Source organism: Bradyrhizobium sp. USDA3010 (assembly GCF_056429065.1).
The window spans coordinates 222,532-277,477 of sequence record NZ_JBWJZD010000002.1 but is presented as its reverse complement, the minus strand read 5'-3'; the positions used below and the strand labels follow the sequence as shown (position 1 = coordinate 277,477).

The following is a 54,946-nucleotide window of genomic DNA, read 5'->3' as shown; positions in this document are numbered from 1 at the left end:
ATCTTCCGGAACCTGACCTACAAGGCCGACCAGCTACAGGCGGTCTCCAACATGATCCGGATCCCGAACATCGTCTCGGCGCATCCATCGACCGGCATCAAGTCGATCCCCGAATTGATCGCCTATCTGAAGAAGAACCCCGACAAGCTCACCTACGGCTCGTCCGGTACCGGGCAGAGCCCTCACCTCACCGGCGCCTGGTTCCTGCAACTCACCGGGCTGAAGATGACGCATGTGCCGTTCCGCGGCGCCGGCCCAGCGCTGCAGGCCGGGCTCGCCGGCGACATCCAGATCCTGTTCGACAATCTCTATCCGTCGCTGCCGCAGGTGCAGGACGGCAAGCTGAACGGGCTCTGCGTCACCACGGCCGAGCGCAGCGAGTCCGCGCCCAATCTGCCTGTGATGCGCGAGGGTGCGCCGGAGCTTGCCAAATTCGACGTCGCCTCCTGGTTCGGCGTGTTCCTGCCGAAGACGGCACCCGCGCCCGTGGTCGACGAGTTGAACCGTCAGATCAAGGCGATGCTGGAGCGCGACGACGTCAAGAAGAACATCGCCGGCATGGGCGCGCGCGCCGACTACGGCACGCCGCAGCAATTCTCCGACTTCGTCAGCGCGGAGACCACAAAGTTCGCCGCCATCATCGAGAAGGAAGGCTTGCAGATGGAGGTCAAGTAACCGCCGCTGTCACAGCACCGTACGGCGGATTAGCCGACCACGTCCGCCGTAGCTCAACGAGCGAAGGCGGAAGGCGTAATCCGCCGCGGCGGTTAGACCTATCGGTGGATTACGCTTCGCCAATCCACCCTACAATTCTATCACTCCGGAGCACGGTGCGGCCAACGCTACGAGGACTTGTTGATCTTCTTGATCTTCGCGTCGGTTGCTTCCATCGACATCGCCAGTTCCAGGATCGCCTGCGACAACAGCTCGATGGCCTCCTTCTGATCCTGCGATTTGGAGGCGCGGAGCGCATAGTTCCGTGCGGATGAGAGTGACATCGATTGATCTCCGTTTTGTTCGCGTCTGGTTGTCGCGGATCTCGTCGGCGGAAAGCCGATCAATTCGGCAGTACACCGAACCAAGTCTATGCAAAACAAAAACCCCGCGGCTTGCACCGCGGGGTTTTGCATTCAGTCTTGTCGTACCGCTCAGTGCGCCAAAATCGCCAGCAGTAGCAGCGCCACGATGTTGGTGATCTTGATCATCGGGTTGACCGCCGGGCCCGCCGTGTCCTTGTAGGGATCGCCGACGGTGTCGCCGGTCACCGCGGACTTGTGGGCGTCGGAGCCCTTGCCGCCATAGTGGCCGTCCTCGATGTACTTCTTGGCATTGTCCCAGGCGCCGCCGCCCGAGGTCATCGAGATCGCGACGAACAGGCCGGTGACGATGACGCCGAGCAGCATGGCGCCGACCGCGGAGAATGCCGCCGACTTGCCGGCCGCGCCGCCGCCCGCGATCGCATAGATCACGAAGTAGACGAAGATCGGCGACAGCACCGGCAGCAGCGACGGGATGATCATCTCCTTGATCGCCGCCTTGGTCAGCAGGTCCACGGCTTTGCCGTAGTCCGGCTTGTCGGTGCCCTGCATGATGCCGGGCTTCTCGCGGAACTGACGGCGCACCTCTTCAACGATCGCGCTGGCGGCGCGTCCGACCGCCGTCATGCCCATCGCGCCGAACAGATACGGCAGCAGGCCACCGAACAGCAGGCCGACCACGACGTAGGGGTTATTGAGCGAGAAGTCCGGATTGACCCCCTTGAAGTAGAGGTGGTTGGCGGAGTCTGCGATGAAGAATTTGAGGTCCTGATTATAGGCCGCAAACAGCACCAGCGCACCGAGACCGGCGGAGCCGATCGCGTAGCCCTTGGTCACCGCCTTGGTGGTGTTGCCAACCGCGTCGAGCGCGTCGGTCGACTTGCGCACTTCCTTGGGCAGACCCGCCATTTCGGCAATGCCGCCGGCGTTGTCGGTGACCGGGCCGAAGGCGTCGAGCGCGACGATCATGCCGGCCAGCGCCAGCATGGTGGCGGTCGCGATCGCGATGCCGAACAGGCCGGCCAGGCTGTAGGTGACCAGGATGCCGGCGATGATGACGAGCGCGGGTAGCGCGGTCGCCTCCATCGAGATCGCGAGGCCCTGGATCACGTTGGTGCCGTGACCGGTGACGGACGCCGCCGCGATCGACTTCACCGGACGGTAGTCGGTGCCGGTGTAGTACTCGGTGATCCAGATGATCAAGCCGGTGACGACGAGGCCGACCACGCCGCATTCGAACAGCGCCATGCCGGTGAAGTCGACGCCATCGAGCTTGCCGAAGCCGATCAGCCAGTTGATCACGGCCGCAACGCCGACCAGCGACAGGATGCCGGTGGCGATCAGGCCCTTGTACAGGGCACCCATGATCGACTGGCTGGCGCCGAGCTTGACGAAGAAGGTGCCGATGATCGAGGTGATGATGCAGATGCCGCCGATCGCGAGCGGCAGCGTCATCATGTTCACCAGGATCGGCGTCTTGGCGAAGAAGATCGCCGCGAGCACCATGGTGGCGACCGCGGTCACCGCATAGGTCTCGAACAGGTCGGCCGCCATGCCGGCGCAATCGCCGACATTGTCGCCGACGTTGTCGGCGATAGTGGCCGGGTTGCGCGGATCGTCCTCCGGGATGCCGGCCTCGACCTTGCCGACGAGGTCGCCGCCGACGTCCGCACCCTTGGTGAAGATGCCGCCGCCGAGGCGGGCAAAGATCGAGATCAGCGAGGCGCCGAAGCCGAGCGCCACCATGGCGTCGACCACGGTGCGGCTACCGGCCTCCAGCCCTATGAACTTGACCAGCACGATGAAGTAGATGGTGACGCCGAGCAGCGCGAGACCGGCAACCAGCATGCCGGTGATCGCACCCGCCTTGAAAGCGAGTTCGAGGCCGCCGGCCAGCGAGGTGGTCGCCGCCTGCGCGGTGCGGACGTTGGCGCGCACCGAGACATTCATGCCGATGAAGCCGGCCGCACCCGACAGGATGGCGCCGATCGCAAAGCCGATCGCCACCAGAAGGCCAAGGAAGTAGGCCAGCACCACGAAGATCACGATACCGACCATGCCGATCGTGGTGTATTGCCGCCGCAGATAGGCTTGTGCGCCCTCGCGCACCGCGCCCGCGATTTCCTGCATGCGGGCATTGCCCGCATCCGCGTTCAAGACCGACTGCGTCGCCCAGATCGCGTAGACGATGGAAAGCGCCCCGCAGAGCACAATCAACCATAAAGCTGTCATTGAATGTTGCCTCAGATCCTTGATGTAACCCCCGCGCCTTCTTTGTGCCGCTAGGGGGCGGCAGGCGCTTATTTTGCGAGGACAATCCTCCCCAAAAACGGATTGCCTCAAATCGGGCGCGACCTTGCCAAAATCGTTACCGCTGTGCAACGCCACCTACGGCCGAAAACGCCGATATCGGCAGCAATTTAGAAGGAAAGTCGGCGCGTTTCGGCCGGACGTTCTAGAAATGGCTGTAGGACAGGCGCTTCAGCGCCAGTTCCCTGCCCTGTCCGTCGAGGAAGCTTGGCGGTGACTGGCCTGCAATGAGGCCACCGATGGCGGTGACAGCGACCTTGGCCTGCCGTGCCTCGCGCACAAAGGCGTCCGCGCGATCGCCCGGGACCGCGCACAAGAGCTCATAGTCATCGCCGCCGGCGACCAAGGTCTCGAACCCGATCGCCTTGCGCGCGAGCAGCCCCGCGGCCGCAGGCGACAATGGGATGCTGGGCACGTTGATCACGGCCGTCACACCGCTGGCTGCACAAAGCTTGGCCAGATCGCCGGCGAGACCATCGGACACGTCCATCGCCGCGCTGGCGTAGCTGCGGACGGCCTTGGCAAGGGCGTTGCGCGGCTGCGGAACTCGGTAGCGGGCCGCAAGAAAATCCCGGCCGGCGGCATCGGCCCCCAGTGCCGCCGCGACCGCACCGCCCTGGAGCACATCGAGGCCGAGCGCGGCATCCCCGATCGTGCCGGTCACGAACACGCGGTCGCCGGCCTTTGCCCCTGCGCGGTGCACCATCTTGCCCTGAGGCAGCCGCCCGAACGCGGTGATCGAGATCATCAGCGGCCCGGGCGTCGACACCGTGTCGCCGCCGAGCAGCGGGCAGCCGTAATGACTGGCGTCCTCACCGAGCGCCTGGGCAAACGGCTTGAGCCAGGCCTCCTCGGCGTGGCGCAGCGCCAGCGTCAGCACGAAGCCGGCCGGCGCTGCCCCCTTGGCCGCGATGTCAGACAGGTTCACCCGCAGCGCCTTGCGCGCCAGCGTGTCAGGCGGATCATCGGGGAGGAAATGCACGCCCTCGACGATGGCATCCGTGGTGACCACGATGTCCTCGCCGGCCGCCCTCAGCGCGGCAGCGTCGTCGTCGAGCCCGAACGCGCCCGGATCGGTCGCGAGCGGCTTGAAATAGCGCGCGATCAGGGAGTCTTCGCCGGAGGGACCGTCGTGACGCTCTGCCATATCGCGCGCCTTCCCCTCAGCTGTCATCGCCCGGCTCGACCGGGCGATCCAGTACGCCGCGGAAGCTGTTGTTGCCAATGACCACCGCGGCGTACTGGATCACCCGCATGCGCGGGTGATGACGGCGGAATACGTGGTTCAGCCCCGCACAAACTCGTCGCCGCGGAACTGGCGTGCGATCTGGTCGAGCACGGCGTTGACCATGCCGGTCTCGTCCTTCTCGACAAAGGCGTGCGCGACGTCGACATATTCGGAAACCACCACGCGGCCCGGCACGTCCCGGCGATGCTCGAGCTCGTAGGATCCTGCCCGCAGCACCGCGCGCAGGATCGCGTCGATCCGCTTCAGCGGCCAGCCCTTCGACAGCGCCTCGTCGATCAAGGGATCGAGCTTGGCCTGGTCGCGCACCACGCCGGAGACGACGTCGCGGAAGAACGCCGCTTCCGCCGGCAGATATTTCTCGCCCTCGACCTCGTTACCGAGCCAGTGGCTCTCGAACTCGGCGAAGATGTCGTTGATACCCGCGCCGCCAATGTCCATCTGGTACAGCGCCTGCACGGCGGCGAGGCGTGCCGCGCCGCGCCGGTTGGCTTTCCTGTCGGGGGCTTTCGCGGGCTTCTTGTTGTCAGCCATGGTCAGGCCTTTGCCAGGCGGCGTTTGATCCGCAGCATCGCGATCGCCGCGCGCGCGGCGTCGCCGCCCTTGTTCAACTCGCTGGCGCGCGCCCGCGCCCAGGCCTGTGCCTCGGTGTTGACGGTGAGGATGCCGTTGCCGAGCGGGAATTTCCGGCTCACGGCCAGATCCATCAATCCGCGCGAGGACTCCTGCGAGACGATCTCGAAATGGATGGTATCGCCGCGCACCACGCAGCCGAGCGCGATCGCCGCGTCATAGGGCTTGCCGTTCGCAGCCGCCGCATCGATCGCAATCGCGATCGCGGCCGGAATCTCCAGCGCGCCCGGCACCGTGATCACGTCATGGCTGGCGCCCGCCGTCTTCAGCTCGGCGAGCGCGCCTTCCAGCAGCGCATCCTGGATATCGTCATAAAACCGGGCCTCGACGATCAGCACGCGTGCGCCGGTGATGTCGGTCTGGTCCTTCAGGGGTGCGCGCCGCGCGTCAGCCATTGCAATACCAATCGGAACTTGGGGAGGAGTTGTGCTGCGTTTTAGGCGCAGCAGGCGGTAAAGCCAAGGGCAATACTGACCCGGATGTCACCGCGATCAGCCTGATTTTTCAGGTCGGCTTCGCCCGCAATGCATAGGCTATCCGGCTGGAAGCCGCCCGAGGCGAACAGGCAGATAAGGATGTCTGTCTCGGCCACAATGCCCAGGCCGAGGCTATTTCATCTCCGACAGCCGCGCCGCGTAACGGGCCATCAGATCGACCTCGATATTGACCTCGCTGCCGGCCTTCCAGCCGCTCAGGGTCGTGACGGAAAGCGTGTGCGGGATGATCAGCACCGAAAAGGTGACGTCGTCGACCGTATTCACGGTCAGCGAGACGCCGTCCAGCGTGATCGATCCCTTGGCGGCGATGAAACGCGCCAGTTCGCGGCTGGTTCGCAGCTCGAACCGCGCCATGTCGGGCAGATCATCGCGCTTGACGATGGTGGCGATCCCGTCGGCATGCCCGGCCACGATATGACCGCCGAGCTCGTCGCCGATCTTGAGCGCGCGCTCGAGGTTGAGCCGGCCACCCTGCGCCCAGTGCCTGGCGGTGGTCATGCCGAGCGTCTCGGCCGCGGCGTCGACATCGAACCAGGTCTTGCCGTCAGCCGTGCCGGAGGCGACCACGGTAAGGCAGACGCCGTTGCATGCGATCGAGGCGCCGTCGGCGATTGTGGTCTGGTCGTAGCCGCAGGCGATCCGCATCCGGTGCAACTGCCCCTGCGCCACGGGCTTCAGGCTGGTGATCTCGCCGATATCGGTGACAATTCCGGTAAACATTACGCACGCTCGTAGATGATGAGACTGTCGTTATCGAGGGTTTCGCTAGCACGAAGGCGGAAGGCGGGCGACTGCGTGATTGCGGCGAGCGGCATTGCGTCCAGCGCGGGAACGCCATCGGCACCGATTGGTTCAGGTCCGCGCAACAGCCAGATTTCATCGACCAGGTCGGCTGCCACGAAAGAATTTGCGACGCGCGAGCCGCCCTCGACCATCAGTCGCGTGATGCCCTTCTCCGCCAGCGCATGCAACACCGCCGGCAGATCGAGCCCCGGCTGCGCGCTGGACGCAACGCGGATTGCCTCTGCCCCGGCGGCACCGAGCTTCATCGCGGCCGGCGCCTCGGCAAGATCTGATGTCATCACCCAGAGCGGCGTCTCGCGCGCCGAATGCACCAGGCGGCTGTCGCCCGAGATACGCAGCGCGCGATCCAACACCACCCGCACCGGCGAGCGCGCCGCCATGCCGGGCAACCGGCAGGTCAGGAGCGGATCGTCGGCCTTCACCGTGCCGATCCCGACAAGGATCGCGTCGCTCTGCGCGCGCAACAGATGCACGCGCCTCTGCGCAGCCTCGCCGGTAATCGCTACGGGCTTGTGGCCACCCGCTGCAATCTTGTCGTCGGCCGACACCGCGAGCTTGAGGATCACGTGCGGGCGCTTGTCCGTGATGCGGCGGAAATGCCCGGCATGGTCGCGCGCGGCCTCGGCCGCGCACAGTCCGACATCGACCGCGATCCCTGCAGCGCGCAGCTTGGCGTGGCCCTTGCCACCGACCTCCGGATTGGGGTCCTCGATCGCCGACACCACGCGGGCGAGCCCGGCCGCGACGACGGCATCCGCACAGGGCGGCGAGCGGCCGAAATGCGAGCAGGGTTCGAGCGTGACATAGAGCGTGGCGCCGCGCGCCGCTTCACCCGCGCGCCTCAATGCCTCGACCTCGGCATGCGGGCGGCCGCCGGGCTGAGTCCAGCCGCGGCCGACAATCACGCCATCCTTGACGATGACGGCGCCGACGGCCGGATTGGGCCAGGTGCGCCCGAGCCCGCGGCGGCCGAGCGCGAGCGCAAGCTGCATGAAGCGCAGATCGGCGGCCTTTGCCGTTTCCTTCGCCTCTTTGGCCTTCTGCCCGAGCTGCTCTTCCAGAATGCGGAAGATCATTTTCGCAACGTCGCGATCCGCGGGTCCTCTTCGCCGGTCAGCTCGTCGAGCACGGCCTCAAAGTCCTTGGCCTCGCGGAAATTACGATAGACCGAGGCGAAGCGGACATAGGCGACGTCGTCGAGCTGGCGCAGATGCTCCATCACGATCTCGCCGATCGCCTCCGAGGAGACCTCCGCCTCGCCGCCGCTTTCGAGCTCGCGGACGATGGTGGACACCATCTTCTCCACCCGCTCGGACTCCACCGGGCGTTTGCGCAATGAGATCTGCAGCGAACGCACCAGCTTGTCGCGGTCGAACGGCACGCGGCGGCCATTGCGCTTGATCACGGTCAGCTCGCGCAGCTGCACCCGCTCGAAGGTCGTGAAGCGGAAGTTGCAGGCCATGCAGACGCGCCGCCTGCGAATGACCGCGGAGTCCTCGGTCGGACGCGAGTCCTTGACCTGCGTATCGAGAGAATTGCAGCTCGGGCAGCGCATCCGATGGGACCTCTAACAGCGACCCTGTACTTTACTGGTAGATCGGGAAGCGATCGGTCAGCGCCTTGACGCGTTCCTTGATCGCGGCCTCGACCAGCGGCGCCTTGCCGTCCGGCGACTGCGCCAGCGCGTTCAGCACTTCCGCGATCATGCCGCCGACCTGCTTGAACTCGGCGACGCCGAAGCCGCGGGTGGTCGCCGCCGGCGTACCGAGACGCAGGCCCGAGGTGACGAACGGCTTCTCGGGATCGAACGGGATGCCGTTCTTGTTGCAGGTGATCGCAGCGCGCACCAGTGCCTTCTCGGAGATGTTGCCCTTCAGGCCCTTCGGCCTGAGGTCGACCAGCATCAGATGGTTGTCGGTGCCGCCGGAGACGATATCGAGGCCGTGGCTGCGCAGCGTCTCCGCCAGCGCCTTGGCGTTCTCGACCACGTTCTTGGCGTAGATCTTGAAGTCCGGCCGCAGCGCTTCGGCGAACGCGACCGCCTTCGCCGCGATGACGTGCATCAGCGGGCCACCCTGCAGGCCGGGGAAGATCGCCGAGTTCAGCTTCTTGGCGAGCGTCTCGTCATTGGTGAGGGTCAGGCCGCCGCGCGGACCGCGCAGCGACTTGTGCGTCGTCGTGGTGGTGACGTGGGCGTGCGGCACCGGCGAGGTATGCACGCCGCCGGCGACGAGGCCCGCGAAATGCGCCATGTCGACCAGCAGATACGCGCCAACCGAGTCTGCGATCTCGCGGAAGCGCTTGAAGTCCCACGCACGCGAATAGGCCGAGCCACCGGCGATGATCAGCTTCGGCTTGACCTGCTCGGCCTGCTTCTGGACTTCGTCCATGTCGATGATCTGGTCCTCGCGGCGCACCGTGTAGTGCGCGGCCTTGAACCACTTGCCGGACATGTTGACCGGCGAGCCGTGGGTGAGATGGCCGCCGGCGGCGAGGTCGAGACCCATGAAGGTGTCGCCGGGCTGCAGCAGCGCCAGGAACACCGCCTGATTCATCTGGCTGCCGGAGTTCGCCTGGACGTTGGCGAAGCCGGCGCCGAACAGCTTCTTGGCGCGCTCGATCGCCAGGTTCTCGGCGACGTCGACCCACTCGCAACCGCCGTAGTAGCGCGCGCCCGGATAACCTTCCGCGTATTTGTTGGTCATCACCGAGCCCTGCGCCTCCAGCACCGCACGGCTGACGATGTTCTCGGAGGCGATCAGCTCGATCTCATGGCGCTGCCGGCCGAGCTCGCCCTTGATCGCGGCGGCGATCTCGGGATCGGCCTCGGCAAGGGTTGCCGTGAAGAAGGAATCGGGCGCGGAAGCGGTCTTGGAGGATGAGGTCATCGGCGAAATATCTCCACCGCCGCAAGCCTTTAGGTGGGATGCGGACGGTCACGAGTGGCGGTCGAAGCTGGTTTCAGAGGGTTATCACATCACCCCAAAATGGCCAAGCCGTTGCGGTCCCCGGCGGTCAATTATGCCAGATATGGTGGGGATGCCGGGGATTGCCAGCCGGCTGGGCCGGCGCCTCCCCGTCCCGGTTCCGGGTCTCCCGCAGGCCATAGCTCCCGGCGCCCGCGGGGGGCGGACGGGACGCCCCCTTCCCGATCGCGCGACCAGCCGATGCTGACGCCTCAAGGCGAGCCGCGCCCTCAAGCTTCACCAGAGCGACCCGCTCAATCACGCGACGTCCGTCTCTCTCGATCGTCACGCGCGCGATCATGATGCATCGAGTCACGAGATGATTTTGAATCGTTCGATTTTTGAATCGCTCAACACTGGATCGATTCAAGCCTCTCACGCGATGCGTGCAATTGTGCGTCGTACTCCGTTGTCCCTCAGTCACACACACGAGCTTTGCGCACAGCTTCGATAGCTTCTAACCGCGCGCGGGCTGTTCGCGAAAATCACCGTGATAACGACGCCGAAGACAATTCTGTTTGGCGGCGTTGAATGACGGACGGATGGATTCGGCCGCAGCGGTTTGCTGCTTCGGCTCTGGTGGTGCTTTCGGTTGCCGGTGCGGACGAGGTCTTCGCGCAGACGCAATTGCCGTCCGTGACGGTCGATGCGCCGCAGCACCGGCAAGCGGCGCGATCGCAGCAGCCTTCGCAACGGACCACGCGCGCACGAAGCGCCTCGCGCCGCGCCACAGTCGCGCCGGCGGGAGCGCAGCCACAGGCAGCACCGCAGGCCGCAGGCTCAGGCGCTGGGCACGAGCGCGCCAACGGCCCGGTCACCGGCTACCTGGCGCGGCAGAGCGCCAGCGGCACCAAGACCAGCACGCCGATCATCCAGACGCCGCAATCGGTGACGGTGATCAGCGCCGAGCAGATCCGCGACCAGAAGATCGTCAGCAAGTTCGACGAAGTGCTGCGCTACACGCCGGGCGTCATCGGCGGCACCTACGGCGCCGATTTCCGCAACGACTGGTTCATGATCCGCGGCTTCCCCGCGCAGAACGAGTCGCTGTTCCTCGACGGCCTGCAGCTGTTCTACACCTCCTATGCGAGCTGGAAGCTGCAGCCCTTCAATCTCGAGCGCGTCGAGGTGCTGCGCGGTCCGTCCGGCATCCTGTACGGCGGCTCGGCGCCGGGCGGGCTCGTCAATGCGGTGAGCAAGCTGCCATCCGCCGAGCCCATTCGCTACATCGAGACCGGCGTCAACAATTTCGGCAACGCCTATACCCAGTTCGACATCGGCGGCGCGGCGGCGCAGCCCGGCGGCGGCCAAGTGCAGTACCGCCTGGTCGGCCAGGCCCAGGGCGGCGGCACCCAGACCGACTACGTCTACGACAACAATTTCTTCTTCGCCCCGTCGGTGACCTGGCGGCCCGACGCCGACACCAGCCTCACCGTGTTCGGCATGGCCTCGCACAGCAACACCCGCGCGCTGAACTTCCTGCCCTATGTCGGCACCGTCACCAACGCACCGTTCGGCCGCATTCCGACCAGCCTGTTCGCCGGCGATCCCAGCGTCGACCAGTTCCGCCGCGACCAGGAGATGGTCGGCTACCAGTTCCAGAAGAGCGTGTCTGACAGCGTCGACTTCCGCCAGAACGCGCGCATGGCGCATGTCGACGTCTATTACGCCGGGCTCTACGGGCTCGGTTACGCGACGACGCCGGCGGCGGCCGACGTCACCCGCGGCAATTTCTACACCCGCGGCATCGCCACGCAGCTCAACCTCGACAATCAGCTCGAATACCGCTTCTCCACCGGCGCGCTGCAGCACACCGCGCTGGTCGGCGTCGATCTGAAATATTACGGCATCGACGACCGGCAGGGTTTTGGCATGGGCACGAATCTCAACGTGTTCAATCCGGTCTACGGCAACAACCTGCCGTATAGCGGCCCGCTGTATCAGAACGCCTATCTCACCCAGGGCATGGCCGGGCTCTATCTGCAGGATCAGGTCAAGCTGGATCGCCTGACGGTCGTGCTGTCGGGACGCCAGGACTGGGTCGACCTCACCAACAACAACAGGATCGGCGCTTCCCAGGGCCGCGACGACAGCAAGTTCTCCGGCCGCGTTGGCGCGATCTACAATTTCGACAGCGGCGTTGCGCCCTACGTCTCCTACATGACCGGCTACAATCCGGTCATCGGCACCAACGCCGCCGGCCAATTGCTGCTGCCGGAGACCTCCGAGCAGACCGAGGTCGGCATCAAGTACGAGCCGGTCGGCCTCAACGCGCGGCTCGGCGTCGCGCTGTTCGACCTCAAGCGCAAGAACGCGCTGACCACAGATCCGAACAACACGCTGTTCCAGACCCAGAACGGCGAGGTCACCTCGCGCGGCGTCGAGCTCGAGGCGGTGGCGAACATCACCCGGGATTTCAAGCTGGTGGCGAGCTACACCAATTACGAGCTGTTCGTCAGCAAGGACCTCAATCCCGCGCTGATCGGCACCGTGCCGACCAACACCCCGCGGCAGCTCGCCTCGGTCTGGACCGACTACACCTTCCGCGACGGCCCGCTGAACGGCTTCGGCTTCGGCGGCGGCGTCCGCTATGTCGGCTCGTCCTTTGCCGATACCGCGAACACCGCGCGCGTGCCCGGGGTCGTGCTCGGCGACCTCGCCCTGCACTACGAATGGGACAACAACTGGCGCGCGGCGCTCAATGTCGTGAACGTCACCGACAAGATCTACGTCGCGAGCTGCGCGACGATCAGCTCCTGCTACTACGGCGATCGCCGGCGCATCACGGCAAGCCTCGCCTACAAATGGTGAGCGTGCCGCGAAACATTCCGTTCACAATCCATCATCGAGACAGAGGGGCGCCGTTCAGCCGCCTCTCCATTTTCTTGATGCCGTCAGGGTGGTGTCAGCATGTCGCGCCAGGTTCGAACAGCGGCTACACTTGCCGCGCCCAGACTGGCCCGCTCCGAATTGCGAGCCCCGGAGCGGGCCTTTTAGGTGGCGAAGGTTTCCCGTGGCAACCCAAGGCATCCGAGCCCGTCGCGCCGACCGCCGCGGGTCGATATCAGAATGCACCCTTGAACTGCGCGACATAGTCGGGACTGCCATAGACCCACATGGGCTCGTCGCATTGTCGTGGGCCTGTGTCGTTCATGCAGGCGGCGCTCCACGGCGGAGCCGCGATCTGACGACCGACGATCCCGTATCCTTGCAGTCCGTTGCCAATTGTCGGTCCCGTGCCGACATGCGCTCGATCGCTGCCTTTGCCGGATCGCGCATGAGCGAAGGCCTGGGTCGCAAGAGATGGCGCCAGCATGAGCGCCGTCAGAAGGTAGATCATCTTCATCGTTCAGCCGCCTTGATTGCGCCTCGCGCGGGCGAGGCATGTGCGTTGCTGAAAGGAAGACCGAGATCGGAGTTTGGATATTTCCCGATCACGCGAATGTTGGTAGCGTTACCGTCTGTCTCGACGCGGCCGATGGATTCACGTCCTAGTCTTCGTTCGCCTTGAACCGCCCCAGTCCCCTAAGCACGAACGGTGCAAGCAGCGCGATCAGCGCGACGCCGAGCAGCACAGCCGACATCGGGCTTTGCAGCAGCACCATGGGATCGCCGAGGCTGATCGCCAGCGCGCGGCGCAGCTGGCTTTCCGCGATCGGCCCGAGGATCAGCCCGATCACGACGGGTGCGATGGGGAAATCGAACCGCCGCATCAAAAAGCCCATCACGCCGAACGCCGCCAGCATCGACAGCTCGACGACCGACGGCTTCGCCGCGATCGTGCCCATGGTCGCGAACACCAGGATGCCGGCATAGAGCCATGGCTGCGGGATCGCGAGCAGCCGCACCCACAGCCCGACCAGCGGCAGGTTGAGCACCAGCAGCATGCCGTTGGCGATGAACAGGCTCGCGATCAGGCCCCACACCAGGTCGGGCCGCTCCGCGAACAACAGCGGCCCGGGGTTGAGGCCGTATTGCTGGAAGCCCGCCAGCATCATCGCCGCGGTGGCCGAGGTCGGCAGCCCAAGCGTCAACAGCGGCACCAGCGTGCCCGCGGCGGACGCGTTGTTGGCGGCTTCGGGTCCGGCGACGCCCTCGATCGCGCCCTTGCCGAATTCCTCCGGATGTTTGGTCAGCCGCCGCTCGGTCGAATAGGACAGGAAGGTCGGGATCTCGGCGCCACCGGCCGGCAGCGCGCCGATCGGAAAGCCGAACAGCGTGCCGCGCAGCCACGGCATCCATGAGCGCTGCCAATCCTCCCGCGTCATCCACAGCGAGCCGCGCACCGGCTCGAGCTTCTCCTCGGCGTGATGACGGCGCGAGGCGACATAGAGTGCCTCGCCCACCGCGAACAAGCCGACCGCGAGCGTCGTCACCTCGACGCCGTCGAGCAGCTCGGGGATGCCGAAGGCAAGCCGTGCCTGGCCGGTGAGCTTGTCGATGCCGACCAGCCCGAGCGTCAAACCGATGAACAGGCTGGTGAGCCCGCGGACCGGCGAGTCGCCGAAGGTCGCCGATACCGTGACGAAGGCGACGCACATCAGCGCGAAGTAGTCCTCCGGCCCGAACCGAACCGCGACATCGACCAGCCACGGCGCGAGGAATGCGAGGCCGATGGTGGCGATGGTGCCGGCCACGAACGAGCCGATCGCCGAGGTCGCCAGCGCCGGGCCGCCGCGGCCGGCCTTGGCCATCTTGTTGCCCTCGAGCGCGGTCGCCATCGACGCGCTCTCGCCCGGCGTGTTGATCAGGATCGCGGTGGTCGAGCCGCCATACATGCCGCCATAATAGATGCCGGCGAACATGATCAGCGAACCGCCGGGATCGAGCTTGTAGGTCACCGGCAGCAGCAGCGCGACCGTCAGCGCCGGACCGATGCCGGGCAACACGCCAACCGCGGTGCCGAGGAACACGCCGATCAGGGCGTAGAGCAGATTCATCGGCTGCATGGCGACCGCCATGCCATGCGCCAGCGCGGCGAAAGTGTCCATCACAGCAGTCGCTCCAGCGGGCCGGCAGGCAGGCTCAGCGTCAACAGTTTGTCGAACGCGAGGTAGATGAGAGTCGTGATCACGAGCGCGATGATGGTGTCGGCCAGCACAGCGCGCCGGCCGAAGGCGGCCGACGTGGTGACGAACAGCGCCGAGGTGGCAAGGATGAAGCCACCGCCGAGGCCGATGATGGCGATCAGCAGCGCCAGGCCGGCGATGATCAGCCACACCGGTTTCGGATCCATGCTCTCGCGCGGCGGCAGCTTGCCGCGCAGCGCGTCGATCAGATTGCCGGCCGCGAGGATGCCAAGGCCAATCGCGATCACGATCGGCATCGCTTCCGGCCCCATCCCGTACATTGTTGTCGCCGGCAGCTTGCTCGCGTCCCACACCAGCACCGCGGCGAGCCCGGCCAGCGCGGCAGCGATAGCGACGCCTGCGCGATCGACGCGCCGTGCCGGCGCGCGCGGCAGATTTTCCGAAGCCGTGTCCGGCGTCATGACTTCACGAGGCCGACGGACTTCAGCACATCGGTGACACGCGTGATCTCCTTCTTCAGGAAATCGGCGAAGGCATCGCCGCCGACATAGGCGTCATCCCAGCCCTTCTGCTTCAGGACGTCCTTCCAGGCGTCGGACTTCACCATCTTCTCGACGGCATCGCTCAGCACCTTGCGCTGCTCCGGCGTGATGCCGGGCGGTGCGACCACCGAGCGCCAATTGGCCAGCACCAGCTCGATCCCCTGCTCCTTGAAGGTCGGGATGTCGGCGCCGGGCAGACGCTGCGCCGAGGTCACGCCAAGCGCGCGCAGCTTGCCGGCCTTGATCTGGCCTTCGTACTCGCTGAGGCCGGAAATGCCGGCCGTGACCTTGCCGCCGAGAATGGCGGCGAGCGACTCGCCGCCGCCGGAGAACGGAATGTAGTTGATCTTCTTCGCGTCCGCGCCGACCGTACCCGCAAACAGCGCGGCCATCACGTGGTCGACGCCGCCGGCCGAGCCGCCGGCAAAGGTCACCTTGGCGATATCGGCCTTGAGCGCGGCGGCAAGATCCTGCGCCGTCTTGATCGGCGAACTCGCCGGTACCACGATGACCTGGGTCTCCTCGGTCAGGCGCGCGATCGGCGTCACCTGATCGAGCGTCACCGGCGACTTGTTCATGGCGAGCGCGCCCACCATGACGAAGCCGTTCACCATCATCTGGCTGCCGTCGCCCTTGGCGCCATTGACGAACTGCGCGATGCCGACGCTGCCGCCGGCGCCGGGCACGTTGGTGACCTGGACGCTGCGCGCGACACCGGCGGCGACCAGCGCCTGCTGCATCGAGCGCGCGGTCTGATCCCAGCCACCACCGGGCGCTGCGGGCGCCATCAACTTGAGCTCGAGCTGCTGCGCGGGCGCCCGACCGCTCGCCCCAAGCAACAGCGCGACGACCGCGCCGAACAGGCGCATGTGGGACGAGATCATGGGGCTTCCTCCTGGATTTTCAGACGCGGCCTGCCGATCACCGGCTGCGTCCAGTCGCGTGGTCGCATCGCCAATCGAAACGCGCGGGTCCCATCGGGTTATGGAATCGCTCGCCGAGCTCGCGTCTGCGCGTTCTTAGCGACCATTCGCCACAGCCTTCGGCAAGCCCGACGGCGCGACCAGACCGTGCTGCATATCGCCGCACCTCGACAGTCGGTTTTCGCTTGCCTTGCTTCGAGCCGGGAGCCAGCGGGTTCAGCTCTAGGAACCATTGCTAGTTCTTCCCGTTCCACCTCCGCCGATGGATACGGCATTGGAGGAGAGAACATGAACGTTAGAACGATTGTCGCGGCAGCGTTGCTTGCCGCTTTTGTCACGCCGGCATTTGCAGCGGACGAATTCTACGTCGTGCAGGACGTGAAGACGAAGAAGTGCACGATCGTCGATCAGAAGCCGGTCGACACGACGACCACCGTCGTCAGCCCGTCGGGCACCATCTACAAGACGCGCTCCGAGGCCGAGACCGGCATGAAGAGCGTCAAGGTCTGCACGTCCGACTGACAGGCGCTGAGCACGCCGGTCACCATACTTTGGGCCGAGCCGGCAGCGTCTGCCTGGTCGGTTATCTCCACTGAAGGCGAGGAGTTTCTCTTATGAAGAAGTTTGCTATCGGCTGCATCTTGGCTGCGGCGTTCGCTACCGCCGCGCATGCGGCGACCACGATGCCCGCCGCCCCGACGGACAGCTGGACCATCACCAACTACTACAAGCAGAATGTCTATGATCCGAAGGAATCCAAGATCGGGACGATCGACGACGTGCTTGTCGACAAGGCGGGCAAGGTGACCGGCCTCGTCATCGGCGTCGGCGGCTTTCTCGGCGCCGGCGAGAAGGACGTGATCGTGCCGTACACGGCCGTCAAATCGCAAAAGAAGGACGACAAGTGGTGGCTCACGCTCGACGAGACCAAGGACAGCCTGAAGGCTGCACCCGGCTTCAAGTACGATCGGGCCAGCACGACCTGGAAGCCTGAGAACAAGTAGTACCGAGGTCCCGTCTGCTCGCTGCGAGCAGGCGGGACCCTTCGAAATCAATCAGCGAAACGGGCTGTGCGGAGGAGCCTCGGCGCGGCGCTAGTGTTTTGCTTTGGCCGTGAAGATAAGGGCCGCGTGAAACAAGGGTCCATCGTCAGAGCGAACTTCAATCGCCACGTCATGCGGTGATTGGGATTCGGCGGCGTCACGCGCCAGACCTGCCAGCGTATGAACCGCTTCTACTTGGGCAGCTTTTTGGTCGCGGAACTCGAGTCCTTCCTCATCGGGATAAAGTTCGCTGCCGTCTCTGATATCGAAGAAGTAGCGCACCATCGCCTCCATACGCGGCGGCAGTGAAGCAACACAAGGCGAGGACGTGTCGTTCCTAAACGAACTGCGACGAAGCCGACGGAATAATCAGCGTATCCAGTTCGAAACCGTCGCGGCGCGTCAGCTGCCAGCTGCGCGTTGCCGCTTTCGGATGATCGCGAACCGACAACTCACGCCGCCTCCGTACGCATGCCTTCGTGCGTGACGCGGAAGAAACTCTGTCGCCGAACGACGAATGGGTCCTCCCAAGTCCTGCGGGATTCTGTTCCTACCTTTCGCATCAGTCAGGAGCGGGAAGTTCGAGTCTGGGTTGTAAAATACGCCCCGGCGCTGCGAGGCGCCGATCGGCCGGCACGATCTGGAGGCCCGAGAACAAGTAATCGGCGGTGTCCTTTCTTCTCGCTCTGGAGGATACCGGGCGCAACAGTCTGGAACGGATCACGCAGCACACGAAAGCAATACGGCCCCGGAACCCATTGCCGGGGCCGGTCGCCTGAATCCGGGCCGAGTTGTTACTGGAGGCAGTCAGCCTGATCGATCAATAACGGCGCGGTTCCGGCAATAGCCTATTTGAATCCGTGTCCGAATGTCCGCGCTGGTCTTGGGGCAACAACCGCCACAAGAGAGCAGATGGAAGCAACCTCAAATTTTTTTTGGCCGGGTTCTTGACACGGCATCGCCGATTTTTATTTTTTTCCCGCCAACCCGCGTCGCGGGAACTGGTGCCTGGTCGCCCTTCGGGGCCAGGCGAGACGGGCACCGGTCGTGTCCGGTGCCGTTCATATCCATCTTGCTCTATGGAGGATTTGGCTATGCGCACATACGACTTCTCCCCCCTGTTCCGGTCGACCATCGGATTCGACCGGCTCTTTGATCTCGCCGAAGCAGCCCATCGGGCCGGTGAAGATCACTACCCGCCCTACAACATCGAACGCTTGGCCGAGGACCGATACCAGATCGTGCTCGCGATCGCCGGCTTTGCGCCCGACGAGATCTCGGTGACGGCAGAACAGAACGTTCTGACTGTCGAAGGCGTCAAGGTCGACAAGGCCGAGCGCGAGTATCTCTATCAGGGCATCTCGACGCGCAGATTCAAGCGCCAGTTCAGCCTCGCCGATTATGTCGAGGTCAAGAGCGCTGCGTTCGACAACGGACTTCTCAGGATCGAGCTGGCGCGCGAAGTGCCGGAGGCGATGAAGCCGCGACGCATCGCAATCAATGCGGCATCGAGCAACTCGCCCCGACAGCTCGAAAGCGTCGCCGCCTGATCGAACCGGCGAAGCCGCGCGCCCGACGAACCAGCGCGGCTTCGTCTCCTCAGTAACTCGTCTTTCGAACGGAGGCATCCATGCGGCCGACGACCGCGCCTGCTCATAACGTTATTGGCTTCAACCGGCCAATTCGCGCCCACCAGGAAGGCCCCCACGAATATGAGACCCCGCACGATGTGGTGCGGGATTCTCGCCTGAGCCTGACCGAGAAGCGAGCTATCCTGGCATCCTGGGCCTCGGACGCCAGCGCTGTGGCGTCCAATCCCATCTTGCGCGCACCCAGGGGGCTCAAATCGCCCGTTCCTGTCAGCGATATCCTGGAAGCGCTTCGTGCTCTCGACAGCAGTCCGCCCCATCCGCCAGGCGGCCGGCCTGCCCGGCTGCGCTCCGTCGACCGTTGCCTGGCCGCATAGGAGGCAGCGAGATGACGGTGGACATCAGACTACCGAAGCAGGTCATCGACCGGCTCGAGCGACGCTGGCGGTCAAGATTTGACCGGGAACGGCAGCTGAACTCGGAACTGTTCGACCGCCGGCTTGAACAGTTGCGCGCTCATCGCAACAATGTTCAGCGGTATCGGCGATTGCTGCAGACCCAACTCTCCGATCTCGAACGCGAGTTCATCGAAAGGCGGCTCTCCGAAGAAGTGGCGGCGATGCAAGACGTCGCTGCCGACATTCCGCCACTTCCGGCAGCCTCGTTTGATCGCCCTGCTTGCGAGGAGATCCGGCCATGAAGGGGCTGCAACAAATACTCATAAGAGGCAGTGAAAAGATCATCGGTCACTATCAATTCCTGCTCGATACGGCGATGTCGGAAGAGGAGCGCGAACTCTTCCGACGGAGGATCGAGGAAGAACGCAGGATACTGAGCAGGCTGCTCGATACGTCCGACCATCAATCGGCACGCGCGGCCTGAGGCGATCATGGCGGCGGAGGATCAATATCGATGGCGATATCTCCGCCGCTTGGCCCTGCGCGAATAGCGGGGAAAATTGTCCGTTTCGGTCGCTCCATTTCAGTTTTGACTTCGTAGCGTTGGCGTGAAGCCCGCCAATATGACGACGGATCGCATCGAGCGTCGCTTTGCCAGGAACCAGAACGGCAAGCTCAGAGTTGTCGTCATAGTCCGGGAGCGCGGAGAAACTCCCGTCCCGGCAATTTTCAATTCGGAAAGCCAGGTCGCTTCATTCATTCGCGCTCGCATCGCGAAGGGACGGTTGTGCATGCCGACGAAGCGGCATCATGGGATAACTGACATGAGCGTTTCGAGATCAAGGGAATCGACCATCAGGCGGCATACAGCCTCGATGGCGCGTGCACTGACATGGCTGAAAAATACCTGCCCCGCCTGCGATGTGCCGGGGCCGGAGCTCACCGCCACATCGCCGGTGCGCATCTCCTCCGATACGCGCCGGAGTGCCCCTGGCTTCAGGACTGCCGCCCGATCTCGAACCGGGATCAGGTGAGCCGAATTGCCGATGAGCGCGGACGCGCGGCAACGCTCTTCCCGCGCGCATTGGAGTTGGCTGCTGAAGGAGCTTTGAACTTGGAACCTTACGGTGTCCCGACAATTGGGCTCTTGTTCCGGGCAGGAACCGATAAAGGGAAATGCATGGGACAAATCCGCCGCCGCGTGAAGCAAGCCGATGCGCTCGAAATCCGGCTCACGCAGGGAGCGAAAGAACTTCGCGACCGTGCCGGGCAACTTCCCGCTGGTCGAGACCGTGACGCGCTGCTCCAGCAAGCGCAGCATAATGAAGCCGCCGCGCACATGTCGGAATGGCTGATGTCCCCAGGTCAACGGACGCCCATCTAGGAGGGCGACGATGCAGGCGAACCATCACCGCAACCACCACCATTTCGACGGCGTGGAGCTTGCCTTTGTCGCCGCTGCGGTGGTGTCGCTGATGGCCCTGCTCGCCAGCGTGGCGTGGCTCCTGCTGCGGTGAGCAATCGAATCGAAAAGGACCGTCACACGGGCGGTCCTTTTCTGCCGGTTGGAATGGATTTGTAAAAACTCAAAAGTTAAGAAATGCTCTGTAAATAAAAGTAGTGTCGGCAGAGTTGTATTACGGCCATCCTGGCTTGCGATGAAATCCGGGGCAGTACGGTGTTCCGGCCACGGAACCAGGCCGGCGGCGTTTCCGGACACACGGAGAGCCGCAGAACCAAGGCCGCGTGCTTGACTCGCGCGGCCCCCTCCCGCGACGTGCGGCAAAACAACCCGACGGGCAACTCAGCAAAAACCTGTCAACCGCCTCGCGCAAAAATATTTCGCTTTATCCGAAATGAACCTCAGTATATGGTCTGCCCGTCTCACCCGATCGAGGGGCGCTGCGCATCGTCACGGGTGTTGCGGTGAGATGCGGTGGACGCTGATCGCGCAGTCGACGAATGCGCGTGATGCGGACGGTGAAGTCGTGTGGTCCTGACGCCCTAGCGGCAGGTGTCTTTTCACAAAGCGCGAACGCGTCTTGTGAAGGCGGTGACAAGCAAGCCCAGTCTCGCCGGGGAGAGCACGAAATAAGCCGTAACCCATCGCGCAGGGAAAGCCGGGTTGTTTCCGGTTACACCTGTGGTCCTACCCCCGAGCTTTCTACCCATTGCTCGGGGCCCATGGGTGCGATCGGCACCCGGCTTTCCCTGCGCCCTCTGCGAGAGAGAGGGGCGGAATAAAAAGCAAAGCTCGGACGATTCGTGTCGCGAGAACGCGGATTTATGATTCGATGGCCACGCAGTGTCGTCCTGGCGAAGGCCAGGACCCATTACCCCAAATCTCGATTGTTGCGCGACGCTGGGGCCACAGCCCACTTCAACAACACGGCCCTGTGGTTATGGGGTCCCTGCTCCCGTGCGCAACTGCACACTAGGCAGGACGACAGAAAAGTACGCCCTACAGCCCGGTAAACCCGGCCTTCACATGGTCGGTGCTGCCGTCGAGCTGGCGCAGATAGGTCAGCCCGCACACGGTCAACCGATGCGTATCGCGCTCGCCCGCCTCGAACAGCGTCTGCACGTACTCTGTCACCTTCGCCCGTGCTTCGTCGCTTGCAGCGGACGTGCGGTTGAGCAGCAGATCATACGTCTGCATGATCCGATCGATCGCGGCTTCCATTGATGTCTCCGGGTTGACGCTCAGGCGACCACCAGCGTCTCGGCCTCGAACTTCGCGATCGCCTTGTTGGCGAGGCGGAGTCGGTTCAGCTCACCGCGCTGGAACAGCTTCACGACGATGCCGAGCAGGCGCTCATTGGTGGCGAAAGTGTCGGGAATGGCGCCGGATTTGCGCAGATAATTCGAGGCGATCGCGTAGGCGTCACCGACGACCTCGACGTTCAGCACCTCAATCCCGCGTTCGACCAGCATGTCCTGCCTCTCAATTGGGAGACGGGATAAAGCGCAGGGATCGGCTTGGTTCCTCGCCGGGACCGATTTATTTTCGCAGGTGCAGCATGAAAAACGCATCGGCCGGGCATGACCGATGCGCCGACTGGAGGGAGGCTGCCGGTCTTCTGAAGCGGCCGGCTTGGCCATCAGGCGAAACGAGGAAGGCTCAGAGGCGATACAGGATCTGGTCGGTCCAGAAGCGCTCGAGGCGGTGCAGCGACTTGTTGAGGCTCGCGAACTCCTCGTTCGAGATGCCGCCGACCTGCTCGACCGTCTTGACGTGCTTCTGATAGAGCGCATCGACGATCTTGCGGACTTCCTGGCCCTGCGGGGTCAGACGGATGCGGACCGAGCGGCGATCGACGCGCGAGCGCTGGTGATCGAGGAAGCCGAGCTCGACGAGCTTCTTCAGATTGTAGGAGACGTTGGAGCCGAGATAGTAGCCGCGGGTGCGCAGCTCGCCGGCGGTCAGTTCCTTGTCACCGATATTGTAGAGGAGCAGCGCCTGCACCGAGTTGATGTCGGCGCGGCCACGACGATCGAATTCGTCCTTGATGACGTCGAGGAGCCGGCGATGCAGCCGCTCCACCAAAGTCAGGGCTTCGAGATAGAGCGGCTGCACCGGAGCTTGACCGGTAGCGCGATCAGCGGCATCCGCCGCCGTTGTCGCAACGGCTTTCATCATGACACTTCCCCTGTTTGTCGTTTTTATCGACTTTATTTCGACGAAACTTGTGTCCCGCCTGATAGGTCCAACGTAAGGGGGCCGTTTGAATATCCGCTTAAATAAGAGAATAAAGAGATCATGAATTTAAGACAGTGAATCGTGGATTAAGCCCATGGATCAAGGACTTTTCGCAACTGTTCATTGACGGTGGCGGGCCCTTGTTCACGCTTCGTGTGCCTCACCTGTCACATTCGGAAACAGCAGCGTCTGAATTCGAAACGGTGGCGTAACGGGTGTGAGGGAACCCTTTACGGTGACCGATCGGTTACCGGAAAATTCTTCGAAAATTTTATGGGAGTGCATCGGGGCGGGACGCATGGGCTGCGCGAAAGCGGCCCCCGTTCGTCGCCGCGGCCAGATCGGTTCCGCCGTCGGCCCGCGCAAAGCCGGCCGGCACACGCGCCGAGATCCGGTGAAATGGATCCCGACGGCAGGTCCCGCAAAGGCGCTCCCGCGATGGGACGCCTTAAATGGGATGCGATCTGAGGCATCCACCTAGCAGAACCAGCGACGCTGTCTTCTCGCTCCGCGCACGACTGCCAAATATTCGCTGTCACCGTCAGCTCTTCGCCGCGTTGTCGCAGCCAGGCAACAGTGCTCAAGCCATCACGGCCTATGGCGGGCGTTCGCGCGCCGACATCCAGGCCAGCGCAAGATAGGCCGCGAGCATCAGGGCCTCGAGCCCGACCACGGTGAGGCTGCCGCCATAGATGCCCGGAAACATCAGCTCGATGACCGCCATCGACACCACGGTGGTCAGCCAGACCACGGCGCCCCACGGCGTCGCGAGCCAGAGCCCGACGGCTGCGACGAGCTCGATGACGGCGAAATAGATCGTGGCGGTCTGCCAGGCCATCGACTGGTTCTCGAAGGCCTCCTCCTCGCCGCCGACGAAGCCCGTCACCTGGGCCCAGTGATAGAGACCCTTAGCGACCGAGACGACGGCCATGATGCGCAGGAAGATGACGAGGCGCCGCGTCCACGCATTGTCGTCCGGCTCGATCCGGTCGGACGAGATCGCACTCACCGAGATGGCGTTGTCCCGCGCCTGATCGCGTGCAGAGGTGTCAGACATCCGAATCGCCGCTTGGCAGCTGCAAAATGGGGTTCATGGCGCAGTCTTGGCCCGTCGGGGGCCCAAAATCAATCGCCGTTGCGGCAGATCAAGCGCGCCAAGGGTGCAACAGGGCTGCAATAGCGGCGCAATGACGGCGCCCCTGACAGGTGCTAGAACCAGACTTATATCAGGTCCAGACCAGCCGTCCGTCGAGGAGAAGACAATATGGCGATCAAATTCGGGCGCCCGATCGAATTGCGCGATGCGCCGCGGCGCCAGACTGATGCCCTCGCCTCCCCCTCGCTCGACCTCACGATCCGGATGCGCCGCAACCGGAAGTCCGAATGGGCCCGCCGCCTGGTGCGCGAGAACGTGCTGACCACGGACGACCTGATCTGGCCGATGTTCGTGGTCGATGGCCACAACGCCCGCACGCCGGTGGCCTCGATGCCCGGCGTCGAGCGGCTCACCGTCGACCAGATCGTCCGCGACGCCGAGCGCGCCGCCAGGCTCAACATCCCCTGCATCGCGCTGTTCCCCTTCACCGAGCCGGCCCTGCGCGACGAGCAAGGTTCGGAGGCTCTCAACCCCGACAATCTGGTCTGCCAGGCGGTGCGCGCCATCAAGAAGGAGTTTCCCGATATCGGCGTGCTCTGCGACGTCGCGCTCGATCCCTTCACCAGCCATGGCCATGATGGGCTGATCGAGGGCGGCAAGATCCTCAACGACGAGACCGTCGCGGTGCTGGTCAAGCAGGCGCTGACCCAGGCCGAGGCCGGCTGCGACGTGATCGCGCCGTCGGACATGATGGATGGCCGGATCGGCGCGATCCGCGAGGCGCTCGACGACAACGGCTTCGGCGACGTGCAGATCATGTCTTATGCGGCGAAATATGCTTCCGCCTTCTACGGCCCGTTCCGCGACGCAATCGGGTCGGCCAAGACCCTGACCGGCGACAAGCGCACCTATCAGATGGACAGCGCCAATTCCGACGAGGCGCTGCGCGAGGTGGAGCTCGACATCGCCGAGGGCGCCGACATGGTGATGGTGAAGCCGGGCATGCCCTATCTCGACATCGTCCGCCGCGTGAAGGACCATTTCGCGATGCCGACCTTCGTGTACCAGGTGTCGGGCGAATACGCGATGATCGCTGGCGCCGCCGCCAATGGCTGGATCGACGGCGAGCGCGCGATGATGGAGAGCCTGGTCGGCTTCAAGCGCGCCGGCGCCGACGGCATCCTGACCTATTTCGCGCCGAAGGCCGCCGAGAAGATCAAGGCGGAATCGTAAGGGCGCTATACGGGTCCGGCCGACGCGGTTGGACGTGGACCGCAGAGCGGGCGCAGCGCCTCGCGCTCGTCCTGCGACAGCAGCCTCAGCGGGTAGATCGGCTCATTCGTCTCGCGCTGGAAGAACGGATGCGGCCAGGCCTTGCCGCGCAGGCGCCAGCCCAACACCTTGCCGATCGCGCGCAGGATCAGCGGCAGGTTGAAGCCGGTCGATCCCTTCGGAGCTTCGCCGATCGCATATTTGCCAAGGATTGCGCCGGTCGGCTTGCCGAACACCTCGTCAACGCGCGGCGCGCCGCCGTCGAAGGCCTGCGCCACGATTCCGACGAACGGGACGGCAGGTGTCAGCGAGTTGCCCACCGGCGAATTGCAGCAGGTGGTGTGCCATCGGTACAGCCCTTTGGGCGTCAGCCGCAGCCCGGCGATCTTGTCATGCCCCTGCACGAAACTGAGCGACGCCGGGGCGACCTGGACGATGTCGGTACCGCCGTGGACATCGAGCAGATCGGCCCGGCCGACCCGATGCATGAACGCCTGGCAGTCGTCGCAGTAGCAGACGACGCGATTGACGGCGGTCGGCGCGGCGTTCGTGACCACGCCTCGAACCTCGCCACAGCGGCAGCGCAACCCGATTTGTGTGCCCATATGTCCCCCCACCGTCACGCAACCTCCAGCCTACACCGAGGCGGGCGGTTTCGGCCGCCGAATCGCCGGAATATTTCGGCTAGTTAATGTTCGCGCAGCCTTGGCAGGCGAGCCTCGTGCTCCCATGTCCTGCGCGGGAGTTTCATCGGAGGTTGGTCATGTCTTACGGCAGTGACGGTAGCGCGTGGCGCAACGACGGCGGCGTTCCGCCGCATGCGTTTGATCCGTTGATGCAGCCGGAACTGTTCCGCGGCGTGCTGACGCGGCGTGTCTTTGCGTTCCTGATCGACCTCTTCGTGCTATCGGTGCCGGTGATCCTGGCGGTGATCTTCATCGCGATCTTCGGCATCGTCACGCTCGGCCTCGGCTGGGCACTGTTCTGGCTGGTGTCGCCCGCTTCGATCGTCTGGGCCATCGTCTATTACGGCGCCTCGATCGGCGGGCAGCACTCGGCCACGCTTGGCATGCGCATGATGGATCTGGAACTGCGCACCTGGTACGGCGCGCGCGGCTATTTCGTGCTCGGCGCCACCCACGCGGTGCTGTTCTGGGTGACGATCTCGTTCCTGTCGCCGCTGGTGCTGCTGGTCGGACTCCTCAACGGCCGCCGCCGGCTGCTGCACGACATCATCCTCGGAACCGTCATGATCAACAGCTCGGTCCGGACCCAGGTCACCCCGGCCGCGCGGGCCTCTTATTAGGCCCGCCTAAACCAATTGACCGTTAGCCTCCGGGGGGCGATGCTAACTCGGCTGCCTGTATTGTATGTGGAGCCCGACGATCAGACGTGACCCAGCATTCGCGTGATACCCCCCAGTTCTATCTGACGGCGCCCTCACCCTGCCCCTATCTGCCGGGCCGGCATGAGCGGAAGGTTTTCACGCATCTGGTTGGCGACAAAGCGGGCGATCTCAACGACTTGCTGACCCATGGCGGTTTCCGCCGAAGCCAGTCGATCGCCTATCGCCCGGCCTGCGACGCCTGCCGGGCCTGCGTCTCGGTCCGGGTGGTCGCCAACGAATTCCGCCCCTCCCGCAATTTCCGCAAGGTACTGGCCCGTAACGCCGACATCATCGGCGAGCAGCGCACGGCGGTGCCGACCTCGGAGCAATATTCGGTCTTCCGCGCCTATCTCGACCGCCGCCACCGCAACGGCGGCATGGCCGACATGACGGTGCTGGACTACGCCATGATGGTCGAGGACAGCCATGTCGAGACCCGGATCATCGAGTACCGCAAGCGCAATGCCGACAGCGCCATCACCGGCCGCGGCGACGAGCTGATGGCGGTGGCGCTGACCGATGTGCTCAGCGACGGGTTGTCGATGGTCTATTCCTTCTTCGAGCCAGGGCTTGAGGCCCGCTCGCTCGGCACCTTCATGATCCTCGACCATATCGCCCGCGCCCGCCGGCAGGGCCTGCCCTACGTCTATCTCGGCTACTGGATCGAGGGCTCCAAGAAGATGGACTACAAGGGCCGCTTCCTGCCGCAGCAGCGGCTCGCGCCGTCGGGCTGGCTACGCGTCGACGCGTCAGGTGAGGCGCTGGCCGAGCCGCAGGACTAGCGCCTCCTCAGTCAGGCGCTCCAGGTGCCGAAGATCGTATCGATCAGCAACTTCACGTTCAGGATCACGATCAGGCCGGCGACGATCCATGCTGCCACCGCAACGGGGCGCGAAATCGCGAACGCGCCCATCTTGCGCTTGTCGGTCACGAAGCGCACCAGCGGGATCACCGCGAACGGCAGCTGCATCGACAGCACGACCTGGCTGAACACGAGCAGCTGCGCGGTGCCGCTCTCGCCATAGAGCGCGGCCACCACGATAACCGGAACGATCGCGATGCCGCGGGTCACCAGCCGCTGCAACCAGTCGGGCAGCCTGAGATCGAGAAAGCCCTGCATCACGATCTGGCCGGCCAACGTCGCCGTCACGGTCGAGTTGAGGCCGGAAGCCAGCAGCGCCACGGCAAACAGCGTCGAGGCGATGCCGAGGCCGAGCAGCGGCGACAAAAGCTCGAAGGCCTGGTCGATCTCGGCGACATCTGAGTGGCCGCTCTTGTGGAAGGTCGCGGCCGCCAGCACCAGGATCGCGGCGTTGACGAACAGCGCCAGCATCAGCGCGATGGTGGAGTCGGTGGTCGCCCATTTGATCGCGTCGCGCCGCCCCTCCTCGGTGCGCGGATAGGCCCGGGTCTGCACGATCGAGGAGTGCAGATAGAGGTTATGCGGCATCACGGTCGCGCCGATGATACCGATCGCGATGTAGAGCATCTCCGGATTGGTGACGATCTCGCGCGACGGCATGAAGCCGCCGATCACGCCGGCAATCGGCGGCGCGGCGGCTGCGATCTGGACCACGAAGCAGACCGCGATGACGATCAGGAGCGCAATCACAAAGGCTTCGAGGAAGCGGAAGCCGCGATTCATCAGGAGCAGCAGCAGGAAAGCATCGAGCGCCGCAAGCAGTGCGCCGCCGATCAGGGGAATGCCGAACAAGAGCTTCAGCGCGATCGCGGTGCCGATCACTTCGGCGAGGTCGCAGGCGATGATCGCGGCCTCGCAGGCGAGCCACAGCAGCAGATTCACCGGCCGCGAATAGGTCGCGCGGCAGGCCTGCGCCAGGTCGCGGTCGGTGGCGATGCCAAGTCGGGCGGAAAGCGCCTGCAGCAGGATCGCCATCAGGTTGGAGAGCAGGATGACCGACAGTAGCGTGTAGCCAAACTTCGACCCGCCCGCGAGATCGGTCGCCCAATTGCCGGGGTCCATATAGCCGACCGAGACCAGATAGCCCGGCCCGGCAAAGGCCAGCAGCCGCCGCCACCACAGGCCGCCGGTCGGGACCGCAACGGTGGCATTCACCTCCGGCAGGCTGCGCGCATGCCCGGCGTCGCCCCGCCAGCCACCTGGCACGGTATCGGCAACAGAAACGGGAGACATTTCAGGGGTGCGAGCGTCCATCCGAGAAGCATGACCGATCCTCCCCGTTATTGCAACTCATTTGCAACTGCATCTAGGCTCACGAAAATGATACTGACTGCCTGTCTTGTAAAGCACTGAGGAAGTGCTTTACGTTGGATTCATGATCAAGCTGCCCGTCGAGACGCCAACCGCAACGCTGCGCTACTCCCTCGCCCCCGACCCGTCGGGCACCGAGGCGATCGAGGCGACCTTTGCGGCCTATGACCGCATGATGGCGATCCTGGCCGAGGTCGCGCCTGTCGGCGCCAACCTGGTCTCGCTGCACGCCCAGGCCTACGAGAAGATCCGCAAGGAGACCGGCCTACCCGCGCGGCTGGTGACGCTCGGCCTGCGCGACCGCGCCAACTACATCGCAGGCGCCGCCGTCCGCCGGATACCGCTCGACGACAAGTTGTTTGCAATCAAGGGCCCAACTTCACTGACCATTAGCACTGTCAGCGGACGCGTCTTGGTGCCGTTCGACGTGCCGGGATATGTCTCGGGCTGGGAAAGCCCCTTCCCGGCGCATTTGATCTCGGATGGACGCGGCTACGAAATCCACATCGCCGTCAAATCGAAATCAGCACAACCGGAGGAGAAGACCATGCTTCACGAAGGCATCCTTGCGCGCATGGGCCGGCTTCTTGCCGCCATCGCAAGCCAGACCATCGACAATGTCGAGAGCAACAACAAGGTCGCGCTGGTCAAGCAGGCGATCCGCGAGATCGACGCCGGCGCCGACGAAGCGCGCTACGCGCTCGGCAAGTCGCGCGCCGAAGAATTTCGTTTGAAGAGGCGGCGCGAAGAACTGGATACCGAGACGACTGCTCTGAACGAGAAGATCCGTCTCGCACTTGCGGAAAGTCGCGAGGATCTCGCGCGCGCCGGTGTCGCACGGCAAATTGACCTGGAGTCGCAGGTGATCGCGCTGGAACGCGCGATGGATTTCATCGAGCTCGAGATCGACGAGCAGACCAAGGCGCTGCAAGCCATGCTCGGCGCGCGGCGCGAGGCAGAGGCGCGATTGGCCGATCTCGAACAAAGTCTGGTCCGCGAGGCCAAGGACGAAACCAGCCGGGCCCCATCGACGACCAATACATTGAGTGCCGAACGCGCCATGGCGGCGATTGCCCGGGTCACCGGTGTCCCCGCCTCCAGCGTGCTCGGCGACAAGGAGCTTGACGAACTCGATCGCCTGCACCGCGAAAAGGAAATCGCGGCGCGGCTTGAAAGGATCAAGTCAGAAAAATGAGTGCAGTTGGCGACATTCTGCTCGCCCCGGACGTGCGGCCCTTCGCGGTCGCGGCTGCGATCATGGTGGCACTTGGCGGTATCGAGCTGCTGACCACCATGGTCGGACTTTCGATCAGCGAACTCGTCGGCAAGGATTTCGCGGTCGAGGCCGAGAGCCACAATGCTCTCAGTGGCCTGTTTCTCTGGATCAACGCCGGGCGGCTTCCCCTCCTGATCCTGATCATCCTGATACTTGGCATATTCTCGATCGGAGGCTTCCTGCTTCAGGGACTGGCGCATGCCGCAGGCACCGCCATTCCGGTCTCGATTGCCGCGGTGGTGGCTGCCGCCGGCAGCGTCCCAGTGATCAGAACTACGAGCCGCGGCCTCGCCCGCATCATTCCGCGCGACGAGAGCTATGCGGTCAACGACAGCGACTTTGTAGGCAAGGTCGCAACCGTGTCGGTCGGCCCGCTCGATCAGGGCCTGCCCGGCAGGGTCCGTCTCAAGGATGTCTTCGGCAACTGGCACACTGTGTCGGCGCGTGCCAGCCCTGATTCCGAGGCGTTGCCGGTCGGCACCAGCGTGCTGCTGGTCGACCGCGACGCCAGGGGCTTCATCGCGATTGCCGCTCCCGCCGACCTCATTGAACAACAACAATCTTGCAACAGGGCATAACATATGTGGGAACTTGCTGTACCCGTCGCCATTGGCGTCCTCGCTATCCTCGTCATTGGCCTGCTTTTCGCAAAGCTCTACAAGCGCTCGACACGCGATGAGGCCTATGTGCGCACCGGCCTCGGCGGCCAGAAGGTGGTGCTCGACGGCGGCTCGCTCGTGCTGCCAATCTTCCACTCCACCGCCGCGGTGAACCTGAAGACGCTGCGGCTCGAGGTCGCGCGCGGCGGCCCCGATTCGCTGATCACCAAGGACCGCATGCGCGTCGACATCGGCGCCGAGTTCTATCTGCGCGTCAAACCCGACTCTTCGTCGATCGCACTGGCCGCGCAGACGCTCGGCAACCGCACCAATGACGCGGCCGAGCTCCGCGAGCTGGTCGAGGCCAAGTTCGTCGACGGCCTGCGCTCGGTTGCCGCGACCATGAACCTCGAGGAATTGCAAGAGCAGCGCGCGACCTTCGTCAAGGCGGTGCAGGACGCGGTCGGCGCCGACATCCAGAACAACGGTCTCGAGCTTGAATCGGTGTCGCTGACTCGGCTCGACCAGAGCGACATCAAGCACTTCAACCCGAGCAACTTCTTCGACGCACACGGCCTCACCACGCTGACCAAGATCACCAAGGAGCGTGAGCAGGAGCGCAACCAGATCGTCCGCACCACCGAGGTCAATATCGCCCAGCAGGACCTGGTGGCGCGGCAGACCACGCTGACGATCGAAAGCACCAAGCGCGAGGCCGAGCTGGCACAGCAGCGCGACATCGCCAACAAGACCGCCGCGATGCGCGCTCAGACCGCGCAGGTCGAACAGACCGCGTTGCAGAACGAAGCCGAATACCGCATCCAGCAGGAGCTCGCGGTCGCCAACAAGCAGACCGAGGCCAACCAGGCCCGCGACACCCGCAAGATCGAGGCCGATCTCGCCGTGAAGCGCCGCACCACCGAAACCGACCGCGAGCTGCAGATCGTGGCGCAGGAGGCCGCGATCGCGGTGGCCACCAAGAGCAAGGAGCAGTCGGAAGCCCAGACCATCGCCGAGACCGCGCGCGCACTGGCGATAGCTGCCGAGGAAAAGGTCACCACCGCCCGCGCCACCGAGGTCGCCGAGCGCGACAAGATCATCAATGTGATCGCCGCGCGCAAGGTTGCCGAGACCAATGCGATGCCGATCACCGTGATGGCGGAGGCCGAAAAGCAGGCTGCGGCCAACAAGGCCGAGGCCACCAACGTGCTGGCGAAAGCCGATGCCAATGCCGCCACCACCCGCGCCGCCGGCGTCAAGGCACTCGGCCAGGCGGAAGCGGAAGTCGCGACGTTGAAGGCGGAGGCGCGCAACAAGCTGAGCGCTGACATGATCGCCTACGATCTCAACCTCGCGCGGATCAACGTGATTCCGAGCGCGCTCGCCGAGGCGGTGAAGCCGATCGAGAAAATCTCCGATATCCGGATCTTCGACACCGGCGGCATGCTCGGCCGCGGCGGCGGCAATGGCCATGCCAACGGCAATGGCGGTCTCGGGCTCGGCGACGGGCTCGCCGCGCAGTTGCTGTCGGTTTCGGCATTCAAGCCGATGATCGACAAGATCCTCGCGGAGGCGGGATTCCCTGCGGGCCCCGACGCCATGACCAACCTATTGAGTGCGCTGCGTGCCACTCAAGCGGAAGTGCCGGCCCCGTCCGTCGACAGCACGGCAACGGCGCCGACCAGCATATCCGGAGCCGGCCACGCGACGCTTGGCCCGAGGTCGTAGCACAGCGCAGGCACGATCACGGGCCAGCTCGCTTTTGATCCCAAACCTTGATGGCCTATCAGGCTCTGAACATCGCATCGGCAAGGCCCGCCTCTCACGGCGGGCCTTGTTTTTGGCGTTGTCGGGAAACGGGTGGGATCGGGCGTCTTCCAACCACACACTATGGCCAGATCGAATTTCCTCAAGGATTCTGCCATGTCCGCCGATACGCCGCGCCTGCCCGCCACCTTCAACCGCCTGGCCTGGTCCAACCTCGCCGCGCAATCGGCCGAGCAGATTGCGCTTGCGGCCGCGCCCATCGTCGCCGTGCTGGTGCTCGGCGTCGGCGAAGGCCAGACCGGCCTGTTGCAGACCGCGCTGACGCTGCCGTTCATCCTGTTTGCAATTCCCGCCGGCCTGCTGGCCGACCGCGTGTCGCGGCGCTGGGTGATGGCGGGCTCCGAGGCGCTGCGCGCCGCGGCCCTTGCCGCGATCCTGCTGTTGCTGTGGTTCGGCGTGATGACCTTGCCGCTGCTCGCCTTGCTCGGCTTCATCGCGGTTTGCGGCACGGTTGCCTACAGCGTCGCAGCTCCTGCGCTGGTCCCGTCCCTGGTGACCTCGCAGCAATTGCCGGCCGCGAATGCCCGTATCGAACTTGCGCGCACCGTCGCTTTCGCCAGCGGCCCCGCGCTTGGCGGCGTGCTGGTCGGCTGGGTCGGCGCTGCGCCCGCATTCGGCTTTGCCGCCGCGCTGTCGGCGATCGCGGTCGTGCTGCTCGCCGGCATCTACGAGCCGGCGCGGGCGCCTGCCCCGCTACGGCATCCGCTGCAGGACATCAAGGAAGGCGCGGCCTTCGTGATGCATCATGCCTTGCTGCGGCCGGTATTCATCACCCAGTTCATCTTCAACACCGCGTCGTTCCTGCTGCTCGCCGTGTTCGTGCCCTATGCGGTGCGCCATCTCGGGCTCAGCGCCACCGGTGTCGGTACGACGCTCGCGATGTATGGCGTCGGCATGGTGGTCGGCGCGCTGTTCGCAACCCGCGTGATGAAGCGGCTGGCGTTCGGCACCGTGATCGGGCTCGGCCCGGTCACCGGCCTCGTCGCCTCACTCGTGATGGCGCTGACGACCTGGATTGCGACGCCGCTGCTCGCGGGCCTCGGCTTCTTCCTGCTCGGCGTCGGCCCGATCCTGTGGGTGATCTCGACCACTACGCTCAGGCAATCGGTGACGCCGCCGTCGCTGCTCGGCCGCGTCTCCGCGATCAACATCATGAGCTACGGCGCCCGCCCGCTCGGCTCCGCGCTCGGCGCCGTCGTCGGTGGCCTCTACGGCGCCGAAGCCTGCCTCTACCTCGCGGCCGCGGTCTTCGCGGCCCAGGCGCTGGTGATCCTGATGTCGCCGGCGGTGTCGCTCAGGCGTCAGCCCGACATGGTCGGCGAACCGGTGCGCTGCTAATCTCGCCCCTCAACGTCATTGCGAGCGAAGCGAAGCAATCCATTTCCGCCTTGCGGAGAGATGGATTACTTCGTCGCTTCGCTCCTCGCAATGACGGGAGGGTCTAGCTCGCCAGATAGCGCTCATACTTGCCGCCGACGACCTCGTCGGCGGTAACGGCCGGATCCAGCGTATAGAGATCCTGCGCATGGCTGATGCCGCGCAAGACGAAGCGGCCGGTGGAGACCAGATAGTTGCGGCCGGCGGCGTCGAGCCCGGTGCGGAAATCGGTCGAAGTCAGCAGTTCGCGGTCGACCGATGCGCACATCGAAGCAATTCGGCTGACCTCGTTGACGGCGGGCCCGACCACCGTGAAATCCAGCCGGTCCTCGCTGCCGATGTTGCCGTAGAAGACCTCACCGACATGGAGGCCGACATAGGCCGTGGTCGTCGGCCGGCCCTCGTTCTCGCGACGATCGTTCAGCACGCGGATGTTATGGCGGAATCTGTGCTCGGCGCGCAGCGCCGCGCGCCTGGCGCTTGCCATGTTCTCGCTGGTGAACATCGCCAGCACGCCGTCGCCGATCAGCTTCAGCACCTCGCCGCCTGCATCGTGGATCGCGTCGATCGAGGCCTGCGCGTAGTCGTTGAGGAACGGGATGATCTCGTCGGGACCGATGCGCTCGCTGATCGCGGTCGAGCCGCGCACGTCGGAGTACCACAGCACGGCCTTGATCTTCTCGGTGATGCCGCGCTGCATGCGCCCGCGCAGCACCTGCTCCGCCGTCTCGCGGCCGAGATAGACCCGTCCGAGCGTGCGGGCGATCTCGACCTGGGCGGCCGATTTGATCGCGAGCCCGAGCACCGGCACGAGGTCGCGCAGCGCCGACATGTGGTTCTCGTCGAAGCCGTCCGAACGGCGCGTCGTGTAGTAGGAATAGAAGCAGTCCATCTCGCCGATCGTGCCGGCCTCGCCGAAGCGGTGCACGAAGGCTGCGAAATGCTTGTGGCCCTTCTCGGCGAGGTCGCCGATCATCGAAAAATCGTGCGAGCCGTTGAGATCGATCACCATCTCCTCATGGCCGTTTTCGAGCATGTGATGAAACGCCGACCGCCGCCAGTTCTGGCTGGCCTCGCCGCTGCTGGTCGAGCCGTATTCGAAGATGTCGGCCTCGTTGCTCTCGCCGTCGTTCCAGCGGAAGCCGCGGCCCTCGAAGATCGGATGCAGGGTGTCGATGAAGACGATCGCCCGCGACAACGGCATGCCGGCGGCCCGGCAGCGCTCGCAGAAGCCGCGCAGCAGGTCGTTTTCCGGCAGGCCGGTCAGGCCCTGGCGGACCAGCCAATTCATCAGGCGCAAACGAGGCGTGAGTTCCATGCGTAGGATTATGCCGGGCAATTGGTGCGGGAGGAAGGGCTGGTCGTCGCGTGACAGATGCGGACGCCGGTCCGGCATTGCAAGGCCGCCCCGCCTCACCTCCTTCGGGCGGAACGACGCCACCGAGTGCCGGCGATTCCGCTTCCCTTTGCCTCGGCCTTCGCGCAAAAGGGCGCATGGATAACGACGCCAGCCAGCCGAACCCGATCCGACGCCTCACGCGATGGGCGACCACCCCGCCGCAATCCTATGGGGTCTATCTGGCCGGCATCATCCTGGTTTACGCGCTGTCGTTCTACGCCGGCACGATGAAGCCGAAGCACGCGCCCGCCCCGCCGGTAACCGCACCGTCCGCCCCGCACAGCTGATCAGGCCGGTCGGGGCTGGTCGAAAGCGAACGGCGCCGAAGCAGCTCAGTCATAGAAGTCCGGCGACAGCTTCAGCCCGTCGCGCTGGGCCTTGTCGTGGTTGATCCAGAGCTGCGCCTTCTCCTTCGTCAGCGTGTCGGCGATCTTCTGCATCGAGGCCAGCGTCTGCTCCTTGCTGGCATTCAGGCTCGGCACGCGCCGATTGTCCCAATTGTCCCTGAAGTGAACGGCATCCCCGGTCAGCACGACCGCGCCGGTGTTCGGCAACTTCACCAGCAGCGACTGGTGGCCGGGCGTGTGGCCCGGCGTCGACAAGATGGTTACGCTGCCGTCGCCGAACACGTCGCGGTCGCCCTCGAGTTTCGTCACGGGATGCTCGGGCTTGAAGCGCGGCGCGTTGTTGGCGCCGGGCCATTCATACTCCGTCTTCTGCACATACAGCATCGCGGCCGGGAACAGCTCGACATTGCCGATGTGATCGGGATGGGTATGCGAGACGGCGATCGCCTTGATGTCCGACGGCTTCACCCCGAGCTGGTCGAGCTGCGCGGCCAGCGTCTTCGGCCGCCGCCAGGTCACCGCCTTGGGATCGGCAGGCGCAAGGCCGTTCGGCATCGCCGCGACCGCGTCGGGAATGCCGGTGTCCCACAGGAACCAGCCCTGCGCGTGCTTGATCAGATAGCAATTGTCGACGAAATCCATCGACTTGCCTTCATTGACGCCGGGCGACCAGCGTGAAATGTCGCCGGCAACGCCTTCGCCGCAGTTGAGGATGTAGAGCCGCTCGACGCCTGCTTTCGCCGGCTGGGCGTCTGCGTGCGGCGCCGCGCCCACGAGCCAGAGCAACATCGCAAGACCGATTGCCTTCTTCACGTTGCCCTCCATTGATCGCGCCCGCTCAACGCGCGCGGCCGCAATGTGCCGCCTCATCGGCGGCCGTGGAAGACACGGACGTGGGTCGATCGATCAATTGAACGCGAGTGAGTCTCGCCGCAGGCTAGACCATTTCCGCCGGCGCCAGCCGGCAGGTCTCGCTGCTGATCTCGACCTGCAGCGTGGCGTGGTGAATGCTGAACCGCTCCGACAGCTCGGCGCAGACGCGATGCAGGAAGACATCGTCATGTCCGCCGGGCCGCACCAGGTGTGCGGTCAGCGCGGTCTCGCTGGTGCTCATCGCCCAGATGTGCAGGTCGTGCACCTCGGTGACGCCCTCGAGCGCGCCGAGATAGTCCCTCACCCGCTTGAGATCGATGCCCCTCGGCACCGCGTCGAGCGCGAGGTTGACGCTGTCGCGGGCAAGCTCCCAGCCGCTCAGCAGCACCACCACGGCAATGACGAGGCTGATCGCCGGATCGAGCCACTGCCAGCCGGTCGCCATGATCAGCAGCGCCGCGATCACGACGCCGAACGAGACGCCGGCGTCCGCCGCCATATGCAGATAGGCGCCGCGCACATTGAGGTCGCTGTCGCGGCCGCGCATGAACAGCAGCGCCGTGCCGCCATTGATCAGGATGCCGAGCGCCGCGACCCAGACCACGGTCCAGCTTGCGACTTCGGCCGGCTCGCGGAAGCGGTTGATCGCCTCGACCGCGATGCCGCCGACCGCAATCAACAGCAGCCCGGCATTGAACAACGCCGCCAGGATCGAGGCACGACGATAGCCATAGGTGTGGGTGTCGGTCGGGCGCCGCCCGGCCAGCCACGCCCCGCCCCAGGCCAGCAGCAGCGCGATGACGTCGGAGAGATTGTGAACGGCGTCGGAGACCAGCGCCAGCGAGTTGGCGGAATAGCCGAAGATCAGCTCGGCGATGACGAAGGCAGTGTTCAGCGACGCGCCGACCGCAAAGGCCGTACCGAAACTGTCGGGCGCGTGGCTGTGCCCGGCATGGGAATGACCCGCGTGCGCGTGCCCGGCATGGGAATGTCCGTGAGAATGACCGCTGTGGTCATGGTCGTGGTCGTGATTGTGCGCCATGGCAACTGTCGCCCGATATCGTCGGCGACGGTTATAGCGCGGTGAAATCTGGATACTATCACACCGCGCCAGTTGACGGCGTAGCCCGGAGGGAGCGCAGCGCATCCGGCATCGTTGCCAAACGCGACAGCGGCCCCGGATTTCGCTTCGCTTTATCCGGGCTACAACACCGCTACTCCACGCCGCGATTGAACTTGTTCGACTTCGGCAGGCCATGGGCGAGCCGGCCGGCGTCGGCGCGGTTGCCGCGCCAGTCGGCCAGTTCCTTCAAGGTCATGCTGTGCTCGCGGCCGGCGGAATCCTTCCAGGTCAGGCCGGTCTTGGAATCGAACACCGCGACATCGGATAGCTCCGAGCTGCTGTATTTCTGCAGCCGAACGCCGCGGCCCCGCGCCATCTCCGGCACCTGGTCGAGACCGAACAGCACCATCTTGTGGTTGGTGCCGATCACGGCGACGGTGTCGCCGTTCACGGTGGTGATCGCACGGGCCTCGTTCGGCATCTCGACATTGAGCACCTGCTTGCCCTTGCGGGTATTGCCGACGCAGTCCTCTTCCTTGACGATGAAGCCCTGTCCCTCGCTGCTGGCGATCAGGAACTTGCGCTCGCCCTTGTTGACGAACAGCGAGATGATCGCGGCGTCCTGCTCGAGGTCGATGAACATGCGGATCGGCTCGCCATGGCCGCGGCCGCCCGGCAGCTTGGCGACGTCGAGCGAGTAGAACTTGCCGTTGGTGGCGAACAGCAGCAACTTCGAGGTGGTCTCGGCAAAGAACGAGTGCTCGAGCTTGTCGTCGGTCTTGAAAGCGAGCCCCGACAGATCCTCGACATGGCCCTTCAGCGTCCGCACCCAGCCCTTCTCGGAGATCACGACGGTGCACGGCTCGCGCTCGACCAGGGCTTCCTCGATCGCGGCGAGATCATGCTCGGGCGCATCGGCGAAGGTGGTGCGGCGTTTGCCGAGCGGCGTCTTGGGTCCGAAGATATCGCGGACCTTGCGCACCTGATCGCTGACCTTGGCCCATTGCTCGGTCTCGGAACCGAGCAGGCCCTCGATGCCCTTCAGCTCCTTGCGCAGCTCCTTGTCCTCGGTGCGGATCTCCATCTCCTCCAGGCGGCGCAAATTGCGCAGGCGCATGTTGAGGATGGCGTCGGCCTGGACGTCGGTAAGGTTGAAGGTCTTCATCAAGACCGGCTTCGGCTCGTCCTCGGTGCGGATGATCTTGATCACCTTGTCGAGGTTCAGGTAGGCGACGAGGTGGCCGCCCAGCACTTCCAGCCGGTGCTCGATCTGCGTCTTGCGGAAGTTGGAACGACGGACCAGCACGTCGCGCAGATGGTCGAGCCATTCGCGCAGGCACTCGGCAAGGCCGACCACCTTCGGGATGCGGCCCTTGATCAGCACGTTCAGGTTCAGCGAGATCTTGCTTTCCAGCTCGGTCAGCCGGAACAGCGACTCCATCATCAGCGCCGGATCGACCGTGCGCGATTTCGGCTCGATCACGAGGCGGATGTCTTCGGCGGACTCGTCGCGGACATCGCCAACCAGCGGCAGCTTTTTCTCGTTGATGAGTTCGGCGATCTTCTCGACGATCCGCGACTTCTGCACCAGCCACGGAATCTCGGTGACGACGATCACCCAGGTGCCACGCGCGCCCTCTTCCTGGGTCCAGCGCGCGCGGGTGCGGAACGAGCCGCGCCCCGTGGTGTAGGCCTCGACGATCGCTTCCTTGGAATCGACGACGATGCCGCCGGTCGGGAAGTCCGGGCCCTTGACCCATTTCAGCAGCGCCTTCGACTTGGCGTCGGGCTTCTCGATCAGATGCAGCGCGGCGTCGCAGAGCTCGGCGGCGTTGTGCGGCGGGATCGAGGTCGCCATGCCGACCGCGATGCCCTGCGCGCCATTGGCGAGCAGGTTCGGGAAGCCGCCGGGCAGCACCACCGGCTCTTTCGACTGGCCATCGTAGTTGAGGCGGAATTCAACACCGTCCTCGTCGATACCTTCAAGCAGGAGCCGCGCGACCTCAGTCATGCGCGCTTCGGTGTAGCGGTAGGCGGCCGCGTTATCGCCGTCGATATTGCCGAAATTGCCCTGGCCGTCGACCAGCGGGTAGCGCGAGGAGAAATCCTGCGCGAGGCGCACCATGGCGTCATAAATCGCCTGGTCGCCATGCGGATGGAACGAGCCCATCACGTCGCCGACGATCTTGGCCGATTTCTTGAATGCCGCGCGCGGGTCGAGCCCGAGCAGGTCCATGCCGTAGAGGATGCGCCGGTGCACCGGCTTCAGCCCGTCACGGGCATCCGGCAACGCACGATGCATGATGGTCGAGAGCGCATAGGCGAGATAGCGCTCCTCGAGCGCATCACGCAGCGGCACCTCGTGAATTTCGGCCGGCTTTTCCGGCGGTACCTGTCGTTTTCCCATGGGGAGGCGTTAAACCTTGGCGGTGAATCGGGCAAGCCGCGAATCACCGGGAATTTAGGGCCCGAATCGGCCTTACGGAACCGCCGTTCGGCTTCGCGGCCTGGTCACGGCGTTGATAAACCCGTCGCGGGCGTCGGAATGGCCCTGCCCGCGGGGCTCCAGCACGTGGCGGAGCAGGAACAGGCCGGTGATCTGGAAACCGTCGCGCAGGTCCTGCTCCGACCAGCTGTTGGCGCCGCTCTCGCCTTCGCGCAGGAACGCCGGCAGCGGCAACAGCCGGTCGCGCCACGGCTCGCCGGCGGCACGGGACACGGCGCCGCCGGATTTCGGCGAGACATAGATCAGGTCGGTGGTCTCTCCGGTCGCCGCGCAGTTTTCCAGGTCGAGCCCGAAGCCGAGCTCGGTGAGCATGGCGAGCTCAAACCGGATCAGGTGCACCGCCGCGACGCCGGCATCGTCGAAATCGTCGAGCGTCCCCTGCAGCATCTCGTAGATGTCTTCATGCGGATCGCGCTCCGGCAGCAGCCGGGCCAGCGCAGCCAGATGGGTCACGCCATAGACCGCGTGCGACGAGGCGAGCAGCGTCGCCGCGCGCAGCCGCGTGCCTTCCAGCGTGTACATGCCCAGATGCTCGTCGAGCCGCGCCCGCCACACCGCGGTGACGCTGTTGCCGGGCTGCAGCAGCGGCCGCATCCGCGAGCTGGCGCCGCCGCGCACCAGGCCGAGATGGCGGCCGTGCTCGCGCGTCAAGAGCTCGACGATGGCGGAGGATTCGCCATGCCGCCGCACGCCCAGCACGATGCCTTCATCGGTCCATTCCATGGCTGCAAAAGTATCATGTAGGGCGGATTAGCGCAGCGTAATCCGCCGATATCGCCAGGAAGTTACACGGCGGGTTACGCCGGAGCCTGTCATCGGGCCGCGCTGGCGCGGACCCGCTCGCCCTACGCAGCCTACGCGTTGAACCAGCCCTGTGCGTCGCCGGTGAAGGAGTAATAGAGCCCGGCCGTGGTCAGGATGCAGGACACCACCTCGATGGCGCTATCGAGCTCCAGGCCCTTTTCGCCGATCACCTGCACCAGCGAGATCACCGACAGCACCAGCATCGCACCCAGCGCCCAGCGCGGCCAGTTCTTGCGGTGCTGCGCCGCAAGCCGGACGAAATACACCAGCAGCAGGATCATGCAGCCGGCGGTCAGCGTCTCGCCGGTGATCATCTGATCGGTCCTCACGTCGGTCGGCGTGCGGTCCTGGAACGCCACCGACAACGCGTCGAGCGTCAGCGACAGATAGAGCAGCACCTCAAACCACAGCACATTTCTGGGCACATTCATTGCTTTGGGCACGCTCATTGCTCTGGGCACGTTCAAGCGCCGGCTCATTCCTTGGGGAAATCCAGTCCCATTTCCTTGTAGCGGTCGGGATCGTCGCCCCAGTTCTCGCGCACCTTGACGAACAGGAACAGGTGTACAGGCACGCCCATGATCTCGGCGATCTCGGCACGCGCCTGCGCGCCGATCGACTTGATGGTGGCGCCGCCCTTGCCGAGCACGATCTTGCGCTGGCTCTCGCGCTCGACAAAGATCGTCTGCTCGATGCGGATCGACTTGTCCTTGCGGTCGGTCCAGCTGTCGGTCTCGACCGTCGACTGGTACGGCAGTTCCTGATGCAGGTGGCTGTAGATCTTCTCGCGGGTGATCTCGGCCGCCAGATGCCGCATCGGCGCATCCGACATCTGGTCCTCGGGATAGAGGAACGGTCCCGCCGGCACCAGCTTGGCCAGCGCCTCGCGCAGGTCGGCAACGCCGTCGCCCGACAGCGCCGAGATCATGAAAGTGTGCTCGAAGCGCATCCGCTCGTTGGCGGCCTGCGCCAGCGCCAGCAGCTTCTCGCGCTGCACGAGGTCGACCTTGTTCAGCACCAGGATCTTCGGATGCGCGACGGTTTCGAGCTTGGCGAGGATCGCATTGGCCTCCTCGTCGATGCCCGACTTCGCGTCGAGCAGCACACAGACGAGATCGGCGTCGTGGGCGCCGCTCCAGGCGGTCGACACCATGGCGCGGTCGAGCCGGCGCCGCGGCGCGAAGATGCCGGGCGTATCGACCAGGATGATCTGCGCGTTGCCCTCGATCACGATGCCGCGGATCAGCGCGCGCGTGGTCTGCACCTTGCGCGAAACGATGGTGACCTTGGAGCCCACCAGCGCATTGACCAGCGTCGACTTGCCGACATTGGGCGCACCGATCAGCGCGACGAAGCCACAGCGCGTCGCGTCTCCTTGCCCGTTGGGTTCGTCAGTCATTGGTACCGACGCCTTCACGTTCGATCATCGCGGATGCTGCTGCTTTCTCGGCCGCGCGCTTGTTGCCTCCGAGGCCCTCGGCGGAGGCGAGGCCCGGCAGGTCAACCGCAACGCGGAATTGTGGATCGTGGTGCGGGCCGGTGCGTTCGACCTCGCGATAGACCGGCGTCGGCAATCCCTTGCCTTGCGCCCATTCCTGCAACACGGTCTTGGGATCGCGCAGCGGCCGGCGCAGCTTGTGCATCCGCTCGGTCCAATTGCGCTCGACGAACTGGCGTGCGGCCTCGTAGCCGCCGTCGAGAAAGATCGCCCCGATCACCGCTTCGCAGATATCGCCGAGCACGGATTTGCGCAGCCGTGCGCCCTCGACCGCCTTCACCATGCCGAGCTTGATGTCCTCGAGCAGCCCGAGCGACTTGGCGACGTCGGCGCAGCTCTCCTTGCGCACGAGATCGGCGAGCCGCTTCGACAATTCGCCCTCGTCGGCCTTCGGGAACGCCCGGAACAGCATGTCGGACACGATCAGCCCGAGCACGTGGTCGCCGAGGAATTCCAGCCGCTGGTAGCTGTCGGCGCGGTTGCGGGTGGCGGGCTTCAGCGCGGAGACGTGGGTGAACGCGGTGGTCAGCAGCGCGGCATCCGAGAACGTATACCCGATACGCGCCTCGGTGCCGGCGATCGCGGCCTTCTCTTCAGCCGCCCTGGCGGCCTTGGTGCGCCGCTTCTTCGGCGCGGCCGCGCTTCCGGCGGCGGGCGTCTGGCTCGGCTCGCCGGTGGGCGCTTGATCGTTGATGGCTGCGGTATCGTCGTTCATCGCACGATGGAGAATAGGCGGTTCCACCGCACGGCGAACGGCCAGCGCCAGATCATCCAGGCCTGCTCGCCCTCGGCGATCGAGAAGAAGATCATCTGGGCACGCCCGATGATGTTCTCGAACGGCACGTAGCCGACCTGCGACAGGAAGCGGCTGTCGGTGGAGTTGTCGCGGTTGTCGCCCATCATGAAGAAATGCCCGGGCGGAACGGTGTAGACGATGGTGTTGTCCATGTAGCTGTTGTCGGTGCAGTCGAGCGACTCATAGCTGACGCCGTTCGGCAGCGTTTCCTTCCAGCGCTTGACCCGGGCGGTGGCGTCCGCCGAGCCGCAGGGATCCTCGCCGACGAAATCGCTCAGCCGCTCGCGCTTGATCGGCTCATCGTTGATGTAGAGCAGCCCGTTCCGGACCTCGATGCGGTCGCCCGGCAGTCCGATGACACGCTTGATGTAGTCGGTGGAGTCATCCCGCGGCAGGCGGAATACCACGATGTCGCCGCGGTTCGGCTCTGAGCCGAAGATGCGCCCCGAGAAGATGTTCGGCGAGAACGGGATCGAATAGTGGCTATAGCCATAGGAATATTTCGAGACGAACAGGTAGTCGCCGACCAGGAGCGTCGCCTTCATCGACCCCGAGGGGATGTTGAACGGCTGGAACAGGAAGGTGCGGATGACGAGCGCGATCAGAAGGGCATGGATGACGACGCGGATGGTCTCGCCCACGCCGCTCTCAGATTTGGTCCCGGTGGTCGCGCTCATTGCTTTCCCAATTCCCGCGGGCCCTGATGCCCACGCGGTGGCAGAACGTTCTCTCCACGCGAAGCGTTCGACCCCCGCGTGAGGAAAATGGCCTTGATTCTGATCTTGAGGGCAAATTCCGGCCTGAACCTGGAATCCGCGTCTCGCTCGATACCGTGCGGCGTTTTAGACGGTTGTTCGCAGGGGCGCAATCAATCGCCGCCTCAAAACTTCGCAATTCATTGAAATGTCAATGATTTTTTAGTTTGCTGAAGTTTTCTGGCAAATTCCGGCGCCGCGCGGTCATCTGGCCGGAGCAACCGCCGAAATTATGACGAAGGCCTGCGCCAGCGGCCAATCGTCCGTGATCGAAAGGTCGATCTGCGCCTGCATGCCCGCGGGTGTCAGCTCCTGGAGCCGGGCCAGCGCCCCGCCGGTCAGCTGCATCGACGGCCGCCCTCCCGGCAGGTTCACCACCCCCATGTCCTTCCACCACACCCCGCGCCGGATACCGGTGCCGAGTGCCTTGGAGCAGGCCTCCTTCGCGGCGAACCGCTTGGCATAGGTTGCGACCACCATCTTCTGGCTGTTGGCCCGGCGCACCGCCTTGGCGCGCTCGGCGTCGGTGAAGATGCGATCGAGGAATCGCTCGCCGTGCCGCTCGATCACCTTGGCAATCCGGGTGATGTCGATCAGGTCGGAGCCAATGCCGATGATCATGCGCTGACCGCGCCTTGCGCCCTGGCGCGGCCGCGGTCCATCGCCGCACGCATCTCGCGCACCGTGGCGGCGATGCCGACAAACAGCGCCTCGCCCATCATGAAGTAGCCGATGTTGAGCTCGCGGATTTCGGGCAGCGCGGAGATCGTCTCCGCGGTCTCATAATCGAGCCCGTGGCCGGCATGGACCTCGAGCCCGGCCGCCTGTGCGAGCTTGGCGCCGGCGACGATGCGCTTCCACTCGGCCTCAGCCTTGTCCTTGTGGCCATCGACCACGGCGTCGCACCAGCCGCCGGTGTGGATCTCGATCACGGGCGCCTTCAGCTGCGCGGCCATCTCGATCTGCCGGGGATCGGCGGCGATGAACAGCGAGACCCGGATGCCGGCATCATTGAGCCGCGCGATGAACGGCGCCAGCGCATTGTGCTGGCCGACCACGTCGAGGCCGCCTTCGGTGGTGAGTTCCTGGCGCCGTTCCGGCACCAGGCAGACCGCATGCGGCTTGGTGGCGAGCGAAATCCTCAGCATGTCGTCGGTCGCCGCCATCTCGAAATTCAGCGGCTTGGATATCTCGGCCTTGAGCCGCGCCATGTCCTCGTCGCGGATGTGACGGCGATCCTCGCGCAAATGCGCGGTGATGCCGTCGGCGCCGGCCGCGATCGCGGCAAGCGCCAGCCGCACCGGATCGGGCCGCGCCCCGCCCCGCGCATTGCGCAGGGTCGCGACGTGATCGACATTGATACCGAGACGGAGCGGAGCAGCCTTTGACATGTCCCTAACCTGCAATTCTAGCCTGTCATGCGCGGGCATAGCCGTCCGAAGGAAGGCGTCGCTTCCGCTCGCCTATGCCCTGCACTCGCCTATGCCCTGCACATGCATCTTTACCCATTGACGCGTTCGACTCGTGCAACGACGGCCTTGGCGCGCAACTGCGCGATGATAGCGCTGAGATGCTTGAGGTCATAGACCTCAAGATCGATGGTCAGCTCCGTGAAGTCAGGCGATTGGCGCGACATGTGGATGTTGTCGATATTGCCGTCGTGCTCGGCGATCACGGTCGCGATCTGGGCGAGGCTGCCCGGCTCGTTGACATTGTGGACCAGGATGCGCGCGGGGAAGCGCTGCGGCATGGTCTCGTCGATGTCCCAGCGCACGTCGAGCCAGCGCTCCGGCTCCTCCTCGAAATCCTTCAGCGCCGGCGACTGGATCGGGTAGATCGTGATCCCCTCACCCGCCGTAACGATGCCGACGATCCGATCGCCCGGCACGGCACCGCCGTTCGGCGCGAACTTCACCGGCAGCTCGGAATTGATGCCGCGCACCGGGATCACCGAGGTGGCGCGCGCCGGATGCGGCGGGGTCTGCGTTTTCAGCTTGGCGGCGAGCCCCTTCTTGGCGCCATAGCGCACCATCCGCTCTTCCTTGTAGTCGGGATACATCGCGCGCGCGACGTCGGAGGCCTTGATCTCGCCGCGTCCAACGGAGGCCATCACGTCCTCGATCGAGGTGCGGGCGAGCCGCGGCAAGGCGCCCTTCAGCTTGTCGTCGGCATATTCGATCTTGGCGCGGGCAAACAGGCGGTCGACGATGCGGCGGCCGAGGCCGGCATACTGGTCCCGCACCGCATCGCGGGTGGCACGCCGGATCGCGGCGCGCGCCTTGCCGGTGCGGGCGAGCGCTTCCCAGGCCGACGGCGGCGCCGACTGCGCCTTCGAGGTCAGCACCTCGACCTCGTCGCCATTCTGCAGCTCGGAGGACAGCGGCGCGAACTTGCCGTTGATCTTGCAGCCGACCGCGCTGTTGCCGACACCGGTGTGCACGGCATAGGCGAAATCGATCACGTTGGCGTTGCGCGGCAGCGCGATCAGCTTGCCCTTCGGCGTGAAGCAGAACACCTGGTCATGGAACAGCTCGAGCTTGGTGTGCTCGAGGAATTCCTCGGGATTGGAGCTCTCCGAGAGGATGCCGATGGTGTGGCGCAGCCAGGCGAAGGCGTTGGACTCGTGCTTCAGCCGCTCATGCGGCGAGCCCGCCCCTTCCTTGTAGAAGGCATGCGCGGCGATGCCGAACTCGGCGATCTGGTTCATCTCCTCGGTGCGGATCTGCAACTCGACGCGCTGCTTGCCCGGTCCGATCACGGTGGTGTGGATCGACCGGTAGTCGTTCTGCTTCGGCGTCGAGATGTAATCCTTGAAGCGGCCCGGCACGACCGGCCAGGTGGTGTGGACAATGCCGAGCGCGCGGTAGCAGGCGCCGACATCGTCGAGGATGACGCGGAAGCCGTAGATGTCGGAGAGCTGCTCGAAGCCGACCGACTTGCGCTCCATCTTGGTCCAGATCGAAAACGGCTGCTTGCGGCGGCCGAACACCCGCGCGGTGATGCCGTTCTTCTGCAGGTTCTTGGAGAGCTGGGTTTCGATCTCGCCGATCAGGTTGCGGTTGCGCTCGGCCAGTGAATCGAGCCGCTGCTTGACCACCGCATAGGCCTCGGGATCAAGCACGAAGAACGACAGGTCTTCCAGCTCCCCGCGCATCTCCTGCATACCCATGCGACCGGCCAGCGGCGCATAGATATCCAGCGTCTCCTCGGCGATGCGGCGGCGCGAGGCCGGCGGCACGAATTCCAGCGTGCGCATGTTGTGCAGGCGGTCGGCGAGCTTGATCAGCAGCACGCGGACGTCGTCGGCGATCGCCAGCAGCAGCTTGCGCAAATTCTCGGCCTGCTTGGCCTCGCGCGACACCAGCTCCAGCCGCTTCAGCTTGGTCAGGCCTTCGACCAGCGCGCCGATCTCATGGCCGAACACATGGTCGATCTCGGCCCGCGTCGCCTCGGTGTCCTCGATCGTGTCGTGCAGCAGCGCCGCCACGATCGTGGCGTCGTCGAGCTTGAGGTTGGTGAGGATCGCGGCGACCTCGAGCGGATGCGAGAAATAGGGATCGCCGGAGGCACGCGTCTGGGTGCCGTGCGCCTTCATGGCGTAGACGTAGGCGCGGTTGAGCAGGTCTTCGTTGGTGTCGGGGTTATAGGACCGGACGCGCTCGACAAGGTCATATTGTCGCATCATTCGGGTCCGCAGCTTCGCCGGCCTTTCCGCCGCGGACGAGGCCGGCGCGACCGCGACCGTTTCGGTTGCAGCCTGCATCTGGATGGAACTGCGGCGTCGATACGCCATGAACTCGCTGCCTCTCGCGGGACCGGAACGTCCCTTCTTCCTCAATCTAGTGCGCTTTCGAACGAAGCAGCACCCCGCGCGGCCCTGGAACCATTCAATTTCGCGCGCCCGCATAGGACGCACCGTAACCGCAAAATTGTCAACAAAAGCAATGGCCCGGAGCAATGTCCGGGCCTTTGGCAAATTGATCCGAGATGTGGAGCCGAACGACGGACTTACTCGTCTTCCTCGGGCTGCTCTTCCGGGGGCGCCAGGCCCTCGAGGCCCTTCAGCAGCTCTTCCTCGGTCATGCGCTCGACCGCGACCTCGGTGTCGTCGGCGTCGACGCTGGCACCGGCGGAACCGATCAGCGGCACAGTGTCCGGCTCGGGCTCGTCGACCTCGACGAACTTCTGCAGGGAGTGCACGAGTTCCTCTTTCAGGTCCTCCGGCGAGATCGTCGAATCGGCGATCTCCCGCAGCGAAACGACCGGGTTCTTGTCGTTGTCGCGATCAACCGTGAGTTGCGATCCCGACGAGATCATCCGGGCACGATGCGCGGCCAACAGGACGAGGTCGAAACGATTGTCGACCTTATCAATGCAATCTTCGACGGTGACGCGAGCCATCTCGAGGCGCTCCGTGGTAAAAGGGACCAAACATGTAGGTTATGAGGGTTAGTTATAGGGCTAGCCCCCGTTTCGCAAGGCAAAATTTGTGATTTGCCTTCCCAACAGGCTCTGATACCCCCCTCTGCCGGGGCCAGAAGGGCCGGAGCGTCTGATGACATGGCTAGGTTGCTGTCCCAGACAAGTAAATCTCTTCATTGCAATGTCAAAGGTCTAGGCTTTTTGCCCTCGCCTCACCATAATTGCGGTGGTGACTGTCGTGGGGAAAGATTCACCGAACTTTAGGCAGCAACGCCGGAAATTACGCGCGGTTGATCACCGCCGCGCTAAGAACACTAACAACCACGCGAGAACACTTTGATGTCGTCACCTGTTTCCAACAAGATCGCGCTCTTCATCGATGGAGCCAATCTTTACGCAACCGCAAAGACGCTCGGCTTCGACATCGACTACAAGCGCCTTCTCAAGGAATTCCAGAGTCGCGGCACCCTGCTCCGTGCGTTCTACTACACGGCGATCATCGAGGATCAGGAGTATTCGTCGATCCGTCCGCTGATCGATTGGCTCGACTACAACGGCTACACCGTGGTCACCAAGGCGACCAAGGAATTCATCGACGCCAGCGGCCGCCGCAAGGTGAAGGGCAATATGGACATCGAGCTTGCCGTCGATGCCATGGAACTGGCCGAGCACATCGACCAGATGATCCTGTTTTCCGGCGACGGCGACTTCCGCTCGCTGGTCGAGGCCGTGCAGCGCCGCGGCGTCCGGGTCACCGTCATCTCCACGATTGCGAGCCAGCCGCCGATGATCGCCGACGAGCTGCGCCGCCAGGCCGACGTCTTCACCGACCTCGTCGAGCTGCAATCCAAGCTTGGTCGCGATCCGTCCGAACGTCCGGCCCCGCGCGAACCGCGTCACCACTCCCCGCAATTCCTGCAGCGCGCGACCACGATGGCCCCCCGGGGAGCCGATGACGATTTCGACGAGTAATCTCGTCGCCGCACCCACGCGCCCCGACAGCAACTGTCAGCTCTGTGTCAGGCTGGCCGACTTTCGCGCGCAGGCCCGCACACTCCACCCGGACTGGTTCAACTCGCCGGTGGAATCATTCGGCGATCCGAATGCGCGGCTCCTGATCGTCGGGCTCGCGCCGGGCATGCAGGGCGCCAACCGCACCGGCCGTCCCTTCACCGGCGATTACGCCGGCGATCTGCTCTACGCGACCTTGCTCGAATATGGCTTTGCCAGCGGCGTCTATCAGGCCCGGCCGGACGACGGCTTGAAGCTGGTGGACTGCCGGATCAGCAACGCGGTGCGCTGCGTGCCGCCGCAAAACAAGCCGCTGCCAGCCGAGATCAACACCTGCCGGCAATTCCTCCGCGCCACCATCGCCACGATGCCGAAGCTGCGCGCGATCGTGCTGCTCGGGCGAATCGCACACGAATCTACGTTGAAGGCGCTGGATGTTCGTCTGGCTGCGGCGCCCTTTGTGCACGGCGCCGTGCATAGCGCAGGCACTTTCAAGCTCTACGACAGCTATCACTGCTCGCGCTACAACACGAACACCGGCGTGCTGACGACCGACATGTTCCGCAAGGTCTTCGCGGCCGTGCGCAGGGAGCTCGGCTAGAGCCCTTCTCCCGGTATCCACTTCGCGAACCGGTATCCACTTTATTTGGAAGCGCTCTCATCTTTCCGCGAATTGGCCTGCAGCCATTCCAGCACGTCGCCGGCATTCCGGTCAGGCGGGAACACCGGATAGAACACGTGCGTGATGCGCGCATCGTCGATGATGAGCGCAAGCCGCTTGATCAGCGTCAGGCCCGCCACCGACATCGTCGGCAATCTCAGCGCGCGGGTCAGTTCCAGCGCTTCGTCTGACAGTACCGGGAACGGCAGATGCAGGCGCGACGCCATCTCGGTCTGGTAGGCATTGCTCTGCGTCGACAGCCCGAACACCCTGATGGCACCGGCCGCCTTCAGGTCGGCGAACAGGTCGCGGAAGGCGCAGGTCTGCGGCGTACAGCCGCGGGCCCCCGGGATCATGTCCCAATCGTCGACCAGCCCGATCTTGCCGGGCTCGCCGGTTCGCGGATAGGCGAACACCACGGTGCGGCTCTCGAGCGCCGAGAGCGCCACCGAGGTGTCGTCGGTGGCGCGCAGCCGGACCGGCGGGATCGTCATGCCGATCAAATGCGCCGCGCCGCCATCGTCCGCGGGTGCCGGGATCTTGCTCCAGTCGACGTCGGTGAGGCTGCTCTGGTTCATCGGACCAATCTCCATCCGTCGTCGTCGCAGTGACGGCACTCGGAACGCCCTAGCCCCGCGCCCGCATCAGGCGGCCCTTTTCGCGGCCCCAGTCGCGCTTCTTCTCGGACTCGCGCTTGTCGTGCAGCTTCTTGCCCTTGGCGACCGCAAGCAGCAGTTTGGCACGGCCGCGCTCGTTGAAGTACAGCTTCAGCGGAATGAGCGTCATGCCCTCGCGGTCGACGGCGCCAAGCAGCTTGTTGATCTGCTTGCGATGCAGCAAGAGTTTTCGCGGTCGCTTCGGCTCGTGGTTGAAGCGGTTGGCCTGCAGATATTCGGGGATATTGGCGTTGATCAGCCAAATCTCGCCGTTCTTGGAATCCGCATAGGATTCCGCGATCGTGCTCTTGCCGCTGCGGATCGACTTCACCTCGGTGCCGGTCAGCGAAATGCCGGCCTCGACCGTATCCTCGATGGCGTAGTTGAAGCGGGCCTTTCGGTTTTCAGCGACAACCTTGATCGGACGTTCGTTCTTGTCGGCCACGTTAGCCCTTCTTGAGGAGGTCGCGGATTTCCGTCAGCAGCACGACCTCGTCGGACGGCTTCGGCGGCTCGGCGGACTTGGCCTCGTCCTTGCGCTTGAACTGGTTCATGGCGCGAATGACCATGAACAGCACGAAGGCGATGATCAGGAAGTTCAGCGTCAGCGTCAGGAAGTTGCCCCAGGCCAGCACCGCGCCCTGCTTCTTGGCGTCGGCCAGGTTGGTTGCGGTGACAGCCTTGGAAAGCCCGGTGAAATAGTTGGAGAAATCGAGTCCGCCCGTGATCGCGCCGATGATCGGCATGATGATGTCGCCGACCAACGAAGTGACGATCGCGCCGAAGGCTGCGCCAATGATGACGCCGACGGCGAGGTCGACGACATTGCCCTTCATGGCGAATTCGCGGAATTCCTTCAGCATTCCCATCCCCTTCTGTTCGACATTGCGCACGGCATTGTTCACGGCGGTACCGGCCTGGCTCAGTTGATCAGGCCGGCATGCACCATGGCGCTGCGGACGGCCTGGCGGGTCGATTCAGAGACCGGCACCATCGGCAGGCGCAGCTTCTCGTCCAGCTTGCCGAGCAGCGACATCGCATACTTCACCGGCGCCGGATTGCTCTCGATGAACAGGTTGGTGTGCAGCGGCATCAGCTTGTCGTGGATTTTTAGCGCCGTCGTGACATCGCCCTTCTGCCAGGCGGTCTGGAACTCCGAGCACAACCGCGGCGCGACGTTCGAGGTCACCGAGATGCAGCCGTGGCCGCCATGTGCCATGTAGCCGATGATGGTCGCGTCCTCGCCCGACAGTTGATTGAAGTCCTCGCCCATCGCGGCGCGCTGCTGCGACACCCGCACCATGCTCGCGGTCGCGTCCTTGACGCCGGCGATGTTCTTCAGTTCGAACAGCCGCGTCATGGTGTCCACCGACATGTCGATCACCGAGCGCGGCGGGATGTTGTAGATGATGATCGGAATGCCGATCGCATCGTTGATCGCCTTGAAGTGCTGGTACATGCCTTCCTGGGTCGGCTTGTTGTAGTACGGCGTCACCACCAGCACCGCATTGGCGCCGGCCTTCTCCGCGTGCTCGGCGAGTTCGATCGCCTCTTTGGTCGAATTCGAGCCGGCACCGGCGATCACGGGCACCCGGCCCTTGGCCTCCTCGATGCACCACTCGACCACGCGCTTGTGCTCGTCATGGCTCAGCGTCGGGCTCTCGCCTGTGGTGCCGACCGGCACCAGGCCGTGCGTGCCCTCGGCGATCTGCCAGTTGACGAGGCCGCGGAACGCCGCCTCATCCACCGCGCCGTTTTTGAAGGGCGTCACCAAGGCAGTGAATGATCCCCGGAATTTTGTCTTGGCTGCCATGGACTTCCTCCAAACGCTTCAGGCTAAAGGCTAGGTCGACGGACCCTTGTTATTGTCGTGCTTCACGTCCGTGCAACCGGCACCCGGTTGATGCGAAACGCCATGAAAGGCAATTCATATCGGGTCTGACCGGCAGGCGAAAGGGCCGCACCGAACCTATTCCCAGGCGGCTCCAGCCGCGATTTTGCCGTTGTGCTGGCGCAAACAGCCGCACCGGCAGGCTTCTTAGTATTTTGTCTACGTTTTCAATCAAATAAGAACCCATGGCCCAACCGACCAGATGATTCGGGGCCGCAGAGGACTTCTGTGATCCGTTCCGCCCGCGCAGGCACTTTGCGATCGACGGCGCTGGCGACGAGCCTGGCGCTCGTCGTTGGCCTTGTCGCCATCACGGCCGATGCATGGGCCGCCGAGGATGTTCCAGCCGCGAAGCCGGCTGCCCAGGATGCGACTTCCAAGACAGCTGCCCCGAAGAATGCGGCTTCCAAGGGCGCTTCCAAGACCGACGCTTCCAAGGCCGGCACCTCGAAGGCACACGCTTCAAAGCCAGCCGCCGCCAAGAACGGCGAAAACAAGGCCAGCGCTGCCAAGACGGAGGCCGCCAAGACGACCTCTTCGAAGTCCGGCGCGGCGAAGACAGACGGCGCCAAGGCCGCGCCTTCCAAGACCGACGCCTCGAAGGCTGCCGCGTCAAAGAGCAGCACGTCCAAAACCACTTCTGCAAAGACCACCGCGTCGAAGCCCGCTGCTCCGGCTGCAACAGGAAGTCTGCCGAACAAGCCGATGCCCGTCCGCGCCGCCGCCCCCGCGCTGGTTCCGGCGACCCGCCAGCATGCCGCGCCGATCGCGCGCAAGCCGGTGCTGCCTGCGGCCGTGGCCGCGACATCGTCGACGTCGCAGTCCGACAAGGAAGCGCTTGCGAGCGTCGTCGAGCTGCTGCGCAAGCGCAGGCCGGCGGACGCCACCGAGGCCGAGGCCTCGATTTCCGATCCGGTGGCGCGCAAGCTTGCCGAATGGCTGATCCTGCGCAGCGAGGACAATGGCGCCTCGGTCGAGCGCTACCGCGCCTTCCTTGACGCCAATCCGAGCTGGCCCTCGCAGACCTTCCTGCGCCGCCGCATCGAGGCCTCGCTATGGGACGACCATCGCGACGATTCCGCGGTGTGGGCCTGGTTCCAGAATGAATCGCCGGTCTCGGCCAAGGGCCGGCTCGCGCTCGCCAAGGTGATGATCGGACGCGGCGACCGCGGCAATGCCGAGCGGCTGGTGCGCGAGGCCTGGCGCAACGATCCGATGAGCGAGGACACCGAAACCACCGCGCTCGATCTGTTCGGCTCGTTCCTGACCGCCGGCGACCACAAGGCGCGCATGGACACCATGCTCTACGGCACCGACAACGAGGCCGCCGGCATCCGCGCGGCCAGGCGTCTCGGTTCCGGTTATCTGGCGCTCGCCAAGGCGCGCATCGCGGCCAACCGCAAGGGCTCGAACCTGCGCGCGCTGCTCGAAGAGGTGCCGCGCGAACTCTCCGGCGACACCGGTTATTTGTTTGCCAAGATCCAGCTGCTCCGCCGCGAGGAGAAGTTCACTGAAGCCGCGCAGCTGATGCTGAGCGCGCCGAAGGACGCCGCGCGGCTCTTCAATGTCGACGAATGGTGGGTCGAGCGCCGCCTGCTGGCGCGCAAGATGATCGACGTCAACGAGTTTCGCTCCGCCTATCTGATCGCGCGCGACGCGGCGCTGCCCGCCCGCGACATCTACAAGACCGAGCAGGAATTCACCTCGGGCTGGATCGCGCTGCGCTTTCTCAACGACCCCGCCCTCGCCGCCCAGCATTTCGCGCGGATCGGCGTCGGCAGCGCCAACCCGACCGCGCTGGCGCGGGCCGGCTATTGGCAGGGCCGCGCCGCTGAAGCCGCCGGCCGCGGCCAGGAGGCGCGCGCCGCCTACGCACGCGCAGCCGAGCAGTCGACCAGCTATTACGGCCAGCTCGCGCGCGCCAAGCTCGGCCTGCCGCAGATCGAATTGAACAGCGCGCCGCGCGGCCGCGGCGCCGACCGGCTGGAAATCGTGCGCGCGGTCGGGCTGCTCTACGAAATCGACGCGCGCGAGCTCGCGATCCCGATCTTCGGCGATATGGGCGACAATGGCGATCCGGAAGCGCTGGCCGGCCTCGGCGAGCTCACCGCGCGCCACGGCGATGCCCGCGGCATGCTGCTGATGGGCAAGGCCGCGCTCAATCGCGGCCTGCCGTTCGACCACTACGCCTACCCGGTGAACGGCATTCCGTCGTTCCGCCAAGTCGGGCCGGAGGTCGAGCAGAGCGTCGTCTACGCGATTGCGCGCCAGGAGAGCGCGTTCAATCCGGCCGTGGTGTCGCCGGCCCAGGCCTACGGCCTGATGCAGGTGACGCCGGACGCCGGACGCTATGTCTGCAAGCGCGCCGGCATCGGCTTCGACCTCAACCGGATGAAGACCGACCCGGTCTACAACGCGATGCTCGGCGCCGCCGAGCTCGGCGGCCTGCTCGAGGACTATCGCGGCTCCTACATCCTGA

The 54,946-nt window shown here is 64.7% G+C and carries 59 protein-coding genes (2 of these 59 running past the window's edge); 19 read left to right on the top strand and 40 right to left on the bottom strand.

Translation table 11 applies throughout. The annotated features are described in order from the left end of the window. Positions 1–675, top strand: partial view of a Bug family tripartite tricarboxylate transporter substrate binding protein gene (locus AC066Y_RS04345; RefSeq protein WP_478272805.1) — the 3' portion only. Its footprint begins 333 nt before the window's first position; only the last 675 of its 1,008 coding nucleotides appear in the window; its start codon lies off the left edge, out of view; its stop codon occupies positions 673–675. A 167-nt stretch (positions 676–842) separates the two neighbouring features. On the opposite strand, the gene AC066Y_RS04340 is transcribed toward AC066Y_RS04345, so the two are convergent. The 10 genes from AC066Y_RS04340 to glyA form a co-directional block, all read right to left on the bottom strand. Further along, positions 843–998, bottom strand: a complete 156-nt coding sequence (locus AC066Y_RS04340) for a hypothetical protein (protein WP_171947607.1) — start codon at positions 996–998, stop codon at positions 843–845. Positions 999–1,148: 150 nt separating this feature from the next. After that, a complete protein-coding gene (locus AC066Y_RS04335; RefSeq protein ID WP_478272804.1) occupies positions 1,149–3,269 on the bottom strand; it encodes a sodium-translocating pyrophosphatase in 2,121 nt (706 codons plus the stop codon). Positions 3,270–3,492: 223 nt separating this feature from the next. After that, entirely contained in the window at positions 3,493–4,521 is a 1,029-nt protein-coding gene (gene thiL / locus AC066Y_RS04330) for a thiamine-phosphate kinase (protein WP_478272803.1), read from the bottom strand. Positions 4,522–4,632: 111 nt separating this feature from the next. Then, positions 4,633–5,127 carry a transcription antitermination factor NusB gene (gene nusB, locus AC066Y_RS04325; RefSeq protein WP_092114726.1) on the bottom strand — a complete coding sequence of 165 codons (495 nt, stop codon included), beginning with the start codon at positions 5,125–5,127 and terminating at the stop codon, positions 4,633–4,635. Positions 5,128–5,129: 2 nt separating this feature from the next. Beyond that, positions 5,130–5,621 (bottom strand): 6,7-dimethyl-8-ribityllumazine synthase, encoded by a 492-nt coding sequence (ribH, locus tag AC066Y_RS04320; RefSeq protein WP_092114727.1) that lies wholly within the window; start codon positions 5,619–5,621, stop codon positions 5,130–5,132. A gap of 41 nt (positions 5,622–5,662) precedes the next feature. Continuing rightward, positions 5,663–5,818: a hypothetical protein gene (locus AC066Y_RS04315; RefSeq protein WP_478272802.1), complete on the bottom strand. Its 156-nt coding sequence runs from the start codon at positions 5,816–5,818 to the stop codon at positions 5,663–5,665. 16 nt (positions 5,819–5,834) lie between these two features. Further along, positions 5,835–6,443, bottom strand: a complete 609-nt coding sequence (locus tag AC066Y_RS04310; protein WP_478272801.1) for a riboflavin synthase — start codon at positions 6,441–6,443, stop codon at positions 5,835–5,837. Then, positions 6,443–7,603, bottom strand: a complete 1,161-nt coding sequence (gene ribD, locus AC066Y_RS04305; RefSeq protein WP_478272800.1) for a bifunctional diaminohydroxyphosphoribosylaminopyrimidine deaminase/5-amino-6-(5-phosphoribosylamino)uracil reductase RibD — start codon at positions 7,601–7,603, stop codon at positions 6,443–6,445. Before ribD ends, AC066Y_RS04310 begins: the two co-directional genes overlap by 1 nt. Beyond that, positions 7,600–8,082, bottom strand: coding sequence for a transcriptional regulator NrdR (gene nrdR, locus AC066Y_RS04300; RefSeq protein WP_050400938.1), 483 nt, complete (start codon positions 8,080–8,082; stop codon positions 7,600–7,602). The genes ribD and nrdR overlap by 4 nt, the downstream gene beginning before the upstream one ends. A gap of 31 nt (positions 8,083–8,113) precedes the next feature. Further along, positions 8,114–9,415 (bottom strand): serine hydroxymethyltransferase, encoded by a 1,302-nt coding sequence (gene glyA, locus AC066Y_RS04295; RefSeq protein ID WP_478272799.1) that lies wholly within the window; start codon positions 9,413–9,415, stop codon positions 8,114–8,116. A gap of 609 nt (positions 9,416–10,024) precedes the next feature. On the opposite strand from glyA, the gene AC066Y_RS04290 reads away from it, so the two are divergent. Continuing rightward, positions 10,025–12,304 (top strand): TonB-dependent siderophore receptor, encoded by a 2,280-nt coding sequence (locus AC066Y_RS04290; protein WP_478272798.1) that lies wholly within the window; start codon positions 10,025–10,027, stop codon positions 12,302–12,304. Between the two features lie 253 nt (positions 12,305–12,557). Here the strand turns inward: AC066Y_RS04290 and AC066Y_RS04285 are convergent, their stop codons facing one another. From AC066Y_RS04285 to AC066Y_RS04270, 4 genes are all read right to left on the bottom strand, one after another. Continuing rightward, positions 12,558–12,839 (bottom strand): hypothetical protein, encoded by a 282-nt coding sequence (locus AC066Y_RS04285; protein ID WP_478272797.1) that lies wholly within the window; start codon positions 12,837–12,839, stop codon positions 12,558–12,560. 145 nt (positions 12,840–12,984) lie between these two features. Further along, on the bottom strand, positions 12,985–14,484 hold the full coding sequence (locus AC066Y_RS04280) for a tripartite tricarboxylate transporter permease (RefSeq protein ID WP_478272796.1): 1,500 nt from the start codon (positions 14,482–14,484) through the stop codon (positions 12,985–12,987). Then, a complete protein-coding gene (locus AC066Y_RS04275) occupies positions 14,484–14,984 on the bottom strand; it encodes a tripartite tricarboxylate transporter TctB family protein (protein ID WP_478272795.1) in 501 nt (166 codons plus the stop codon). The genes AC066Y_RS04280 and AC066Y_RS04275 overlap by 1 nt, the downstream gene beginning before the upstream one ends. Beyond that, entirely contained in the window at positions 14,981–15,949 is a 969-nt protein-coding gene (locus AC066Y_RS04270) for a Bug family tripartite tricarboxylate transporter substrate binding protein (protein WP_478272794.1), read from the bottom strand. The genes AC066Y_RS04275 and AC066Y_RS04270 overlap by 4 nt, the downstream gene beginning before the upstream one ends. Before the next feature lie 327 nt (positions 15,950–16,276). Here AC066Y_RS04270 and AC066Y_RS04265 point away from each other — a divergent pair, with 327 nt between their 5' ends. After that, positions 16,277–16,510 carry a hypothetical protein gene (locus AC066Y_RS04265; protein ID WP_478272793.1) on the top strand — a complete coding sequence of 78 codons (234 nt, stop codon included), beginning with the start codon at positions 16,277–16,279 and terminating at the stop codon, positions 16,508–16,510. A gap of 92 nt (positions 16,511–16,602) precedes the next feature. Next, a complete protein-coding gene (locus tag AC066Y_RS04260; RefSeq protein WP_478272792.1) occupies positions 16,603–16,992 on the top strand; it encodes a PRC-barrel domain-containing protein in 390 nt (129 codons plus the stop codon). 90 nt (positions 16,993–17,082) lie between these two features. Here AC066Y_RS04260 and AC066Y_RS04255 read toward each other — a convergent pair whose 3' ends face one another. Continuing rightward, entirely contained in the window at positions 17,083–17,316 is a 234-nt protein-coding gene (locus AC066Y_RS04255; RefSeq protein WP_478272791.1) for a DUF6894 family protein, read from the bottom strand. A gap of 809 nt (positions 17,317–18,125) precedes the next feature. On the opposite strand from AC066Y_RS04255, the gene AC066Y_RS04250 reads away from it, so the two are divergent. From AC066Y_RS04250 to AC066Y_RS04240, 3 genes are all read left to right on the top strand, one after another. Next, positions 18,126–18,581, top strand: coding sequence for an Hsp20 family protein (locus AC066Y_RS04250; protein WP_456722779.1), 456 nt, complete (start codon positions 18,126–18,128; stop codon positions 18,579–18,581). Between the two features lie 427 nt (positions 18,582–19,008). Further along, on the top strand, positions 19,009–19,320 hold the full coding sequence (locus tag AC066Y_RS04245) for a hypothetical protein (RefSeq protein WP_478272790.1): 312 nt from the start codon (positions 19,009–19,011) through the stop codon (positions 19,318–19,320). After that, positions 19,317–19,502: a hypothetical protein gene (locus tag AC066Y_RS04240; RefSeq protein WP_092114740.1), complete on the top strand. Its 186-nt coding sequence runs from the start codon at positions 19,317–19,319 to the stop codon at positions 19,500–19,502. The genes AC066Y_RS04245 and AC066Y_RS04240 overlap by 4 nt, the downstream gene beginning before the upstream one ends. A gap of 324 nt (positions 19,503–19,826) precedes the next feature. Here the strand turns inward: AC066Y_RS04240 and AC066Y_RS04235 are convergent, their stop codons facing one another. Further along, complete coding sequence (locus AC066Y_RS04235) at positions 19,827–20,339, bottom strand: hypothetical protein (protein ID WP_478272789.1); 513 nt, start codon at positions 20,337–20,339, stop codon at positions 19,827–19,829. Between the two features lie 73 nt (positions 20,340–20,412). Here AC066Y_RS04235 and AC066Y_RS04230 point away from each other — a divergent pair, with 73 nt between their 5' ends. Beyond that, positions 20,413–20,535, top strand: a complete 123-nt coding sequence (locus tag AC066Y_RS04230) for a hypothetical protein (RefSeq protein WP_478272788.1) — start codon at positions 20,413–20,415, stop codon at positions 20,533–20,535. Between the two features lie 944 nt (positions 20,536–21,479). Here AC066Y_RS04230 and AC066Y_RS04225 read toward each other — a convergent pair. The 4 genes from AC066Y_RS04225 to AC066Y_RS04210 all read right to left on the bottom strand — a co-directional run bounded on the left by AC066Y_RS04225 (position 21,480) and on the right by AC066Y_RS04210 (position 23,775). Then, positions 21,480–21,701: a hypothetical protein gene (locus tag AC066Y_RS04225; protein ID WP_092114742.1), complete on the bottom strand. Its 222-nt coding sequence runs from the start codon at positions 21,699–21,701 to the stop codon at positions 21,480–21,482. 20 nt (positions 21,702–21,721) lie between these two features. After that, positions 21,722–21,952: a hypothetical protein gene (locus AC066Y_RS04220; protein WP_176530919.1), complete on the bottom strand. Its 231-nt coding sequence runs from the start codon at positions 21,950–21,952 to the stop codon at positions 21,722–21,724. Positions 21,953–22,139: 187 nt separating this feature from the next. Beyond that, on the bottom strand, positions 22,140–22,658 hold the full coding sequence (gene ldtR / locus AC066Y_RS04215; RefSeq protein ID WP_018271925.1) for a transcriptional regulator LdtR: 519 nt from the start codon (positions 22,656–22,658) through the stop codon (positions 22,140–22,142). Between the two features lie 655 nt (positions 22,659–23,313). After that, positions 23,314–23,775, bottom strand: a complete 462-nt coding sequence (locus tag AC066Y_RS04210; RefSeq protein ID WP_016845013.1) for a DUF6163 family protein — start codon at positions 23,773–23,775, stop codon at positions 23,314–23,316. Between the two features lie 207 nt (positions 23,776–23,982). Here AC066Y_RS04210 and hemB point away from each other — a divergent pair, with 207 nt between their 5' ends. After that, the gene (hemB, locus tag AC066Y_RS04205; RefSeq protein WP_478272787.1) at positions 23,983–25,047 is read left to right on the top strand and encodes a porphobilinogen synthase; all 1,065 of its coding nucleotides are present in this window, start codon (positions 23,983–23,985) and stop codon (positions 25,045–25,047) included. A 5-nt stretch (positions 25,048–25,052) separates the two neighbouring features. Here hemB and AC066Y_RS04200 read toward each other — a convergent pair whose 3' ends face one another. Then, positions 25,053–25,691, bottom strand: a complete 639-nt coding sequence (locus AC066Y_RS04200) for a DUF6151 family protein (protein ID WP_478272786.1) — start codon at positions 25,689–25,691, stop codon at positions 25,053–25,055. A gap of 158 nt (positions 25,692–25,849) precedes the next feature. Between AC066Y_RS04200 and AC066Y_RS04195 the strand changes: the two genes are divergently transcribed. Both AC066Y_RS04195 and AC066Y_RS04190 read left to right on the top strand, forming a co-directional pair. Next, positions 25,850–26,392 carry an RDD family protein gene (locus tag AC066Y_RS04195; RefSeq protein ID WP_478272785.1) on the top strand — a complete coding sequence of 181 codons (543 nt, stop codon included), beginning with the start codon at positions 25,850–25,852 and terminating at the stop codon, positions 26,390–26,392. Between the two features lie 86 nt (positions 26,393–26,478). Then, positions 26,479–27,255, top strand: coding sequence for an arginyltransferase (locus AC066Y_RS04190; protein WP_092114746.1), 777 nt, complete (start codon positions 26,479–26,481; stop codon positions 27,253–27,255). Positions 27,256–27,266: 11 nt separating this feature from the next. Here AC066Y_RS04190 and AC066Y_RS04185 read toward each other — a convergent pair whose 3' ends face one another. Next, positions 27,267–28,649 (bottom strand): Nramp family divalent metal transporter, encoded by a 1,383-nt coding sequence (locus tag AC066Y_RS04185; RefSeq protein WP_478272784.1) that lies wholly within the window; start codon positions 28,647–28,649, stop codon positions 27,267–27,269. Between the two features lie 121 nt (positions 28,650–28,770). On the opposite strand from AC066Y_RS04185, the gene AC066Y_RS04180 reads away from it, so the two are divergent. The 4 genes from AC066Y_RS04180 (at position 28,771) to AC066Y_RS04165 (ending at position 33,746) form a co-directional block, all read left to right on the top strand. Then, complete coding sequence (locus AC066Y_RS04180) at positions 28,771–29,901, top strand: PspA/IM30 family protein (RefSeq protein ID WP_478272783.1); 1,131 nt, start codon at positions 28,771–28,773, stop codon at positions 29,899–29,901. After that, complete coding sequence (locus tag AC066Y_RS04175; protein WP_478272782.1) at positions 29,898–30,560, top strand: OB-fold-containig protein; 663 nt, start codon at positions 29,898–29,900, stop codon at positions 30,558–30,560. Before AC066Y_RS04180 ends, AC066Y_RS04175 begins: the two co-directional genes overlap by 4 nt. Before the next feature lie 3 nt (positions 30,561–30,563). Further along, positions 30,564–32,309 carry a flotillin family protein gene (locus tag AC066Y_RS04170; protein WP_478272781.1) on the top strand — a complete coding sequence of 582 codons (1,746 nt, stop codon included), beginning with the start codon at positions 30,564–30,566 and terminating at the stop codon, positions 32,307–32,309. Between the two features lie 195 nt (positions 32,310–32,504). Continuing rightward, positions 32,505–33,746 (top strand): MFS transporter, encoded by a 1,242-nt coding sequence (locus AC066Y_RS04165; RefSeq protein WP_478272780.1) that lies wholly within the window; start codon positions 32,505–32,507, stop codon positions 33,744–33,746. Positions 33,747–33,849: 103 nt separating this feature from the next. Here AC066Y_RS04165 and AC066Y_RS04160 read toward each other — a convergent pair whose 3' ends face one another. Beyond that, positions 33,850–35,103: an adenylate/guanylate cyclase domain-containing protein gene (locus AC066Y_RS04160; RefSeq protein ID WP_478272779.1), complete on the bottom strand. Its 1,254-nt coding sequence runs from the start codon at positions 35,101–35,103 to the stop codon at positions 33,850–33,852. Between the two features lie 176 nt (positions 35,104–35,279). Between AC066Y_RS04160 and AC066Y_RS04155 the strand changes: the two genes are divergently transcribed. After that, positions 35,280–35,471, top strand: a complete 192-nt coding sequence (locus AC066Y_RS04155) for a hypothetical protein (RefSeq protein WP_478272778.1) — start codon at positions 35,280–35,282, stop codon at positions 35,469–35,471. 45 nt (positions 35,472–35,516) lie between these two features. Here AC066Y_RS04155 and AC066Y_RS04150 read toward each other — a convergent pair whose 3' ends face one another. From AC066Y_RS04150 to rpoZ, 12 genes are all read right to left on the bottom strand, one after another. Then, positions 35,517–36,356 carry an N-acyl homoserine lactonase family protein gene (locus tag AC066Y_RS04150; RefSeq protein WP_478272777.1) on the bottom strand — a complete coding sequence of 280 codons (840 nt, stop codon included), beginning with the start codon at positions 36,354–36,356 and terminating at the stop codon, positions 35,517–35,519. Between the two features lie 112 nt (positions 36,357–36,468). After that, positions 36,469–37,446 (bottom strand): cation diffusion facilitator family transporter, encoded by a 978-nt coding sequence (locus AC066Y_RS04145; RefSeq protein WP_478272776.1) that lies wholly within the window; start codon positions 37,444–37,446, stop codon positions 36,469–36,471. A 172-nt stretch (positions 37,447–37,618) separates the two neighbouring features. Further along, complete coding sequence (gene parC / locus AC066Y_RS04140; RefSeq protein WP_478272775.1) at positions 37,619–39,874, bottom strand: DNA topoisomerase IV subunit A; 2,256 nt, start codon at positions 39,872–39,874, stop codon at positions 37,619–37,621. 72 nt (positions 39,875–39,946) lie between these two features. After that, a complete protein-coding gene (gene recO, locus AC066Y_RS04135) occupies positions 39,947–40,696 on the bottom strand; it encodes a DNA repair protein RecO (RefSeq protein WP_092114757.1) in 750 nt (249 codons plus the stop codon). Positions 40,697–40,827: 131 nt separating this feature from the next. Continuing rightward, positions 40,828–41,208 (bottom strand): hypothetical protein, encoded by a 381-nt coding sequence (locus tag AC066Y_RS04130; protein WP_092114758.1) that lies wholly within the window; start codon positions 41,206–41,208, stop codon positions 40,828–40,830. A 44-nt stretch (positions 41,209–41,252) separates the two neighbouring features. Then, complete coding sequence (gene era, locus AC066Y_RS04125; RefSeq protein ID WP_478272774.1) at positions 41,253–42,176, bottom strand: GTPase Era; 924 nt, start codon at positions 42,174–42,176, stop codon at positions 41,253–41,255. Then, positions 42,169–42,990 carry a ribonuclease III gene (gene rnc, locus AC066Y_RS04120; RefSeq protein ID WP_478272773.1) on the bottom strand — a complete coding sequence of 274 codons (822 nt, stop codon included), beginning with the start codon at positions 42,988–42,990 and terminating at the stop codon, positions 42,169–42,171. Before rnc ends, era begins: the two co-directional genes overlap by 8 nt. Further along, a complete protein-coding gene (gene lepB / locus AC066Y_RS04115; protein WP_207829927.1) occupies positions 42,987–43,748 on the bottom strand; it encodes a signal peptidase I in 762 nt (253 codons plus the stop codon). The genes rnc and lepB overlap by 4 nt, the downstream gene beginning before the upstream one ends. Positions 43,749–44,030: 282 nt before the next feature. Beyond that, on the bottom strand, positions 44,031–44,447 hold the full coding sequence (gene acpS / locus AC066Y_RS04110; protein WP_478272772.1) for a holo-ACP synthase: 417 nt from the start codon (positions 44,445–44,447) through the stop codon (positions 44,031–44,033). Next, positions 44,444–45,217, bottom strand: coding sequence for a pyridoxine 5'-phosphate synthase (locus AC066Y_RS04105; protein WP_478272771.1), 774 nt, complete (start codon positions 45,215–45,217; stop codon positions 44,444–44,446). Before AC066Y_RS04105 ends, acpS begins: the two co-directional genes overlap by 4 nt. Before the next feature lie 110 nt (positions 45,218–45,327). Then, on the bottom strand, positions 45,328–47,619 hold the full coding sequence (locus AC066Y_RS04100; RefSeq protein WP_478272770.1) for a RelA/SpoT family protein: 2,292 nt from the start codon (positions 47,617–47,619) through the stop codon (positions 45,328–45,330). 215 nt (positions 47,620–47,834) lie between these two features. Beyond that, positions 47,835–48,227, bottom strand: coding sequence for a DNA-directed RNA polymerase subunit omega (gene rpoZ / locus AC066Y_RS04095; protein WP_016844003.1), 393 nt, complete (start codon positions 48,225–48,227; stop codon positions 47,835–47,837). Positions 48,228–48,587: 360 nt separating this feature from the next. On the opposite strand from rpoZ, the gene AC066Y_RS04090 reads away from it, so the two are divergent. Both AC066Y_RS04090 and AC066Y_RS04085 read left to right on the top strand, forming a co-directional pair. After that, entirely contained in the window at positions 48,588–49,220 is a 633-nt protein-coding gene (locus AC066Y_RS04090; protein WP_016844002.1) for a LabA-like NYN domain-containing protein, read from the top strand. Further along, on the top strand, positions 49,201–49,860 hold the full coding sequence (locus tag AC066Y_RS04085; RefSeq protein ID WP_478272769.1) for a uracil-DNA glycosylase: 660 nt from the start codon (positions 49,201–49,203) through the stop codon (positions 49,858–49,860). The genes AC066Y_RS04090 and AC066Y_RS04085 overlap by 20 nt, the downstream gene beginning before the upstream one ends. A gap of 41 nt (positions 49,861–49,901) precedes the next feature. On the opposite strand, the gene AC066Y_RS04080 is transcribed toward AC066Y_RS04085, so the two are convergent. From AC066Y_RS04080 to AC066Y_RS04060, 5 genes are all read right to left on the bottom strand, one after another. After that, entirely contained in the window at positions 49,902–50,498 is a 597-nt protein-coding gene (locus AC066Y_RS04080; RefSeq protein WP_478272768.1) for a peroxiredoxin, read from the bottom strand. Positions 50,499–50,547: 49 nt separating this feature from the next. Beyond that, entirely contained in the window at positions 50,548–51,021 is a 474-nt protein-coding gene (gene smpB / locus AC066Y_RS04075) for an SsrA-binding protein SmpB (protein WP_050400974.1), read from the bottom strand. A gap of 1 nt (position 51,022) precedes the next feature. Beyond that, positions 51,023–51,439 (bottom strand): large conductance mechanosensitive channel protein MscL, encoded by a 417-nt coding sequence (gene mscL / locus AC066Y_RS04070; protein WP_212318795.1) that lies wholly within the window; start codon positions 51,437–51,439, stop codon positions 51,023–51,025. A 59-nt stretch (positions 51,440–51,498) separates the two neighbouring features. After that, positions 51,499–52,389, bottom strand: a complete 891-nt coding sequence (gene dapA / locus AC066Y_RS04065; protein WP_097673426.1) for a 4-hydroxy-tetrahydrodipicolinate synthase — start codon at positions 52,387–52,389, stop codon at positions 51,499–51,501. A gap of 245 nt (positions 52,390–52,634) precedes the next feature. Then, entirely contained in the window at positions 52,635–53,168 is a 534-nt protein-coding gene (locus AC066Y_RS04060; RefSeq protein ID WP_478272767.1) for a hypothetical protein, read from the bottom strand. 4 nt (positions 53,169–53,172) lie between these two features. Between AC066Y_RS04060 and AC066Y_RS04055 the strand changes: the two genes are divergently transcribed. Beyond that, positions 53,173–54,946: the 5' portion of a lytic transglycosylase domain-containing protein gene (locus tag AC066Y_RS04055; protein ID WP_478272766.1), read on the top strand. It continues 236 nt past the right edge of the window; only the first 1,774 of its 2,010 coding nucleotides appear in the window; the start codon lies at positions 53,173–53,175; its stop codon lies beyond the right edge, outside the window.

Bases quoted from the DNA above. Each gene is read 5' to 3' on its own strand.
- AC066Y_RS04340 (WP_171947607.1), bottom strand. From the start codon at position 998: ATGTCACTCTCATCCGCACGGAACTATGCGCTCCGCGCCTCCAAATCG.
- AC066Y_RS04335 (WP_478272804.1), bottom strand. From the start codon at position 3,269: ATGACAGCTTTATGGTTGATTGTGCTCTGCGGGGCGCTTTCCATCGTC.
- thiL (WP_478272803.1), bottom strand. From the start codon at position 4,521: ATGACAGCTGAGGGGAAGGCGCGCGATATGGCAGAGCGTCACGACGGT.
- nusB (WP_092114726.1), bottom strand. From the start codon at position 5,127: ATGGCTGACAACAAGAAGCCCGCGAAAGCCCCCGACAGGAAAGCCAAC.
- ribH (WP_092114727.1), bottom strand. From the start codon at position 5,621: ATGGCTGACGCGCGGCGCGCACCCCTGAAGGACCAGACCGACATCACC.
- AC066Y_RS04310 (WP_478272801.1), bottom strand. From the start codon at position 6,443: ATGTTTACCGGAATTGTCACCGATATCGGCGAGATCACCAGCCTGAAG.
- ribD (WP_478272800.1), bottom strand. From the start codon at position 7,603: ATGATCTTCCGCATTCTGGAAGAGCAGCTCGGGCAGAAGGCCAAAGAG.
- nrdR (WP_050400938.1), bottom strand. From the start codon at position 8,082: ATGCGCTGCCCGAGCTGCAATTCTCTCGATACGCAGGTCAAGGACTCG.
- glyA (WP_478272799.1), bottom strand. From the start codon at position 9,415: ATGACCTCATCCTCCAAGACCGCTTCCGCGCCCGATTCCTTCTTCACG.
- AC066Y_RS04290 (WP_478272798.1), top strand. From the start codon at position 10,025: ATGACGGACGGATGGATTCGGCCGCAGCGGTTTGCTGCTTCGGCTCTG.
- AC066Y_RS04285 (WP_478272797.1), bottom strand. From the start codon at position 12,839: ATGAAGATGATCTACCTTCTGACGGCGCTCATGCTGGCGCCATCTCTT.
- AC066Y_RS04280 (WP_478272796.1), bottom strand. From the start codon at position 14,484: ATGGACACTTTCGCCGCGCTGGCGCATGGCATGGCGGTCGCCATGCAG.
- AC066Y_RS04275 (WP_478272795.1), bottom strand. From the start codon at position 14,984: ATGACGCCGGACACGGCTTCGGAAAATCTGCCGCGCGCGCCGGCACGG.
- AC066Y_RS04270 (WP_478272794.1), bottom strand. From the start codon at position 15,949: ATGATCTCGTCCCACATGCGCCTGTTCGGCGCGGTCGTCGCGCTGTTG.
- AC066Y_RS04265 (WP_478272793.1), top strand. From the start codon at position 16,277: ATGAACGTTAGAACGATTGTCGCGGCAGCGTTGCTTGCCGCTTTTGTC.
- AC066Y_RS04260 (WP_478272792.1), top strand. From the start codon at position 16,603: ATGAAGAAGTTTGCTATCGGCTGCATCTTGGCTGCGGCGTTCGCTACC.
- AC066Y_RS04255 (WP_478272791.1), bottom strand. From the start codon at position 17,316: ATGGTGCGCTACTTCTTCGATATCAGAGACGGCAGCGAACTTTATCCC.
- AC066Y_RS04250 (WP_456722779.1), top strand. From the start codon at position 18,126: ATGCGCACATACGACTTCTCCCCCCTGTTCCGGTCGACCATCGGATTC.
- AC066Y_RS04245 (WP_478272790.1), top strand. From the start codon at position 19,009: ATGACGGTGGACATCAGACTACCGAAGCAGGTCATCGACCGGCTCGAG.
- AC066Y_RS04240 (WP_092114740.1), top strand. From the start codon at position 19,317: ATGAAGGGGCTGCAACAAATACTCATAAGAGGCAGTGAAAAGATCATC.
- AC066Y_RS04235 (WP_478272789.1), bottom strand. From the start codon at position 20,339: ATGCTGCGCTTGCTGGAGCAGCGCGTCACGGTCTCGACCAGCGGGAAG.
- AC066Y_RS04230 (WP_478272788.1), top strand. From the start codon at position 20,413: ATGCAGGCGAACCATCACCGCAACCACCACCATTTCGACGGCGTGGAG.
- AC066Y_RS04225 (WP_092114742.1), bottom strand. From the start codon at position 21,701: ATGGAAGCCGCGATCGATCGGATCATGCAGACGTATGATCTGCTGCTC.
- AC066Y_RS04220 (WP_176530919.1), bottom strand. From the start codon at position 21,952: ATGCTGGTCGAACGCGGGATTGAGGTGCTGAACGTCGAGGTCGTCGGT.
- ldtR (WP_018271925.1), bottom strand. From the start codon at position 22,658: ATGATGAAAGCCGTTGCGACAACGGCGGCGGATGCCGCTGATCGCGCT.
- AC066Y_RS04210 (WP_016845013.1), bottom strand. From the start codon at position 23,775: ATGTCTGACACCTCTGCACGCGATCAGGCGCGGGACAACGCCATCTCG.
- hemB (WP_478272787.1), top strand. From the start codon at position 23,983: ATGGCGATCAAATTCGGGCGCCCGATCGAATTGCGCGATGCGCCGCGG.
- AC066Y_RS04200 (WP_478272786.1), bottom strand. From the start codon at position 25,691: ATGGGCACACAAATCGGGTTGCGCTGCCGCTGTGGCGAGGTTCGAGGC.
- AC066Y_RS04195 (WP_478272785.1), top strand. From the start codon at position 25,850: ATGTCTTACGGCAGTGACGGTAGCGCGTGGCGCAACGACGGCGGCGTT.
- AC066Y_RS04185 (WP_478272784.1), bottom strand. From the start codon at position 28,649: ATGGACGCTCGCACCCCTGAAATGTCTCCCGTTTCTGTTGCCGATACC.
- AC066Y_RS04180 (WP_478272783.1), top strand. From the start codon at position 28,771: ATGATCAAGCTGCCCGTCGAGACGCCAACCGCAACGCTGCGCTACTCC.
- AC066Y_RS04175 (WP_478272782.1), top strand. From the start codon at position 29,898: ATGAGTGCAGTTGGCGACATTCTGCTCGCCCCGGACGTGCGGCCCTTC.
- AC066Y_RS04170 (WP_478272781.1), top strand. From the start codon at position 30,564: ATGTGGGAACTTGCTGTACCCGTCGCCATTGGCGTCCTCGCTATCCTC.
- AC066Y_RS04165 (WP_478272780.1), top strand. From the start codon at position 32,505: ATGTCCGCCGATACGCCGCGCCTGCCCGCCACCTTCAACCGCCTGGCC.
- AC066Y_RS04160 (WP_478272779.1), bottom strand. From the start codon at position 35,103: ATGGAACTCACGCCTCGTTTGCGCCTGATGAATTGGCTGGTCCGCCAG.
- AC066Y_RS04155 (WP_478272778.1), top strand. From the start codon at position 35,280: ATGGATAACGACGCCAGCCAGCCGAACCCGATCCGACGCCTCACGCGA.
- AC066Y_RS04150 (WP_478272777.1), bottom strand. From the start codon at position 36,356: ATGGAGGGCAACGTGAAGAAGGCAATCGGTCTTGCGATGTTGCTCTGG.
- AC066Y_RS04145 (WP_478272776.1), bottom strand. From the start codon at position 37,446: ATGGCGCACAATCACGACCACGACCATGACCACAGCGGTCATTCTCAC.
- parC (WP_478272775.1), bottom strand. From the start codon at position 39,874: ATGGGAAAACGACAGGTACCGCCGGAAAAGCCGGCCGAAATTCACGAG.
- recO (WP_092114757.1), bottom strand. From the start codon at position 40,696: ATGGAATGGACCGATGAAGGCATCGTGCTGGGCGTGCGGCGGCATGGC.
- AC066Y_RS04130 (WP_092114758.1), bottom strand. From the start codon at position 41,208: ATGAATGTGCCCAGAAATGTGCTGTGGTTTGAGGTGCTGCTCTATCTG.
- era (WP_478272774.1), bottom strand. From the start codon at position 42,176: ATGACTGACGAACCCAACGGGCAAGGAGACGCGACGCGCTGTGGCTTC.
- rnc (WP_478272773.1), bottom strand. From the start codon at position 42,990: ATGAACGACGATACCGCAGCCATCAACGATCAAGCGCCCACCGGCGAG.
- lepB (WP_207829927.1), bottom strand. From the start codon at position 43,748: ATGAGCGCGACCACCGGGACCAAATCTGAGAGCGGCGTGGGCGAGACC.
- acpS (WP_478272772.1), bottom strand. From the start codon at position 44,447: ATGATCATCGGCATTGGCTCCGACCTGATCGACATCACCCGGATTGCC.
- AC066Y_RS04105 (WP_478272771.1), bottom strand. From the start codon at position 45,217: ATGTCAAAGGCTGCTCCGCTCCGTCTCGGTATCAATGTCGATCACGTC.
- AC066Y_RS04100 (WP_478272770.1), bottom strand. From the start codon at position 47,619: ATGGCGTATCGACGCCGCAGTTCCATCCAGATGCAGGCTGCAACCGAA.
- rpoZ (WP_016844003.1), bottom strand. From the start codon at position 48,227: ATGGCTCGCGTCACCGTCGAAGATTGCATTGATAAGGTCGACAATCGT.
- AC066Y_RS04090 (WP_016844002.1), top strand. From the start codon at position 48,588: ATGTCGTCACCTGTTTCCAACAAGATCGCGCTCTTCATCGATGGAGCC.
- AC066Y_RS04085 (WP_478272769.1), top strand. From the start codon at position 49,201: ATGACGATTTCGACGAGTAATCTCGTCGCCGCACCCACGCGCCCCGAC.
- AC066Y_RS04080 (WP_478272768.1), bottom strand. From the start codon at position 50,498: ATGAACCAGAGCAGCCTCACCGACGTCGACTGGAGCAAGATCCCGGCA.
- mscL (WP_212318795.1), bottom strand. From the start codon at position 51,439: ATGCTGAAGGAATTCCGCGAATTCGCCATGAAGGGCAATGTCGTCGAC.
- dapA (WP_097673426.1), bottom strand. From the start codon at position 52,389: ATGGCAGCCAAGACAAAATTCCGGGGATCATTCACTGCCTTGGTGACG.